Here is a 43,277-nt window from a genome sequence, read left to right on the forward strand (position 1 = left end):
GCCGAGCACCGCATCGGCAAACAGGCCCTGGCGGCGGTTGCGAAGGCTGCCGTGGTCGTTCGGCCTGGTGGTCTGGCGCGGGTTGTCGTCGTACTGGGCCGCCGTCAGCGAGCCCGGCAGGCCGGTCTCGAGCGTGTCCCAGGTGGTCGACGCGCCGACGCGCACTGCGTCGGTCGCCTGCCATTGCAGCGCGGCCGAGGCACCTTCGTTCTCGGAGCGGAAATTGTCGCGGTGGTTGTCGCTCTCGCGGTGGTTGCCCGCGACGTCGAGCGACAGCGTGCCGAGCGCCAGCGTCGCGCCGCCACGCGTGTCGAGCAGCGCATGGCTGCCCATCGCGGCGTACGCCTGGCCGCCGTTGCGGCGTTGCACGCCCTTGCCGGCCTTGGTCGTGATGACGATCGCGCCGGCCGTGGCGCCTTCGCCGTACAGCACCGCGGCATTGCCGCGGATCACCTCGATGGTGTCGACCGAATCGATCGGGATGCCGGCCATCCGCGTGCCGCCGAGGTCGGCCTCGCTGATCTTGATGCCGTCGACAATCACCGCCTGGTTGTTGTCGGAGGTGGTGCCGAAGTTGCGCAGGTCGAGCGAATAGTCGCCGCCGCCATAGAAGTCGAGCCGGCCGGGCACGCCCAGCAGCTTCATGATGGCCTCGTTGACCGTCGTGACACCGGCCTGGCGGATGTCGGCCGACGTGATCACGCTGACGCCGAACGGCAGCTTCGACGCGTCTTCCGGAAAGCGCGTCGCGGTGACGATCACCGGTGCGAAGACGCTGGTGCCGTCGGCCGCGACGGCGGCGGTCTGCGCGCGCGCGGCGGGGGCGAGCACCGCCGACGCAAAGAGGGCGGCGCAGGCGCCGGCGAGCAGGCTCGGCGCGACAGGCGCGCGCAGCTGCGGGGTACGAGAATTCATCAGAGGAACTGCCATCGATCAAGCCGTGCGCGCCAGCTTCCCCGCTGGTGCGCACCCATGGCGCCGCGCTTGCACGCGGCGCCGCCCTGTTGGCCGGTATCCGGGCTGGCGGAACGACCCCCGCGACCTTCCCGGAGCGGCGACGCTCCAGTGGCAAATGCGCAGGGATTGAAGCCGATCGGCTTCGTCCGCTTACCGTTGCGGGGGCAGCGCAGGTGGGCCGTGCGACCGGGGCGGTCGAGCAACCTCTGCTTCCCGTTTAACTGTGCCGGCGTGAACACCGGCACGGGCACCAACGGGCGCGATTGTAAGCAGGCCTCGGCGCCCCCTCTACAATCGCCCCACACATCCACCATTGGTGCGCCATGGCCAAGATCCACGAACTTGCAGAACGCGTCGAGCGGCTGCTGCTGCGGCACGATGAACTGAAGCGCACCAACGCCTTGCTGGAACAACAACTCGCGACCGTCACGCATGAGCGCGACAACCTGCGCTCGCGGCTGAACGCGGCACGCGGCCGCATCGATGCGCTGCTCGAGCGCCTGCCGGCCGATCCGGCCGCGGTCGGTGCCGACACCGGAGGCCGCTCCAAATGAAGCAGATCGAAGTGACGATCATGGGGCAGAGCTACATCCTCGGCTGCCCGGAAGGCGGCGAATCGTCGCTGCTCGAGGCGGTCGGCAACGTCGACCGCGAAATGAGCGCGATCCGCGACGGCGGCCGCGTCAAGGCGCGCGAGCGGATCGCGGTGCTGGCTGCGCTGAACCTGGCCTATGCACTGGCCGAACGGCCCGCCGCGCCGAAGTCGTCGCCTGCTTCGGTCACGGTGTCGCCGGCGGCGTCGTCCGCACCGCCTTCAAGCGCCGATGACATCGACATAGACGCTTTGATCCACCGTGTCGACCAAGCCCTTGGCGCCGACGGGCAATTGCTCTGAACCGACACACTCGCGGCGAATGACGCGCGTAGAATTCTTCGGGTCCGTTGCGTTCGCGTGAGTTTTATATTTCCTTGAACCGATGCTCTTATGAGCAAGGGCTTGGAACATCGCCCGGTTGGTGTGATCGTCTCGCGTCAGATGAACCCGAAGCCCGGCTGACCTCGCCCACCTGAACTGCCTGGGTTCAGGAATGCGGCTCACGGTGCGTGACGGACACCTTATTTTTCTTCCTGCTGCAGCACCATGACCGAACAGTTCTGGCTCATGAAGAGCGAGCCCGACGAGTGTTCGATCGACGACCTGGCTGCCGCGCCGAAGCAGCGCGTGCCGTGGGTCGGCGTGCGCAACTACCAGGCCCGCAACTTCATGCGCGACCAGATGCGCATCGGCGACGGCGTGCTGTTCTATCACTCGTCCTGCCCCGAGCCGGGCATCGCCGGGCTGGCGCGGGTGGCCGGCGAGCCCTCCGTTGACGCCACGCAATACGACGCGCAGAGCAAGTACTTCGACGCGAAGGCGACGGCCGACAAGCCGCGCTGGTGGCATGTCGACGTCGCGCTCGACCGCAAGACGCGGCTGCTGTCGCTGCGCGAGATGCGCGAATCGCCGGGGCTCGCATCGATGCTGGTGCTGAAGCCGGGCAACCGCTTGTCGATCACGCCGGTCACGCCCGACGAATGGCGGGCGGTGCTGAAGCAGCTCGATCGGGCCGGCCCATGAGCTTCGGCCTGGGCTGGCAACTCATCCTCGAACTGCTGATCCTGGGTTCATTCACCGGCTTCCTGGCCGGGCTGCTGGGCGTCGGCGGCGGCGCGATGCTGGTGCCGTTCATGACGCTGCTGCTGACGTTGAAGGGCTTCCCCGAGGCCTACATCGTGAAGATGGCGGTCGCGACCTCGCTGACGACGATCTGCTTCACGTCGATCTCGTCGGTGCGCGCCCACCACCAGCGTGGCGGCGTGCGCTGGGACATCGTCAAGCTGCTGGCGCCGGGCATCGTGCTCGGTTCGCTGCTCGGCGCGCAGATCGCGAAGGCGCTGCCGGCCCACTGGCTGTTGCTGCTGTTCGCGGCGTTCATCGGCTTCTCGGCGACGCAGATGTTCCTCGACAAGAAACCGAAGCCGACGCGCCAGCTGCCGCGGGGCGCCGGCATGTTCGGCGCGGGCGGCGTGATCGGTACGCTGTCGTCGCTGGTCGGCGCCGGCGGGGCCTTCGTGTCGGTGCCGTTCATGACCTGGTGCAACGTGCCGATCCGCACCGCGGTCGCGACCTCGGCCGCGCTGGGCTTTCCGATCGCGCTGGCCGGCACGGTCGGCTACGTCGTCGCCGGCTGGTCGCTGCACGACATGCCGCCGGGCACGCTGGGCTTCATCTACCTGCCGGCGCTGCTGGTGATCGCGGTCGCGAGCGTGACGACGGCACCGCTGGGCGCGCGCACCGCCCACCGGATCGACACCACGAAGCTGAAGCGGGTGTTCGCGATCCTGCTGTACAGCCTGGCGAGCTACATGCTCTACAAGGGAATCAAGGGATTGGGCTGACCCGGATGCCCCTGCGGGATTCGTCCTCAGGACATCTCGAAGCGGATGCTCGCGAGCGTCACGTGGTTGCCGCCGCGCCGGCGCGCCTCGGCCAGCGCCGCGTCGGCGGCGTTCAGCAGCTCTTCCTGCGTGTGCGCGGTGTGCGGAAAGCTCGCGACGCCCATCGACACCGTGAAGCCGAGGTCGCGGCCGTTCAACATCACGATCTGCGTCGCGCACTGGCGGCGCAGGCCTTCCATGCGCGCATGGGCAGTCGCCAGGCCAACGCCCGACAGCAGCACGGCGAACAGGTCTTCCTCCAGCCGGCACGACGCATCCATCGCCCGGGTGTTGCTGCGCAGCAGCCGGCCCAGCGCCTCGAGCACGCGCTGGCGCGCCTCGGGGCCCAGGGCCTTGACCTCATCGGCGAGCGGATCGAGCGACACCGACACCAGCGCGAACTCGCGGTGCTCGCGCGACGACAGGTCGACCTCGCGGCGCAGCTGGTCGTCGAAGTGCGCCCGCTGGTACAGCCCGGTCACGGTGTCGCGCAGGCCCTGGTCCTGCATCTCGCGGCGGAAGGCCTCGCTCGCCTGCTGCTGCTGCTCCAGCTGCTGCAGCGCGAGCTGCAGCTGGGTCTCGTGCTGGCGCTGCGTGGTCTGGTCGAGCCACAGGCAGCACAGGTAGCGCGGCGCGCCGCCGTCCTGCGCCGCGAGCGCCTGGCGGGTCACGCTGAATTCGCGCCGGCCGCCCTTGCGTTCGATGCGGTGCTCGCTGACCTGCGGCAGCGTCTGCACCATCGCCGACTGGTCGGCGGTGCGCAGCGTCGCGGCCTGGGCCGGGTCGAGCCAGTCTTCGTCGGTCAGGCCGTCGGCGGTGCGGCCGACCAGCGTGTCCATGCGACCGTTGGCGTAGACGTAGCGGCCGGAGGCGATTTCCTTGATGGCCAACGGAGCGTCCAGCCGGTCGGCCAGCGTGAACACCAGGGCCCCGAGCGCCTGGGGCGCGAGCCCGAGCGACGCGGTGAGCGCCCGCGCGTTGTCCACGCGGGCAGGCACGGCCAAGGGCTTGGTTTCAGTCATGCGATGGGTCGGGTGTGCTGCTTTGAAGCGGCCGGGCGTCCTCTTCACCCCCGTTCAGCCGCTTCCCATGTCTCTTCTGGTCATCATAGCGGCACGGAGTTGCACCGCCCCCCCGAGATCGGGGGTTTTCGAGCAGCTTTACCCCCGCACTGCCCGATCAGGCCCTATCCCATCAGGACCTGCATGCTGCGCTCGTACTGGCCGGTCAGCTGCTCGAACACACCGAGCAGCACCTCGCTCGCCTCGCCGAGCGCGCGGCGCCCCGGCAACGCGGCGACCTGGCCGCCGGCGCGCGTCAGCGCCAGCCAGGCGCCGCGGGCCGCGGCCAGCGATTCGCGGATGTCGTGCGTGCTCAGCGGGATGTCGTCGAGGTAGCGCATCGCGTCGTCGAACGCGGCGCCGGCCTCGTCGCCGAGCGCCCGGGCCTGCGCCGCCGCGTCGCCGACGAGCAGTTCGCCCAGCAGCACCTGCTTGGCCCAGCGCTGCGACAGCATGCGCTGGCGCCCGCAGACGTTCAGCACATGCAGCGTCGCGACCAGCCCGGCGGTCTCGAGGTTGCTGGTGAGCTGGTCGGCCTGCACCAGCACGCGTTCGGCCAGCACGTCGACGTCGGCCGCCCGCGCGCGCTCGGGCGGGTCGGCGAGCGCCGCCTTCAGCCGCTGCCACGGCACCTCGACCGCGCTCAGCAGGTCGCCGAAGGTCGCCTGCGACACCGCCTTGCGCAAGGCCGTCACGTTGGCATCGACGCGTGCGCAGGATTCGTCCAGCAGCCCGGCATGCGCGCCGCTGTCGACGCCGAGCGCACTCAGCGCATACAGCTTGACGATGCGCTGCGACAGCATGCGCAGCTGCCCGGCCCGGTTCACCGCCTCGGCATAGCGCGCCGCCTCGATCACCTGCTGCGAGACCTGGCCGACGCGCTGGTTGCTGTGCATCGAGGCCGTGCGCAGCACGCGGAAGGCCTCGTCCTCGGACACCTGGCGCGCCCGCATCAGGATGCCCTTCGCGCGGTCGACCAGCTTGCGCTCCTCGAAGCGGTGCGTCACGTCGTCGAGCGCCGCCTGCCGCTTCTGCTCGTGCTCGAAGCGCGCCTGCGCGAGCTGCAGCACCGGCCGCAGCCGCGCCGGCGCATAGCCGTTGACGACATAGGCGTGGATGCCGCTGGCCAGCGCGCGCTCGATCTTGCCTGCGTCGGGGTCCTGCGTGAACAGCACCACCGGCCGCGGCGCGGTGGCGGCCAGCAGCGCGCAGGCGTCGAACACCGCCGCATCGCCCGGCGCGTCGTGGCAGACCAGCACGTCCGGACCGAGCCGGATCGCTTCCCGCACCAAGTTGCCGCAGGCCACCGCACCAAGCACGTGAATCCCGCTCGATTGCAGGTCGGCCTGCAACGCAGGCAGCCCCTGGGACGGACCGAGCAGGATCAGGGCAGAAGTCATGGAAAGTCGATGTGGCGCAGCCGCCGTCAGAGGGGAAATGACACCAGGGTGAGCACGATTCGTGATGCATCGTGCAAGGACCGAACCATACCAGCGCGGCACCGCATGCCGCTGGCATGGCGCTTGCAAAGAAGGCCTCGGGTGTGACGCTGCACCCGACCTTGCCACCGCACCGCGGGTGATGCTCATGACGATGTGGGCATTCATGTGCCAACAGCTTCGGCGCTGCACATGTCAACCTCGTTCAAGAGCTTCCTGCGCGCGGGCCACGGCCCGACGCTGTTCTCGGCCTTCCTGTATTTCGCGTTCTCCTGCTGCATCTGGGTGCTGAACGGCGCGATGGCGCCCTTCATCAGCGAGACCTTCTCGCTGTCGCCGGCCCAGAAGGGCCTGATGCTGTCGGTGCCGATCATCGCCGGCGCGCTGATGCGCTTTCCGCTCGGCGTGCTGGCGCAGTACATCGGCCGCAAGTCGGCCACCCTCGTCGAGATGGGCCTGATCGCGGTCGCGATGCTGTTCGGCTTCTTCTTCGTGCACAGCTTCAACGACCTGCTCGCGATGGGCGTGCTGCTGGGCATCGCCGGCGCGAGCTTCGGCGTCGCGCTGTCGCTCGGCGCCGGCTGGTTCCCGCCGCAGCACAAGGGCCTCGCGATGGGGCTGGTGGGTGCCGGCAACGTCGGCACCGCGGTGTCGGTGCTGGTGGCGCCGCCGCTCGCGCAGTGGCTGGGCTGGCAGGCGGTGTACGGCGTCGCGGCCGCGGCGATCGCGATCCCGATGATGGTGATGATCGTGTTCGCGAAGGAGCCACCCGACGTCGACAACCATGCGAGCCTGCGCGAGCACATCGCCTGCCTGTTCGAAGGCGACGGCTGGGCCTTCAGCCTGATCTACGCGGTGACCTTCGGCGGCTTCATCGGGCTGACGACCTTCCTGCCGTCCTATTACCACGACCAGTTCGGCGTCAGCAAGGTGCAGGCGGGCCAGCTGACGATGCTGGCGGCCTTCATGGGTGCCGCGCTGCGCGTGGTTGGCGGCTGGCTGTCCGACCGCTGGGGCGGCGTCAACACGCTGACGGTGGTGCTGCTGATGGTGGCCGTCTGCCTGGCGCTGACCGGCCTCGCCACCGGCTCGCTGGCCGCCACCACGCTGCTGCTGATGCTGTGCTTCGCCGCGCTCGGAGCCGGCAACGGCGCGCTGTTCCAGCTGGTGCCGCTGCGCTGGCCGATGGCAACCGCGGTGGCCGGTTCGATGATCGGCGAGATCGGCGCGCTCGGCGGCGGCCTGGTGCCGAACGCGATGGGCTTGTCGAAGCAGTACCTCGGCACCTACGCCTGGGGCTTCGCGCTGTTCGCCGCGCTCGCGCTGGTGATGCTGGCGGTGATGCGCGCGCTGCAGATCCGCTGGACCCGCACCTGGGCCGAGAAAGGCGGGCGTGCGCGGCCGGTGGCCGAGGCCGCCGACCTCGGCTTGCGCACGACGCGGCTGCAGGCCAGCAAGGCCGGCCGATGACGCGCCCGGCCACCGCGTCAGCGCGGCAGGAACAGCAGCCAGTAGACGAGCAGCAGGTTCAGCAGCAGCGAAACGCCGAGCGCGATGCGGCCGAGCAGCCGCGGGTCGCGCTGCGCGAGCGGCGTGGCGGGCGGCGCGGCGAGCTGGCGCGACGCGCCGCGCTGCAGCGCGAGCAGCAGCTCCTCGGCGGTCTCGAAGCGCTGGCGGGCATCGAGCGCGACGGCCTTCAGCACGACGTGGTCGAGCCAGATCGGCACCTCCGGGCGCAGCCGCGACGGCGGCTTCGGATCGCTGCGGAAGCGCCCGCGTTGATAGGGCTGCACCTCGCCGTACGGCAGCCGGCCGGTCAGCCACTGGTACAGCGTGACGCCGAGCGCGAACAGGTCGCTGCGCGCGGTGGCCGCCTCGCCGGCCGCGTTGTCGTCGCTCGCCCACTGTTCGGGGTTCATGTAGCTGGGCGTGCCGGCATGCAGGCTGCGCAGCACGCGCGGCTCGCGGCCCGAGACGGCGACGCCGAGGTCGAGCAAACGCCACTGGCCGTCGTCGCCGCGGTGCAGGTTGGCGGGCTTCACGTCGCGGTGCACGACGCCCAGCCGGTGCAGGCGGGCCAATGCGGCGGTGATCGCGATCGCGGCATCGACCGCGTCGCCGACGCTGCCGCGCTCGCCGGCGTCCTGCAACTGCGCCAGCGTGCGGCCCGCATGCCAGTCGTAGGCGACGTAGAAGGCGGTCGGTTCGCGCAGCTCGCGCAGCCGCACGAAGCCGTCGGCCGCACCGACGCGCGACGCCAGCCAGGCCTCGTGCGCCAGCATCGCGCGCTCCTGCGGGTCGTTGGCGCGCGACAGGTGCAGCGTCTTCAGCGCGACCAGCGGCTCGCCGGGTTCGTCACTGCGCGCCTGGTACAGGCAGTGCACGCCGTTGTCGGCGACGCGGGCGGTGATCGTGAAGCCGTCGAGCCGGTCGCCGACCTTCAGGCGCGGCGGCACCGGCAGGTCGCGGCCGCGGCGCAGCGCATCGTTCAACTGGCCCTCGGCCAGCCCGCGCACGCGCAGCACCAGCGCGGTCGCGTTGTCGCGTCCGCCGGCGGCCAGCGCGGCGCGCACCAGCGCCTCGGCCGCGTCGCGCGCCGAGCCGTCGCGCGCCAGCGCGGCCAGGCGGCGCGGTGCGAGCTGGCCGTGCACGCCGTCGCTGGTCAGCACGAACAGGTCGCCGGTCTGCAGCTCGGCCTGCAGGTAGTCGACGCGCACGCCGTCGTCGAGCCCGATCGCGCGCGTCAGGCGCCCGCGCTGGTCGGGGTGGTCGAAGCCGTGGTCCTGCGTCAGCTGCACCAGCTCGTCGCCGCGCAGCAGGTGGGCGCGGGTGTCGCCGACGTGCGCCAGCGTGAAGCCGTGGCCGCGCAGCACCAGCGCGGTCAGCGTCGTCATGCCCATCGCGTCGTGCGCGCTGCGCTGGCGGCGCCGGTTGTGGTCGACCAGCCAGCGGTTCTGTGCGGCGATCACGCGGTCGAGGATCGCGGTGGTGTGCCAGGTGTCGGGCGCGGCGAAGTAGTCCTGCACGACGCTCATCGCGGTGGTCTGCGCCGCCTCCAGGCCGAGACCGCCGGACGACACGCCGTCGGCGATCGCCGCGATCAGCCCGCGCGCCGCGTCGTCGCCGTCGGGCGCGAGGCAGGCGGCGAAATCCTCGTTGCGCGGGCGCGGGCCCGCGAGGCTGAAGTGACCGATCTCGACGTCAAAGCTCATGGGCCGCGAGCGTACCCGCAGTTTCCATGCGCGCCGCGGCACCCGGTGGCTTGGCACCCCCTTTGCTTTTATCGCTGCGCAAGCGGCTGGAACTGGAGCGTGTGATGAAGAAGATGAAACTCGTGATGATCGGCAACGGCATGGCCGGCGTGCGCACGCTGGAAGAGCTGCTGAAGATCGCGCCCGACCTGTACGACATCAGCGTCTTCGGGGCCGAGCCGCACCCGAACTACAACCGCATCCTGCTGAGCCCGGTGCTGGCCGGCGAGCAGACGCTCGACGAGATCGTGCTGAACCCGCTCAGCTGGTACGAGGAGCACGGCATCAGGCTGCACCTGGGCAAGAAGGTGGTCGACGTGGACCGCCGCAGGCGCATCGTGCGCGCGGCCGACGGCACCGAGGAAGCCTACGACCGGCTGCTGGTCACGACCGGCTCGAACCCGTTCATCCTGCCGATCCCCGGCAAGGACCTGGAAGGCGTGATCGCCTACCGCGACATCGCCGACACCAACACGATGATCGAGGCCGCCACCCGCTACAAGCATGCGGTGGTGATCGGCGGCGGGCTGCTCGGGCTGGAGGCCGCCAACGGCCTGATGCTGCGCGGCATGCAGGTCAGCGTGGTGCATGTGGCGCCGTGGCTGATGGAGCGCCAGCTCGACGACACCGCCGGCAAGCTGCTGCAGAGATCGCTGGAGGCGCGCGGCCTGAAGTTCCTGATCGGCGCGAACACGCAGGCGCTGATCGGCGATCGCGACGGCGGCAAGGCCGGCCGCGTGATGGCGGTGCAGTTCAAGGACGGCACCGAGGTGCCGGCCGACCTGGTGGTGATGGCCGCCGGCATCCGCCCGAACACCGAGCTCGCGGAAAAGATCGGCCTGCACTGCAACCGCGGCATCGTCGTCACCGACACGATGCAGACGGTGACCGACCCGCGCATCTACTCGGTCGGCGAATGCGCCGCGCACCGCGGCATCGCCTACGGCCTGGTGGCGCCGCTGTTCGAGCAGGGCAAGGTGTGCGCGACCCACCTGGCCGAGTTCGGCATCGGCCGCTACACCGGCTCGCAGACCTCCACCAAGCTGAAGGTGACCGGCATCGACCTGTTCTCGGCCGGCAACTTCATGGGCGGCGCCGACTGCGAGGAGATCGTGATGAGCGATCCGTTCGGCGGCGTCTACAAGAAGCTGGTGATCAAGGACGACAAGCTGGTCGGCGCGTGCATGTACGGCGACACGGTCGACGGCAGCTGGTACTTCAAGCTGCTTCGCGAAGGCCGCACCATTTCGGACATCCGCGACAAGCTGATGTTCGGCGAATCGAACATCGGCGACACCGGCCACGAGGGCCACAACAAGGCGGCCGCGATGGCCGACAGCGACGAGGTCTGCGGTTGCAACGGCGTCACCAAGGGCACCGTCTGCAAGGCCATCAAGGAGAAGGGCCTGTTCACGCTCGAAGAGGTGCGCAAGCACACGAAGGCCAGCGCATCGTGCGGCTCGTGCACCGGGCTGGTCGAGCAGCTGCTGATGTTCACCGCCGGCGGCGACTATTCGGCGACGCCGAAGAAGAAGGCGATGTGCGGCTGCACCGACCACAGCCACCAGGAGGTGCGCGACGCGATCCGCAACGAGAAGCTGCTGAGCATCGACGGCGTCTACAAGACCCTGGCCTGGCGCACGCCGAACGGTTGCTCGAGCTGCCGGCCGGCCGTCAACTACTACCTGATCAGCACCTGGCCGAAGCAGGCGCAGGACGACCCGCAGTCGCGCTACATCAACGAGCGCAGCCACGCCAACATCCAGAAGGATGGCACCTACAGCGTGATCCCGCGCATGTGGGGCGGCGAGACGACGGCCGACGAGCTGCGGCGCATTGCCGATGCGGTCGACAAGTACAAGATCCCGACCGTCAAGGTGACCGGCGGCCAGCGCATCGACCTGCTGGGCGTGAAGAAGGAGGACCTGGTCAACGTCTGGAAGGACATCGGCATGCCGTCGGGCCATGCGTATGCGAAGGCGCTGCGCACGGTGAAGACCTGCGTCGGTTCGGAGTGGTGCCGTTTCGGCACGCAGGACAGCACGCAGATGGGCAAGGACCTGGAGCGTGCGCTGTGGCGGATGTATGCGCCGCACAAGGTGAAGCTGGCGGTGAGCGGCTGCCCGCGCAACTGTGCCGAATCGGGCATCAAGGACGTCGGCGTGATCGGCGTCGATTCGGGCTGGGAGATCTACGTCGGCGGCAACGGTGGCATCAAGACCGAGGTGGCGCACTTCTTCGTGAAGCTGAAGACGGCCGAGGAGGTGCTCGAATACAGCGGCGCCTTCCTGCAGCTGTACCGCGAGGAAGCCTGGTACCTGGAGCGCACGGTGCACTGGATCGGCCGCGTCGGGCTCGACTACGCGAAGAAGAAGATCCTCGACGATGCCGAAGGCCGGCAGGCGCTGTGGGAGCGGCTGAAGTTCTCGCTCGATGGCGAGCCGGACCCGTGGTTCGATTTCGACAAGGCGCGTGTCGACACGCGGCAGTTCACGCCGGTCGCGGCCGCACAGGGAGAAGCGCAATGAGCCAATGGCAAGCCATCTGCCGCGTCGACGACATCCCGGTGCTGGGTTCGCGCCGCGTGGCACGCGATGTCGGCGTCGACGTCGCGATCTTCCGCAACGACCAGGACCAGGTGTTCGCGCTGCTCGACCGCTGCCCGCACAAGGGCGGCCCGCTGAGCCAGGGCATCGTCTTCGGTACCAGCGTCGCGTGCCCGCTGCACAACTGGACGATCGGGCTGGACGACGGCTGCGCGCGCGCGCCGGACGCCGGCTGCACGCCACGGTTTGCCGTGCAGGTCTCGAACGGCGTCGTGCACCTGGACGCGCTGGAGCTCGCCCGGCACGCGATCGACCTGGTGCGGCCGGTGGCGGGACCCAAGGTCATTCCGGTGGTGGCGGGCTGATGGCTCCATTCACCGTTCGGGCTGAGCTTGCCGAAGCCCTGCGCCGATCCGCAGCAACCCTTCGACACGGGCCCTCGACAAGCTCGGTCCCTGCTCTCAGGAAACAGCACACTTCCGTTCGCCCTGAGCAGGGACTGAGCCTGTCGAAGGCCCGTCCGTCGAAGGGTTGTGCACGACGCGTGCAAGGCCTTCGACAAGCTCAGTCCGACCCTTCGACAAGCTCAGGGCGAACGGGGTTTCTTTGCGACCGCCGAGTCCCTTCGAGGACCTCTTGGGCTCAGGGCGAACGGTTCCGCGACGCGACGGGCCAGCAAGATGCGTGAAACCCGCTCCACCTGCCCGTACTGCGGCGTCGGCTGCGGCGTGATCATCGAGTCGCAAGACGACCAGATCACCGGCGTGCGGGGCGATCCCGACCACCCCGCGAACTTCGGCCGCCTGTGCACGAAGGGCAGCACGCTGCACCACACGGCCAGCGCGGCGATCACGATGCAGTCGAGGCTGCTGCAGCCGATGCAACGGTTCGCCCGCGGGACCGCACCGCAGCCCGTCACCTGGGACGCGGCGCTCGACCTGGCCACCGAACGCTTCGCCAGCACGATCGAACGGCATGGCCCCGACTCGGTCGGCTTCTACCTGTCGGGCCAGTTGCTGACCGAGGACTACTACGTCTTCAACAAGCTCGCCAAAGGCCTGGTCGGCACCAACAACGTCGACACCAACTCGCGGCTGTGCATGAGCAGCGCGGTCGCTGGCTACAAGCTGACGCTCGGCGCCGATGCGCCGCCTGCCTGCTACGACGACCTGGGGCTCGCCAGCACGCTGTTCATCGCCGGCGCCAACACCGCGTGGGCCCATCCGATCCTGTTCCGGCGCATCGAGGATGCGCGGCGCGCCAACCCGGCGATGAAGATCATCGTCGCGGACCCGCGGCGGACCGAGACGGCCGAAGCGGCCGACCTGCACCTGCCGCTGCTGCCGGGATCCGACGTGGCGCTCTTCAACGGCATGCTGCACCTGATGCTGTGGGAAGGGCTGATCGACCAGGCCTACATCGCGGCGCACACCGAAGGCTTCGGCGCGCTGCGCGACCGGGTGCGCGACTTCACGCCGAAAGAGACGGCACGCCTGTGCGGCATCGACGAGGCGGCGCTGGTGCAGGCAGCGCGCTGGTTCGCCGATGCCGACGGGCGCACGCTGTCGCTGTACTGCCAGGGGCTCAACCAGAGCCGGGCGGGGACCTTCAAGAATGCCGCGCTGATCAACCTGCACCTGGCCACCGGGCAGATCGGCAAGCCGGGCGCCGGGCCGTTCTCGCTGACCGGGCAACCCAATGCGATGGGCGGCCGCGAAGTCGGCGGGCTCGCGAACCTGCTGAGCGGACACCGCGACCTGGCGAATCCCGCGCACCGCGCGGAGGTCGCTTCGCTGTGGGGCGTTCCCGACGTGCCGGCGGTGCCGGGCAAGACGGCGGTCGAGATGTTCCAGGCGGCCGCCGACGGCGAGATCCGCGCGCTGTGGATCACCTGCACCAACCCGGCGCAGTCGATGCCGGACCAGGCCACCGTGCGGCGCGCGCTGGAGCGCGCCGAGTTCGTCGTCGTTCAAGAGGCGTTCTCCACGACCGCCACCTGCGCCTACGCCGACCTGCTGCTGCCCGCCACCAGCTGGGGCGAGAAGGACGGCACCGTCACCAACAGCGAACGCTGCATCAGCCGCGTGCGGCCGGCCATCGCGGCGCCCGGCGAGACCCGCCACGACTGGGCGGCCGCCACCGACTTCGCGCGCCGGCTCGAGGCGCGGCTGCGGCCGTCGCAGCCGTCGCTGTTTCCGTACGCCACGCCCGAGTCGGTCTGGAACGAGCACCGCGAGACGACGCGCGGCCGCGACCTCGACATCACCGGGCTCAGCTATGAACGGCTGGACGCCGGCCCGGCGCAGTGGCCCTTCCCGGCCGGCGCCGCGACCGGCCAGGCCCGGCTGTACGAGGACGGGCGCTTTCCGACCGACTCCGGGCGCGCCCGCTTTGCCGACACGCCGTTCGAGCCGCTGGCCGAGCCGCGCGACGCGCGCTTTCCGTTCTCGCTGACCACCGGCCGGCTGCGCGACCAGTGGCACGGCATGAGCCGCACCGGCACCATCGGCCGGCTGTTCGGCCACGTGCCCGAGCCGGCGATCGAACTGCATGCGCAGGACCTTGCGCGGCTGAAGCTCGCCGACGGCGACCTGGTCCACGTGACCTCGCGCCGCGGCAGCATCGTGCTGCCGGTGCAGGCCAGCGAGCAGGTCGCACCGGCCCAGGCCTTCGTCGCGATGCACTGGGGCGACGAGTTCGTCGGCGGCCAGACCGGCGGCACGCCGATGCACGGCATCAACGCGCTGACGACCCCGGCCTTCTGCCCGCGCTCGAAGCAGCCCGAGCTGAAGCACGCGGCCGTCAAGGTGCTGAAGGCCGAACTGCCGTGGCGGTTGCTCGGTGTCGCATGGCTGCCCGACGCCGAGGCGCTGCGCGTGCGCGAAGCGCTGAAGCCGCTGATGACGGGCTTCGCATTCGCGAGCTGCGTGCCGTTCGGCCGCGAACGCAGCGGCGTGCTGTTCCGCGCCGCCGCCTACGAGCCAGTGCCCGACATGGTGCTCGACCGCATCGAAGCGCTGCTCGGCCTGGCCGCGCCCGAGGTGCTGCACTACGCCGACAAGCGCCGCGGCCAGCGCCGCGCGATGCGGCTCGCCCGCCATGCCGGCGACGAAGCGCGGCTCGAAGGCTTCGTGCTCGCCGGCGACATCAGCGCCGAAGTCTGGATCAGGCCGTTGCTGCAGGACCAGCTGCCGGCCCAGGCCTACGGCCGCCTGCTGCTGAGCCCGGGCGCGCGCGCGCCGGTCGCGGTGCCGGCCAGCGGCAAGCAGGTCTGCACCTGCTTCAACGTCGCCGAGCCGGCCATCGTCGCGCAGCTCGAACGCTGCCACGGCAGCGCCGACGAGCAGCTCGCGCAATTGCAGGGTGCGCTGAAATGCGGCACCAACTGCGGATCGTGCATCCCCGCGTTGAAGCGCATGGTTCGGTCACAGTCGGCAGCGTCGGCCGCTGCCTAGAATCGCCATCGAACAACGACACGATGGAGACAGCATGACGATCACGACGCGAGCCGCTGCTCTGGCTTTTGCCCTCGCCTGCAGCCTGCTCGCCGCGTGCGCCACCGCGCCCGCCTCGCTGGCCGACTATCCGCCGATGGCCACGGGCTCGACCCCCGGCGCGTCGCCGCAGGCCCTCGAGACCGCCCACGCGATGGGCCGCGGCGTGAACCTCGGCAACATCTTCGACGCGCCGACCGAAGGCGCCTGGGGCCTGCGCTACGACGGCGCGCTGGTCGACAAGGTCGCAGAGGCCGGCTTCGCCCACGCGCGGCTGCCGGTGCGCTGGAGCAACCATGCGTCGACCGACGGCGAAGCGCGCATCGACCCGGCGTTCTTCAAGCGCGTCGACACCGCGGTCGATGCGCTGCTCGACAAGGGTCTCATCGTCGTGCTGAACATGCACCACTACCGCCAGCTCGACGGCGATGCGCTCGACGGCGACGAGGCGGCGGTCGCGGCCGGACTGCATGCGTTGCGTTTCCTGAACATGTGGAAACAGATCGCCCAGCACTACGGCACGCGGGGCCCCAAGCTGGTGTTCGAGCTGTACAACGAACCGCACGGCGCGCAGAACAACAGCTGGAACGACCTGGCGGCCCGCGCGCTGCAGGTCGTGCGCCAGAGCAACCCGACGCGCATCGTCGTGATCGGGCCGACCCAGTGGAACAGCGCCAACGCGTTGTCCAGCCTGGTGCTGCCGAACGACGCCAACCTGATCGTCACGGTGCACCACTACGAGCCCTTCCACTTCACGCACCAGGGCGCCGAATGGGCCTCCGGCGCATCGGCCTGGCTCGGCACGACCTGCTGCGACGCGACCCAGGTCGCGCAGATGCGTGGCCCGCTCGACACCGCGCTCGCGTGGTCGCTGCGCCACCGCTACCCGGTCTACCTCGGCGAATTCGGCGCCTACGGCAAGGCCGACATGGACTCGCGCGCCACCTACACCCGCCGCCTGCGCGACGAGGCCGAACGGCGCGGCTTCAGCTGGGCCTACTGGGAACTGGCGTCCGGTTTCGGCGTCTACGACCCCGCGGCGCGTGCCTGGCGCGAGCCGCTGAAGAACGCGTTGCTGGGACCCTGACGCATGGCTCATCAGATCGTTGCTGCGTTGGCCCGGGACTTGCGGAACCCGCTCAGGGAGAGCCCATGAGCATCACGAACTACATCAAGGAAATCGGTCGCGGCAAGGAAGGCGCCCGCTCGCTGTCGCGCGAGCAGGCGCAGGACCTGATGAGCCAGGTGCTCGACGGCCAGGTCAGCGACCTCGAACTCGGCGCCTTCGCGATGGCGATGCGCATCAAGGGCGAATCGGTCGACGAACTCGCCGGCTTCCTGCAGGCCACCGCCGCGCGCTGCCTGCCGATCGCCTGCGACCGCACCCTGGTGGTGCTGCCGTCGTACAACGGCGCGCGCAAGCTGCCCAACCTGACGCCGCTGCTCGCGCTGATGCTGGCGCAGGAAGGCGTGCCGGTGCTGGTGCACGGCATGCCGGAAGACCCGGGCCGCGTCACCACCGCCGACATCTTCCAGGTGCTCGGGCTGCCGCTCGCGCGCGACGCCGATGACGTGGCCCAGGCCTGGCGCCGCCGCGAGCCGGTGTTCATCCGCACCGACGCACTGTGTCCGCCGCTGGCCCGGCTGCTCGACGCGCGCTGGACCATCGGCCTGCGCAACTCCGGCCACACCGTCGCGAAGCTGCTCGACCCCTGCGCGGCCGGCCAGGCGCTGCGCGTCGTCAACTACACGCACCCGGAGTACGGCACGATGCTGACCGACTTCCTGCAGCGCACCACCGCGAACGCGCTGCTGATGCGCGGCACCGAAGGCGAGCCGGTGGCCGACCCGCGCCGGCTGCCGCGCATGGACCTGTTCATCGACGGCCAGCCGCGCACCGAGCTGTCGCTGTCGGCCCACGACGGCGTGCTGCGCGAACTGCCGGTGCTGCCGCGCACCTGCGACGCCGCCACCACCGCGCTGTACATCCAGTCGGTCATCAGCGGCGAGAAGCCGGCGCCCGCGCCGCTGACGCAGCAGGTGGCCTGCCTGCTCGACGGCCTGGCCGCTCTGGAGCGGGCGCACCCGAAGGAAAAGACCGCATGAACGAATCGATGCAGCCCGGCAACGTGACTCTCGTCGGGGCCGGCCCGGGCGACCCGGAGCTGCTGACGCTGAAGGCGATCCGCGCGATCCGTGCCGCCACCGTGCTGCTGGTCGACGACCTGGTCGGCGACGGCGTGCTGCGTTACGCGCGGCGCTCGGCCCGCATCGTCCACGTGGGCAAGCGCGGCGGCTGCGCGAGCACGCCGCAGGCCTTCATCGAGAAGCTGATGGCCGCCGAGGCGCTGAAGGGCGAGCGCGTGGTGCGGCTGAAGGGCGGCGACCCGTTCGTGTTCGGCCGCGGCGGCGAAGAGATGCAGCACCTGCGCGCGCAGGGCATCGCGGTGTCGGTGGTCAACGGCATCACGTCGGGGCTGGCCGCAGCGAGCTCGCTCGACGTGCCGCTGACGCACCGCGACCATGCGCACGGCGTCATCCTGGTGACCGGCCATGCGAAGGAATCGGGCGCCTCGCCCGACTGGCCGACGCTGGCGGCCGCCGCCGCGCAGGGGCTGACGCTGGTGATCTACATGGGCGTGGCGCAGGCGGCCGCGCTGCAATCGGGGCTGCTGCAGGCGCTGCCGGGGCGCACGCCGGTCGCGGTGGTGCAGCACGCGAGCCAGCCGCAGCAGCGGCATGGCGTGGGCACGCTCGACGACCTGTGCGGGCTGATCGAGCGCGAGCAGCTCGGCAGCCCGGCCATCATCATCGTCGGCGAGGTGCTGCGCGGCCTGCAGGCACGCGACGAGTTGCCCGGCAGCGTGCGCGAATCCCTCCAAATAGGGGTCTCGCGGGTCGCCTGAACCGGCGGCGCGGCTCTCATAATCGCCGGCCTGGACGTGGGCGGAGTGAGGACCTGATGCTCGAGATCGACAAACTGAACCGCCTGACGGCGTCGCACGGCCCGCTGCAGCGAGGCCACGGCATGGTGACCGGCGTGATCTCGCTGGGGCTGGCCATCCTGTGCTTCCTGGGCGTGATCGCGTTCCACTTCCCGCAGTACCTGACCACGCCGCAGCTGCGCCAGTCGTACGACGTGAGCGTGATCCGGCAGGTGATGCTGGTCGCGCTGGTGATCGCCGGCTCGCTGTCGCTGTTCAACATCATCCGCGGGCGCTCGCGCTGGCTGGCCTTTGCGTCGTTCGTGCTGGTGGCCGCCACGCTGGCCTGGGGCGGCCACAAGGTGCCGGTCAACGACTTCGCCGACAACACGCCGTACATCGGCCTTGACTGGTTCATCCTCGACCTGCTGGGCTCGACGCTGATCTTCGTGTTCATCGAGAAGCTGTTCGCGCTGCGCCGCGAGCAGCCGGTGTTCCGCGCCGAATGGCAGACCGATTTCCACCACTTCATCGTGAACCACATGGTGGTGGGCTTCGTGCTGCTGGCGACCAACCTGCTGGTGCACAAGTTCTTCGGCTGGGCCGCGAACGACGGCATCCGCGGCTGGGTCGCGAACCTGAACTTCTGGGTCGCGCTGTTCCTGATCGTGCTGGTGGCCGACCTGGTGCAGTACTGGACGCACCGCGGCTACCACGAGGTGCCGGTGCTGTGGCGCCTGCATGCGGTGCACCACAGCGTGAAGAGCATGGACTGGCTGGCCGGCTCGCGCCAGCACATCCTCGAGCTGCTGATCACCCGCACGCTGGTGCTGGCGCCGATCTACGTGCTGGGCTTCAGCAAGGAGGTGATCGATGCGTACATCGTGGTGGTCGGCTTCCAGGCGGTGTTCAACCATGCCAATGTCAGCGTGCGGCTCGGCCCGCTGCGCTACCTGATCGTGACGCCGAATTTCCACCACTGGCACCACTCGCAGGACGACGAGGCGATCGACAAGAACTACGCGGCGCATTTCGCGTTCATCGACTACCTGTTCGGCACCGCGGTGAAGTCGGACCGGAAGTGGCCGGAGCAATACGGGGTGGTCGGGGACTACGTGCCGAACGGGTTCTTCAAGCAGCTGAAGTTTCCGTTCGTCTGGAAAGGCTGATCAGGCCGCCGCCGGCCTCAGCGCCCGCGGCGCCGCCACCGCGAGGATCCCCGCGAACAGCGACACCGTCGCGAGCCCGAGCGTCAGCGACGCGTGCTCCGCGATGATCCCGATCAGCGGCGGGCCGGCCATCATGCCGAGGTAGCCGACCGACGCGACCACCGCGATGCCGTGCGCCGGGTTCGCGTCCATCTTCGCGGCCGCGCTGAACAGCACCGGCACCACGTTCGCGAACCCGAGTCCGACCAGCGCGAAGCCGACCAGCGCCACCACCGGGTGCCCGATCAGCAGCACCGCCGCCATCGACGCCGCCGCCAGCGCCGCGCTGCCGCTCATCAGCAGCGCCGGCGACACCCGCTCGCGGATCCAGTCGCCTCCGAAGCGCGCCGCCGCCATCGCGGCACTGAAGCTCGCATACGCCAGCGCCGCGAAACTCGCCTCGCTGGCCAGTTCCTGCTTCATGTACAGCACGCTCCAGTCGTACATCGCGCCCTCGGCGATCAGCCCCAACGCGCCCAGCACGCCCAGCAGCGCCAGCAGCCCGCGCGGCAGCTCGAAGCCGCCCTTGTCATCGGACCCGGCGATCGTGCGCAGCATCGCCGCCCCCGCCCCGCCGATCGCCGCCGCGCCGAGCAGCGCCATCGCCACCAGGTGCGTCGCGCCAGCGACCTCGTGCGACAGCAGCACGCTGCCCAACCCCGCGCCGACCATGCCGCCCAGGCTGAACATGCCGTGGAAGCCGCTCATCAGGCTGCGCCCGGCGCGCTGCTCCAGCTCGCCCGCCGCCGCATTGATCGACACGTCGAACAGGCTGGTGCCGACACCGAACACCACCATCACCGCCACCAGCCCGGCATAGGCGTGAGACGACAGCAGCAGCGCCAGGCACAGCGCGGTCGCGCCGCCCGACAGCAGCGCCGCCCTCCGCGCGCCCAGCCGCCCGACCCAGCGGCCGGCCTGCGTCAGCGTCGCCACCGCGCCGACGCCCGCGGCCAGCATCGCGATCGCCAGCGCCTGCTCGCCGATCGCGTAGTGCTGCTTGATCGTCGGCACGTGCACGCCGAAGCTCGCGAACAGCACGCCCGCCACGAAGAACTGCAGGCGCACGGCCCAGGTGGCGCGACTGAGGGCGGTCGAATCAGGGGTCATGGTGGATGAATGCGAGGAGCAAACGGTTGCGGACACGGAAAGCGGCCGATTCTAGGAAGCGACGCCGCCCTCACCTGTCACAGATTGCGCTGCCCGGATAATCCCGCGATGCATTCGTACGACGTGGTGGTGATCGGCGCCGGGGCCGCCGGGCTGTTCTGTGCGGGAATCGCCGGCCAACGGGGCGCCCGGGTGCTGCTGATCGACCATGCGGCCAGGCTGGCCGAGAAGATCCGCATCTCCGGCGGCGGGCGCTGCAACTTCACGAACCGCGATGCCGGACCGGCCAACTTCCTGTCGGAGAACCCGAACTTCTGCCGCTCGGCGCTGGCCCGCTACACGCCGCAGGATTTCATCGGGCTGGTGCAGCGCCACCGCATCGCGTGGCACGAGAAGCACAAGGGCCAGCTGTTCTGCGACGACTCGGCCGAAGACATTATCGCGATGCTGCTGCGCGAATGCGAGCAGGGCCGGGTCACGCGCTGGCAGCCCTGCACGGTCGGCGCGGTGCGCGGCGAGGCCGGCCGCTTCGAGCTGGACACCGCGAACGGCCCGGTGCGCTGCCGGCGGGTCGTGATCGCGACCGGCGGGCTGTCGATCCCGAAGATCGGCGCGACCGACTTCGGCCACCGCATCGCGAAGCAGTTCGGCCACAAGCTGGTCGACACCCGGCCGGCGCTGGTGCCGCTGACCTTTGCCGCAGCCGACTGGGCGCCGTTCGTCGAGCTGGCGGGGCTGTCGCTGCCGGTGGCGATCAGCACCGGCACCGGCCGCGCGCGGGCGCGCTTCGTCGAAGACCTGCTGTTCACGCACCGCGGGCTCAGCGGCCCGGGCGTGCTGCAGATCTCCAGCTTCTGGAAGCCCGGCACGCCGTTGCAACTCGACCTGGCGCCCGACCGCGACCTGGTGGCGGAATTCCTGCATGCCAAGGCCGGTTCGCGCAAGCAACTGGGCAACGAACTGGCGACATTGCTGCCGGCCCGGCTGGCGGCCGCCTGGCTGCAGGCCCGCCCGGGCCTGTCGGATCGCCCGGTGGCCGACCTGAAGGACCGCGACCTGCAGCAGCTCGCCGCCGGCCTGCAGGGCTGGCAGCTGACGCCCGACGGCACCGAGGGCTACCGCAAGGCGGAGGTCACGGCCGGCGGTGTCGACACCCGGGAACTGAGCTCGCAAAGCCTGGAGAGTCGCCGCATGCCGGGCCTGCACTTCATCGGCGAGGTGGTCGACGTGACCGGCTGGCTCGGCGGCTACAACTTCCAGTGGGCCTGGGCCAGCGCCGCGGCCTGCGCGGCCGCCCTCGCCGACAGCCGCGACAGCCTGCAGCCTGCTGAAAGCGGCCACTGACACCCCGCTTGCGCGACCGGGAACTATGGCTATAATCGCGGTCTTTGCTGGCAAACCCGCGCCGCGATCTCGTTCAAAATTCGCACCCGCCATCTTCGTCCATGCCCCAGGCTGGATTCCGGAACCTCCTCCCTGAGAGCCCGGGCGAACGACCAAGGAAGCGACGAGCAAGACACCGAGCGCAAAAACTTCTGGATCTATGACTTCGATTCGCGTCAAAGAAAACGAGCCGTTCGACGTGGCTCTGCGCCGCTTCAAGCGCACCATTGAAAAGCTGGGCCTGCTGACCGACCTGCGCGCCCGCGAGTTCTACGAAAAGCCGACCGCCGAGCGCAAGCGCAAGAAGGCTGCGGCCGTCAAGCGCCACTTCAAGCGCATTCGCAGCATGCAGCTGCCGAAGCGCCTGTACTGATTCTTCGGCGCTGCCGGCCTGAACACCGGGCGCCCTGGAAGCCAGACTCCCCAAAGCCCGCCGCAAGCGGGCTTTGTCGTTTCTGCCCTCCCCTTCCTCACGAGACCCTGCGATGAGCCTGAAAGACCAGATCACCGAAGACATGAAGACCGCGATGCGTGCGAAGGACGCCGCCCGCCTGCTGACGATCCGCGGCCTGCTCGCGGCCCTGAAGCAGAAGGAGGTCGACGAGCGCGTCGTGCTCGACGACGCCGCGGTCATCGCGATCGTCGACAAGCTGATCAAGCAGCGCAAGGATTCGATCACCCAGTTCGCCGCCGCGAACCGCACCGACCTGGTCGACAAGGAAACCGCCGAGCTGGCGGTGCTCGAAGGCTACCTGCCGCAGCGCCTGTCGGCCGATGAAGTGGCCGCCGAGGTCGGCAAGATCGTCGCCGAACTGGGCGCCAGCGGCCCCGGCGACATGGGCAAGGTGATGGGCGCGGTGAAGACCCGCCTGGCCGGCAAGGCCGACATGGGCCTGGTGTCCGCCGCGGTCAAGCAGGCGCTCAGCCGCTGATCCCTCGGCACACGTCCACCTCCACACCAGGGCACGACCATGACCGATCCCGTCGTCCAGCCACTCAGTGCCGACGTCTGCGTCGCGCCCCAGCTCGAACCGGCCGCGATGGCCTGGGCCGCGCAGCAGGGCTTCAAGAGCATCATCAACAACCGCCCCGACTTCGAAGGCGGCCCGGAGCAACCCACCAGCGCAACGATCGAAGCCGCCGCGCGCGCGGCCGGCCTGCAGTACGCGCACCTGCCGGTCGCGCCGGCCCTGCAGACGCCCGAGCAGATCGCCCGCTTCGGCGAGCTGCTGGCCACGCTGCCGAAGCCGATCCTCGCGTTCTGCCGCAGCGGCACGCGCTCCGGCAAGCTCTACCGCGCCGCCGTCGACGCGGCCTGACCGGCAAAGCGCGGCGGCAGTCCATGCGCCTGAGGCTGAAGGTCTTCCTGCTGGCGGTGATCCCGCTGATCGCATCGCTGCTGCTGATCGCGTTCGCGGTGCGCCAGAAAGAGAACGACCTGGCCGCCCGCGAGCGCGCCGTCGTCGAGGCCGCGACGATGGCCTCGAAGCAGAACGAGCTGCGCCACTATGTCGACCTCGCGCAGAGCACGATCGCGCCGCTCTATGCCTCCGGCCGCGACGACGACGCGACGAAGGAACAGGCGATCCGCCGCCTCGCGTCGCTCGACTACGGCAGCGACGGCTACTTCTTCCTCTACGACCTCGGCGGCAAGAACCTGATGCACCCGCGCCAGCCCGAGCTCGTCGGCCAGGACATGTGGGACATGCGGGACGCCAACGGCGAGCCGGTGATCCAGCGGCTGATCGCGCAGGCGCGCGAAGGCGGCGGCTTCGTCGAGTACCTGTGGCGCAAGCCGTCGACCGGGCAGGTCACGCCGAAGCTCGGCTACGTGGTCGCGCTGCCGCGCTGGAACTGGATGTTCGGCACCGGGCTGTACCTCGACGACGTGCAGGCCACGATGAAGCAGCTCGACCAGCAGGTCACCGCCAACATCGCCGACACGATGTGGTGGATCGCCGGCATCGCGCTGCTCGGCATCGTGCTGATCGGCGGCTGCGGGCTTGCGCTCAACGTCAGCGAGCAGCGCATCGCCGATGCCAAGCTGCGGCTGCTGGCGCGCCAGGTCGTGCGCTCGCAGGAAGACGAGCGCGCCTACCTGTCGCGCGAGCTGCACGACAGCACCAGCCAGACGCTGGTGTCGATCAAGCTGCTGATGGAGTCCTCGGTCGCGCAGCTCGGGGCCGGCGCGCCGGCCACGCTGACCAAGGCGCTGGTGCGGCTGAACGGCGCGCTCGGCGAGGTGCGCGAGATCTCGCACCGGCTGCGCCCGGCCGAGCTCGACGTGCTGGGCCTGCCGGCCGCCCTCGCCCACCTCGGCGAAGAATTCGGCGAGCAGCGCCGGCTGCCGCTGCAGGTGCGGGTGCGCGGCGAGCCGCCCGAAGGCCTGCCCGACGAGATCAACACCGTGCTGTTCCGCGTGACGCAGGAAGCGCTGAACAACATCGACAAGCACGCGGCCGCGTCGCGCGTCGCGCTGCGGCTGGCCTTCGGCGCCGGCGGCGTGCGGCTGCGCGTGATCGACGACGGCCGCGGCTTCGATGTCGGCGCGATGCAGCAGCACCCGCGGCGCGGCATCGGGCTGCGCAACATGCGCGAGCGCCTGGCGTCGATCGGCGGCAACCTGAAGGTGCTGTCGCGCGCCGGCCGCACCGAGGTCGTCGCCGACGTGCCTGCCGCGGCGATGCGCCGCTTCGCCGCCACCGCCCCATGACCGTCACCGACACCACCGTCACCCGCCTGCTGATCGTCGACGACCACCCGCTGGTGCGCGAAGGGCTGAAGGCCCGGCTGTGCACCGTGGCCGGCATCGACGTGGTCGGCGAGGCCGGCGATGCGGCCGAGGCCTTTGCGCAACTGGCCGCGCAACAGGTCGACCTCGTGCTGATGGACATCGGCATGAAGGACGTCAACGGCATCGAGCTGACGCGCCGCCTGCTGGCCGAGCGGCCCGCGCTGCGCGTGCTGGTGCTCAGCATGTACGACAACCCCGAGTACGTGAACCGCGCGATGCAGGCCGGCGCGCGCGGCTACGTGCTGAAGGACGCGCCGTCGACCGACATCATCGACGCCATCGCCGCGGTGCAGGCCGGCGAGACCTTCCTCAGCGCGGCGATCTCGGGCCGGCTGATGCGGGCCCAGACGCCGCGGCCGGTGATGTCGCTGCGCGAGAGCGAGATCCTCGCGTGCCTGGCCAAGGGGCGTTCCAGCAAGCAGATCGCGCAAGACCTGAACCTGAGCGTGCGCACCGTCGAATCGCACCGCCAGAACATCAAGCGCAAGCTGAACCTGGAAGGCCAGGCGGAGCTCATCAAGTACGCGGTCGAGCACTGCCGGGATTTCGGCGACGCGTCGCCCGCCGCGTAGTTTCACTTAGCTGTTTGACCCGTTGCCCGCGCCGCCGGGTTGGGGTCTGATTCCACCCTGCCAAAAGAACCCGTCCTGGAGACACCGTGCAACCCCTCTTGTCCCTTTCACGCCTGATCGACCGGCTGAACGAGTTCGTCGGAAAGTGGCTGTCATGGCTGGTGCTGGCCGCGGTGCTGATCAGCGCCGGCAACGCCATCGTCCGCAAGATCTTCAACGTCAGCTCGAACGCCTACCTCGAGATCCAGTGGTACCTGTTCGCCGCGGTGTTCCTGCTGGCCGCCGGCTACACGCTGCTGCGCCAGGAGCATGTGCGCATCGACGTGATCTCCGGCCGCTTCTCGAAGCGCACGCAGATCTGGATCGACATGGTGGGCATCTGCGCCTTCCTGCTGCCGTTCGTGATCGTCGCGACCCGGCTGGTGTGGCCGGTGGTGATCAGCAAGTTCAACAGCGGCGAGGTGTCGGGCAACGCTGGCGGGCTGATCCTCTGGCCGGCCTGGGCGCTGCTGCCGGTCGGCTTGGTGCTGCTGGGACTGCAGGGCGTGTCGGAGCTGATCAAGCGCGTGGCCTTCCTGAAGGGCCTGGTGCCCGATCCGATGAAGAAGGGCGGCGGCAAATCGGCCGAAGAGGAGCTCGCCGAGTTCCTGCGCCAGCAAGAAGTGGCCGTGCGCGAGAAGGCCGCCCTCGATATTGCAAAGAAGAACGGCTCGGGGAGCACGACATGATGGAGTTCCTCTCCGCCAACATGGCGCCGATCATGTTCGGCAGCCTGATCGTGTTCCTGCTGTTCGGCTACTCGGTCGCGTTCTCGCTGGCGGCCTGCGGGCTGCTGTTCGGCTTCATCGGCATCGAGCTCGGGCTGCTGCCGTCGGCGCTGATGCAGGCGCTGCCGCTGCGCATGTTCGGCATCATGCAGAACGACACGCTGCTCGCGGTGCCGTTCTTCACCTTCATGGGGTTGCTGCTCGAACGCTCCGGCATGGCCGAGGATTTGCTCGACACCATCGGCCAGCTGTTCGGCCCGATCCGCGGCGGGCTCGCGTTCGCGGTGATCCTGGTCGGTGCGATGCTGGCCGCGACCACCGGCGTGGTGGCCGCGTCGGTGATCTCGATGGGCCTGATCTCGCTGCCGATCATGCTGCGCTATGGCTACGACCGGCGCGTCGCGTCGGGCGTGATCGCGGCGTCGGGCACGCTCGCGCAGATCATCCCGCCGTCGCTGGTGCTGATCATCATGGCCGACCAGCTGGGCCAGAGCGTCGGCGACCTGTACAAGGGCGCCTTCATCCCGGGCTTCGTGCTGACCGGCCTGTACGTGCTCTACATCGTCGGCGTGACGGTGTTGCGCCCGCACTGGGCGCCGGCGCTGCCGAAGGAGGCGCGCACGATCCGCGAGCCCGACGGGACGAGCGGGCTGCGCTCGCTGGGCGTGGTGGTGGTGTTGTCGGTGGCCTCGGCGTGGGCGTTCGCCCGCACGCGGCCCGACACGACGCCGACCGACGAGCTGATCGTCACGTCGATGTGCGCCGGCGTCGGCTTCGCGTTCCTGCTGGCGGTGATCAACCGCGTGACGCGGCTGAACCTGCTGTCGAAGATGGCCGAGCGCGTGACCTTCGTGCTGATCCCGCCGCTGGCGCTGATCTTCCTGGTGCTCGGCACCATCTTCCTCGGCGTGGCGACGCCGACCGAAGGCGGCGCGATGGGCGCGACCGGCGCGCTGGTGATGGCGCTGGCGCGCCGGCGCCTGAACCTGAGCCTGCTGCGCCAGGCGATGGACACCACGATGAAGCTGTCGTGCTTCGTGCTGTTCATCCTGGTCGGCTCCACCGTGTTCAGCCTGTCGTTCCAGGGCGTGGACGGTCCGAAGTGGGTCGAGCACCTGCTGACCAGCCTGCCCGGCGGCCAGCTCGGCTTCCTGATCGTCGTGAACATCCTGGTGTTCGTGCTGGCGTTCTTCCTCGACTTCTTCGAGCTGTCGTTCATCATCATCCCGCTGATCGGGCCGGTGGCGCACACGCTGGGCATCGACCTGGTGTGGTTCGGCGTGCTGCTGGCGGTGAACATGCAGACCTCGTTCATGCACCCGCCGTTCGGCTTCGCGCTGTTCTACCTGCGCAGCGTGGCGCCGGTCGACGACTACACCGACAAGGTGACGAAGGCGCCGGTCGCGAAGGTGACAACCGGGCAGATCTACCGCGGCGCGATCCCGTTCGTGCTGATCCAGATCGTGATGGTCGGCCTGGTGATCGCGTTCCCCGGCCTGGTGTCCAGCGGGGTCGGCAAGGAGAAGAAGCTGAACAACGACGAGATCATGCAGCAGCTGCAGCAGGACCGTCAGGACAAGCCGGCGCCGTCGATGGACGGGCTGATGCCGCAGCCGGCTGAAGAGCCGGCGTCCGCTTCGTCGTCGTCGTCGTCAACGAAGTCGAGCGCCGACGACGAGCAGATGAAGGCGGTGGAGCGCGCGCTGCAGCAGGAGGCCGGCAAGAAGTAGGCCTGATGCCCATCCGGGGAGCGTCCCGCCCCGGATGGCACCGGCCCCATCGGCCTACAGCTTCTGCGCCTGCATGAAGTCGTCGAACGCCGCCTCGGCGAAGCGGAACCACAGGTTCTGGTCGGCGCGCACCTTCGCGTAGTCCTCGTAGACCTTCTTCCAGTTCGGGTTCTTGACCGACAGCTCGGCGTACATCTCCTGCGAGGCCTTGAAGGCCGCCTCCATCACGTCCTTCGGGAAGCGGAACAGCCGCGTGCCGCTGCCCACCAGCTGCTTCAGCGCGGCCGGGTTGCGGTAGTCGTACTTGGCCTGCATGTCGGTGTGGGCCACCGCGGCGGCGGCCTCGACCACCGCCTTGTACTCGGGCGTCAACGCGTCGTAGGCCTTGGTGTTGATGAAGAAGTCGAGCTGCGGGCCGCCTTCCCACCAGCCGGGGTAGCAGTAGTTGGGCGCGACCTTGTTGAAGCCGAGCTTCTGGTCGTCATAGGGTCCGACCCATTCGGCGGCATCGATGGTGCCTTTCTCGAGCGCCGGGTAGATGTCGCCGCCGGGGATGTTCTGCGGCACCGCGCCGATGCGTTCGAGCACCCGGCCGCCGAAGCCGCCGATGCGCATCTTCAGGCCCTTCATGTCGGCCAGCGACTTGATCTCCTTGCGGAACCAGCCACCCATCTGCGCGCCAGTGTTGCCGCCGGGGAAGTTGACGATGTTGTACTGGTGATAGAACTCGCGCATCAGCTTCAGGCCGTTGCCCTCGACCATCCACGCCGTCATCTGTCGCGAGTTCAGCCCGAACGGGATCGCGCAGCCGAGCGCGAAGGTCTCGTCCTTGCCGAAGAAGTAATACGGCGCGGTGTGCGCGATCTCGACGGTGGCGTTCTGCACCGCGTCGACCACGCCGAAGGCCGGCATGATCTCGCCGGCCGCGTGCACCGAGACCAGGAACTTGCCGCCGGAAAGCTCACCGACCTTCTTCGCGAAGACTTCGGCAGCGCCGAAGATGGTGTCGAGGGATTTGGGGAAGCTGGAAGCGAGACGCCAGCGCAGGGCGGTCTGCGCGTGGACGATGGCGGGGGCGCTGGCGGTGGCGAGCACGCCGGCCAGGCCGGTGCGGGTGATGAGGGTGCGGCGGTCCATGGTTCTCTCCTCGTGTAGGTAGGGCGGGGAGATTTTTTACGGAACCGCGATGGAGGCAGGGACGGACTTTCCCCGTTGGGGAAAGCCCCGTGTAAACGAGACGCCGAATATGGAATCCGCCGCGTAGACCTCCTCATAACTCAACTGTCTCATGACCAGCGTGGCGCCATTTCAGCCAATCGGTAGTAAGGGTCGGGAAAATTCCACTGAACCCATCCGCCACAGCTTGAAAAGCAATATTAGATGACTTTACCAACTTCAACTGCATGTCGCTGACATAGGTGACCGAATTCGGTGTACTCGTTCCTCAACAGATGCAAAGTGGCATGCTCGTGGAACTGCTGGCGAAGCTCACCGATTCGGTCCTTCTGTTGCCTAGTCGAGTTATCAAAGATACGATCATACATTCTAGAAATATCTGATTTTCCGTTCGTCAACACCGTCAACGAGAGATCATTTTGAATACAACCATTCTTCGAAAAAATTTCGCGACCTATCTCACCCGAAACCGTCTGGATTTCTTTTGCATAATCCTTCTTTGTTATGCGATCAGCGGAAAAATACCGCGCCTGCCGCCAAGCACCCTTACAGAATTTCCGCGATAATCGAAGCTATCCATCATTAGCATAATTTCTCGACGGCACAGAATGTGGAATTGTGATATTTTATCCTCCGCAAGAAGCGCCAAAGACCTTTCAACGAAGACCTTCTTTTTGTCGTCAAGATCTGATGCGTCCTTTTTCTTTTTCGTTAAATTTACCCAACAGTCAAAGACATCACTCATGCTCGAGAGATAGCTTAGCCGCGCATTCGGATAAAGCTTTCCATTCTCTTCTTTTTGCAAACCACTTAACGAGGACGCGGCATATTTAACCAATTCGTTCGTGGAGGTCGTGGTAAATAACTTTGCAGTCCGCCGAAACATCTCGTATTGCGCGGAAAAAATCTCAATCCTGCTTTTAATCATCGTTTGGCGCAGTTCATTCTGCGGGCACGACGCCCCAGTGAGTTCGTGCTTCGGAACGTTGTTTGGCAAACCTTTCTGATCTAGAAGCTCGACGTGCTTGCCGATGGCTGAGGACTTTGCCAATCCACTCCTGTGAGCAACTCCATCGCGACTGCGAGGAGACTTCTCATCATTCTCCCTTGTGCCATTCCCATTCAGCAGCCGGCGATTTTGCTGACCGAGATGGGAACGAACATCCAGCCCCATTGGTTCCGCGTCGCTTCGACGTACTAAGTCCTGTGCCTTTTCCTTGCCCTCAAGATCAGCAATCAACTCATCGAGCGTTTCCAAATCAGCCTTGGAAACTCTTCCATTAGGAGAAATCTGAAAGTCCGCATAGTTATTTTTTGCGCTTAGCTCAAGAGGCCATACAAACTGCACGGATCCAAGCTCATTTTTGCCGTCGCCATCAAAATTACCACTACTGGAGTTCGCAAGGGTCAAGTAACTAGAGAGCCGACCCAACGCGCCATGAAACCCATTAACATCGCCTTGCTCCATGGCCGCAGCCGCCCCCCTCTCAAACTCCAGGAACGCGCCATCAAATTCTGACTTCCCTCTACTGTCAATCGGCTTATATTTAATGGCATGCATCTGCTCGAAAAGCAGGCGATAGCATGCCTCGACGACGAGCCTGCGACTTGGCGCGTCCAAGTCAGAGAAGTCAACTTTACGGAATTCATCGATCATTCCAGATACAAGTCCGCTCGCCGATTTCAGAGCTACACTGCGGTTGGATGTAGCCCATCTATCCACCAGAAATACTCGCTCTTTTTTTTGAGTATCATATTCAAGTGTGAACCTTCGTTGGCAGACCTTTACCGCACCTTGACGCTGCTCGGCAATCTTTGTATTCACGGGTGCCACGGGCACATGCGGCGCTGTTGCGCCGTCATCGCTCTCCGTCTTAACCTGCTGGCGCGAGGATGTAAGGGTGTTGGTTTTCATGAACTAGCTCCAGGGCGCAGTAAAACGATGCCTCGCCATGCAGCGATCACACACAGATCACTCACAAGCAGGCTCCCCCTGTGTGACCGATCCGCCATCCAAGTTCCAAGCCAGGACAAAAGGCTTCGCCCCATCCCGCCGATTCGCACTCTCAGGTGCGTTCCCCGCGCGCTCACCCTGCCTCACCCGCCCCGCACCCCCAGCTTGAAACTGATCATCGCCCGCAGCTTGTTCGGCACCACCGGCTTCACCAGCAGGTGGAAGTTGTGCGCCTGCGCCTCCACCTCGTGGTTGGTCATCGTGCTGCCGCTCACCATGATGGCCGGCACGCCCGGCCCGAAGCGTTCGCGCAGCGCCTGGATCGCCTCCAGCCCGGTGTGGCCGTGCTCCAGCCGGTAGTCGACGATCAGCAGGTCCGGCACCTCGTGGCCGGCGTCGTCGCTCTGCGCCCAGGCCCGGCAGGCCGCCACCGTCTCGAAGCTGCGCACGCTCGCGCCCCAGCCCTTCAGCAGCACCTCCAGCCCGTCGCGCACCGCCGGTTCGTCCTCGACGATCACGATGCGTCGCCGGTCCAGCGTCAGCCCGATCGGCGCCTTGCTGCCGAATGACGCCGCCGCCACGCGCGGCGCCTTGCCGGGCGGCAACTCCAGCGAGAACACCGTGCCATGACCCGGCCGCGAACGCAGCGACAGTGGCGCCTCCATCAGCCCGGCCAGCCGCTTGACGATCGCCAGCCCCAGGCCCAGCCCCTTGCGCTGGTGCGGCGCCAGCGCGTCGCCCTGTGGCACCTGGTAGAACTCCTCGAAGATGCGCTCCTGCTCGCGCTCGCGGATGCCGACGCCGGTGTCCCACACCTGTAGCAGCAGCCGCCCGCCGCGCTTGCGGCAGCTCACCAGCACCGTGCCGTCCTGCGTGTAGCGGATCGCGTTCGACACCAGGTTGCGCAGGATGCGCTCCACCAGCACCGGGTCGGCGAACGCGTTGTGCGCGCCGCCGCGAAAGCGCAGCCCCAGCCCCTTCTCGAACGCCGTCGGCTCGAAGTGCAGCTTCAGCCGCCCGAACATCGCGCCGACGTTGAAATGCTCGGCCTGCGTCTCGACGCCGCCGGTGTCGATCTTCGTGATGTCGAGCAGCTCCGAGAACAGCCCCTCCAGCGCGTCGACCGAGCCGTTGATGCTGTTGACGAGGTGGATCACCTCCTCGTCGTGGCTGCGCTGGCGCAGCGCCTCGGCAAACAAGCCCATCGCATGCAGCGGCTGCCGCAGGTCGTGGCTCGCGGCCGCGAAGAACTGCGTCTTCGAGCGGTTGGCCACCTCGGCCTGCTGGCGCGCCGCATCGGCGGCCGCCTTCTCGGCCCGCAGCTGCGCGCTCAGTTCATCGGCTCGCAGCTTCAGCTTCAGCAGGTTCTCGTAGTTGAGCCGGTAATCGCTCGCGAGCAGCGTCGTCATCGCGACGATCGTCAGCAGCACGCCCGCCAGCACCAGGTCGTCGAAGCCGCCCGGCAGCCCGACGCGCAGCACGGTGGGCGCAAAGCACAGCAGCGCGAAGACGTTGTAGACCTTGCGCATCGGCGCGAGGATCGGCATGCCCGCCACGCAGAAGCTGTAGACGGTGAGCAGCAGCCCGATGCGCTCCGTCGTGCCGCCGTGCGGGTAGAACAGCCACGCGGCCGAGCCCCAGACGATGCCCGAGCCCATCGTCGCGCCGACCCACACGCGGAACCACGGCTGCGCGTCAGCCACCGTCTGCACGTTGCGGCCGCGGAAGGCGCCCAGCGCCCACAGGCGGAACAGCCACAACCCCCAGAACATCACCATCCAGCCGGCCAGCAGCCAGCGCGGCGCATGGTCCCAGAACAGCAGCGCCATCACCGACGCGCCGGCCGCGTTGCCGGCCAGCGTGGTCGGCACGTACGAATACAGCCCGTGGATGCGCTCGACTTCGGTCAGCTCGCGCGGCGATGCCGGGGCCGACATGTCAGCTCTTGCGCCAGGCCGAGAACCCACCGTGGGCTTGCGTCATCTGGCTGACGGCCAGCACCGCCTGCGTGCGCGAGCTGACGTTCAGCACCCGCAGCACCGCGGCCACGTGGTCCTTCACCGTCTCGACCGACAGTCCCAGCTCGCGGGCGATCAGCTTGTTCGGGTTGCCTTGCAGCAGCAACGCCAGCACGTCGGTCTGGCGCGGCGTGAGGCCGAGCGACGCGATCGACGGATGCTGCTGGAAGCCGCCGCCGCGCGCCGCCTCGCCGATCTGGTTGACCGCCGTCGGCACGCTGCCCCACGGCGAGTCTTGCGCGCGTTCGGACGGCCGGTCGTTGCCGATGCTGATCGACGGCACGTAGATGCCGCCGGACATCACCATGCGCAGCGCATCGAACAGCGTTTCGTTGGAGGCGCGCTTCGGCACGAAGCCCATCGCGCCCAGGTCGATCGAGCGGATCACGTCGCTCGCGCGGTCGGAGGCCGACACCACCACCACCGGCAGCGCCGGGTAGGTGCTGCGGAACTCGACCAGCAGGTCGAAGCCGTCGGCGTCGCCGAGGTGCAGGTCGAGCAGCACCAGGTCGAAGTCGTTGTCGGCAGCCAGCGTCTCACGCGCGGCGCGGGCACTGCCGGCACCGACCACGCTGACGTGGTCGCCCAGGCCCTGGATCACGGTCTGCAAGGCCGACAGGATCAACGGATGGTCATCGACCAGCAGCACTTTCATCGCGACATCCCTTTCGTGCAGGCCCGGGGCACGGCGTCGGCCCGGGACAAAGCGCCGATGCTAGCCCAGCGCTCGGGCCACCCCGCCCCCCCTGAAGAGGGTGCGGCCGCGCCGCCGTGTGAACGCCGGTGTCAAACGTAGCGCCGTGTCAGCGATTCGGCCACGCACACCGGCTTGGTCGATCCCTCGCGCTCCATCGTGACCTCGATCGTCAACTGCGCGCCGCCGTCGAGCGGCTCGCAGGCCAGCAACCTGAAACTGCCGCGCAACCGGCTGCCCACCGGCACCGGCGCCGGAAAGCGCACCCGGTTCAGCCCGTAGTTGACGCCCATGCGGGTGTCGCCGACCTCGAAGGCCGACGCGAACATCTCCGGCAGCAGGCTCAGCGTGAGGAAGCCGTGCGCGATGGTGGTCCTGAACGGCCCGGCCGCCGCGCGCGCCGGGTCGACGTGGATCCACTGGTGGTCGCCGGTGGCCTCGGCAAACTGGTCGATGCGGCGCTGGTCGACCTCGATCCAGCCGCTCAGGCCGATGTCCTGGCCCACCAGGGCCTGCAGGTCGGCGAGCTTCTCGAAACGTTTCATCAGGCCTCCAGCCACTGCAGCAGCGGCTGCCATTGTTCGAGGTCGCGCTCGACGCGGCTCGGTGCCACGTCCCACAGCGTCAGGCCGCGCGCGGCCAGGTGCACGTAGTTCTGCGTGTCGCGCAGGAAGCCGAGCAGCGGCACCTGCAGCGTCTCGAGGAAGCTGCGCAGCTGGTCGGCCGAGATGGTGCCGTCGCGCACCCGCATGCCGACGATCGCGATCGACACCTTGTCGCCGCGCCGCCGCGCCAGCAGCTCTCGCACGAAGGCGTGCGTCGCGTGGATGTCGAAGATGCTGGGCTGCAGCGGCACGAGCACCTTGTCGGCCAGTTTCATCACCTCGTCGAGCCGCTTGCCATGCAGGCCGGCGGGGGTGTCGAGCACCGCGTGCGTCGTGCCCTTCGGCGGACGCACGATCTCGTCGTGCGCCAGGTCCCAGCCGGTGATCGCGGGCAGGTTCGCGGGCCGCAGCGACAGCCAGGTGCGGGCCGACTGCTGGCGGTCGACATCGCCCAGCATCACCGCATGGCCCGCCTGGGCCAGGTACCCTGCGATGTTGGTGGACAAGGTGCTTTTTCCGACCCCGCCCTTCGGATTGGCCACCACGATCACTGGCATGCAATGCTCCTGACGATCCTTGTTTGCGGTTATGTTAACGAACACTATCGTTGTTGGGCACCCAATACTTACCCCCGCCATGAACCCATCGGAAGTCCTCGTCCTGACCGCCCACCCGCAGATGGAGCAGTCACGCGTCAACCGCACGCTCTACAAGGCGGCCAAGAAATCCGGCCACGCCACGGTGCGCGACCTGTACCGCCTCTACCCCGACTACCTGATCGACATCGAGGCCGAGCGCGCGCTGCTGCTGCAGGCGAAGCTGGTGGTCTGGCAGCATCCGATCCACTGGTACAGCATGCCGCCGCTGATGAAGCTGTGGGTCGACGAAGTGCTCGGCTTCGGCTGGGCCTACGGACCCGACGGCCACGCGCTGCGAGGCAAGGACCTGTGGCTGGTGTCGTCCACCGGCGGTCCCGACGATTCCTACCGCCCCGACAGCTACAACCGCTACCACTTCGACGCCTTCCTGCCGCCGTACGAGCAGACCGCGGCGCTGTGCGGCATGCGCTTCCTGCCGCCGCTGGTGCTGCATGGCGCGCACCGCGTCGGCGCGGCCGAGCTGCAGGCGCATGCCGACACCTTCGTGCACCGCCTCGGCAGCTACCCCGACTGGCCGGAGCTGGCCGGGCTGGACGACTGCATCGACTGCGAGGTGCCCGAATCGGCACGCCCGGCCGATGCGGTCGAAGCCGCCTTGGTGGAGAGCGCCTGATGGAGCACGGCAGCTGGTTGACAGGCGGGCTGGTGTACCTGGCCGCCGCGGTGATCGCGGTGCCGGTGGCGAAGAAGCTGGGGTTGGGGTCGATCATCGGCTACCTCGCCGCGGGCATCCTGATCGGGCCGTGGGGCCTGCGTCTGGTGACCGATCCGCAGGACATGCTGCATTTCGCCGAATTCGGCGTGGTGCTGATGCTGTTCCTGGTCGGGCTCGAACTGGAGCCGAAACGGCTCTGGTCGCTGCGCAAGCCGATCTTCGGTTGGGGCAGCGTGCAGCTGTTCGGCTCGGCAGCGCTGCTGCTCGGCGCGGCGGTCGCGGCCGGCGTGCCATGGCAGCTGGCGGTGGTCGGCGGGCTGGGCCTCGCGATGTCGTCGACCGCGATCGGGCTGGGCGTGCTTGGCGAGCGCAACCTGATGGCGACGACCTCCGGGCAGAGCCTGCTCAGCGTGGCGCTGCTGCAGGACATCGCGGCGATCCCGATCCTCGCGCTGGTGCCGCTGCTGGCCGCGGCGTCCGATGCGCCGGAACACGGCAGCTTCTGGCTCGGCGCCGCCAGGGCGCTCGGGGTGATCGCGATCATCGTGCTGGGCGGGCGGCTGCTGCTGCGGCCGACGCTGCGCTGGATCGCCGGCAGCGCGACGCCGGAGATCTTCACCGCCGCGTCGCTGCTGCTGGTGGTGGCCACCGCGGCACTGATGCAGACGGTCGGGTTGTCGATGGCGCTCGGCGCCTTCCTGGCCGGCGTGCTGCTGGCCGAAAGCGAATACCGGCGCGAGCTCGAGACCGACATCGAGCCGTTCAAGGGGCTGCTGCTCGGGCTGTTCTTCATCGCGGTCGGGATGAGCATCGACTTCTCGGTCGTGATGCAGCGGCCGCTGCTGGTCGCGCTGATCGTCGGCGGCTTCCTCGCGGTGAAGGCCGGTGTGCTGTGGGCGATGGGCCGCGCGATGCCGCTGCCGAAGGCCGAACGGCCGGTCTTCATCATCCTGCTGGCGCAGGGCGGCGAGTTCGGCTTCGTGGTGTTCCAGACCGCGGCGCAGGCCGGCGTGATCGACGCGCCGACCTCGTCGCTGCTGGTGGCGTCGGTGGCCTTGTCGATGCTGCTGACGCCGCTGCTGCTGGTGGCCGCGGACCGCTGGTGGACGCCGACGCTCGCGGGCCAGAAACGCAGCGACATCCCCGAGATCAGCGAGCAGCAGAACGCGTCGGTGATCATTGCCGGCTTCGGCCGCTACGGGCAGATCGTCGGCCGGATGATGTTCGCCAACGGCCTGACGCCGACGGTGCTGGAGCATGACGCCGAAGCGCTGGAGGCGCTGCGCCGCTTCGGCTGGCCGGTGTTCTACGGCGACGCGACGCGCCTCGACCTGCTGCGCACCGCCGGCGCCGCGACCGCGAAGGTGATGGTGCTGGCGATCGACGACGTGGAGCAGAGCGTGGAAGTGGCGACGCTGGTGCGCGAGAACTTCCCGCAGCTGACGATCGTGGCCCGGGCGCGCAATGTGCGGCACTACTACCGGCTGCGCGAGCTGGGCGTCACGCTGATCGAACGCGAGACGCTCGATTCGGCGCTGATGACGGCACGCAGCACGCTGGAGCTGCTGGGCTGGCAGCCGCACCAGGCGCGCAACCTGGCGCTGCGTTTCCGCCGGCACAGCATCGATCAGCTGGAGGCGATGCGCCCGCATGCGCGCGACCAGGAGCGGTTGATCGCCGTCGCGAAGGAAGGGCGGCAGCAGCTGGAGACGCTGTTCGCGCAGGAACGCGCCGCGGCGCTGGATCGCAAGCAGCGCGCCGGTTGGGGCGGTGCGGCGGAAAAGCCGGACGAGGAAGCGTCAACGTGATCTCCCCCCGCTCGCCCTGAGCTTGTCGAAGGGTCGGGCTGAGCCCGTCGAAGCCCCGGTTCGATGTGCGAAGGCCCTTCGACAGGCTCAGGGCGAACGGACTCCCGCTCAGCGCAGCGCGTCGTACAGCAGCTTCGCGCCGGTGAGGAACATGCCGACATACACCAGCCGATAGAACAGCGTCGGCTGGATCCGCTTCGCGAGCCGGATGCCGATCCACACGCCGACCGGCGCGAACGGCATCAGCACCAGCGAGGTCCCGAGGTTGCGCAGGTCGATCAGCCCGAGGAAGGCATACGGGATCCACTTCGACAGGTTCACGACCGCGAAGAAGGTGGCCATCGTCGCGGTGAAGATCATCGGCGGCAGCCGCAGCGGCAGCACGTAGGCGCTGACCGGCGGCGCGCCGGCATGCGCGACGAAGCTGGTGAAGCCCGACGCGATGCCCAGCCCGAAGCCCAACCAGCGCGGCGGCGGCGGCGCATCGGCACGCGGCGGGAACAACAGCCGCTGCGCGAGGAACAGCAGCGTCAGCCCGCCGACGATGCCAGCGACCGTCTTCGGCTGCAGCAGCCCGAACGACAGCGTGCCGAGCACCGTGCCGAGCAGGCCGGCCGGGATCAGCAGCCGGATCAGCGCCTTGTCGCGCTGCTGGAACAGCGCCTTCACGCCGACCGCGTCCATCACCAGCAGCAGCGGCAGCATGATGGCCGCCGCCTGCGGCACCGTGATCGACAAGGCCATCAGCGGCGTCGCGAGCGAGCCGAAGCCGGCCCCGAAGCCGCTCTTGGACAAGCCCATCAGCAGCACGGCGGGAATGGCGGCCGCATAGAACCAAGGGTCGGTGATCATGGACGGGCATTGTCAGCGCTGGGCCGCATGAAATTCCTCAGCCCTTGTTTTCTTTCACGAAAGGTTCCACGACCTTGAGCGAGGGAATGTCCTTCAAAAGCTTTTGGGCTTCATCGACTACCGATGCCGACGATTTCACGTTGCTGCCACTCAGATTGATGGACTCCAAAGAAAACGGAATTTCGTTGGACCCTCCAGTGCCGACGTTCGACGGCACCCGAGCTGGTGAAACTGGAGAAATACCCATCCCAGACATGCCGATCGGAGAAATACCGATCGAAAAGCCACTCATTTGAGCTCTTTGCCTGGCACGAAACGGCTCCCGGATTTTCATCAGGAGATGTTCCGCTGCGGAAACACTGAACTGGTTTCCGGACAGATCGAGATCCTTCAGCAACGCTCCGCATTTACGCGAAGCGACGCGTTCTGAACTGAATATCCTGGTCGAAATGCTGTTGACATCCTCATCGGTCAATCCACAGTCGCTTATTTTCAACAGGCGAATTTTCTCATGGAGTGCAATTGTCGTCACCAACTCGTTGAAAGCATCCTGAGGCTTGCCTTCTATGCCTCTGCCGGAACCCGGCACCCAGCCTCCGAGCGCCAGCCTCGTCATATCAGGGTTTTTCTGCACGACGTCTACAATCTGCTTTATATATTTCGCCACGTCAATGTTGAAGTCACTGGCGTGTTTGACATTGCTGAGATCCAGCCCTATCAGCGCGCCCCGACCGGCCGCCTGCAAGATGGAAGCCATGTCTGACACGTTCGCCCCGGCGAGACTCAGCGCGATTCCCCCTGGGCATTCGAAATTATTCAGGATAGTCGACACGATCTGACAACCTGCGTCATCCAGGGTACAGGACTCTAGATTCAAAGCGAAGCCGTTTCTTGTTCCCCAGTTCCGATGAGGCCGAGTCAGATTCCGATTGCTGAGCAATGAGAGCGCGAACGAGTCGAAATCGATCTGGATTTCCATTATATTATCTCCAGTCAACGGCTCATCTGACTTGAACAGTTCGGCACCAATGTTTGTCAAATTCTGGGGACTCAATCCCCGACCGTCAAGCCGCACCATCAGTCTCCCGCTGCGTCGGATGGCAGCCAATAATTCCTGAGAACTCGTGTGCATGTCCTGCTCAGCGGGCTTCAATTTACCGCTGCAGAAGAGACGCTGTGCTCCGAGATCCAATACGGTAATACCACCTGCGGTCACCAGAGCGGCAACCTGCTTGATGTGACTCCCCTGCAACTGGTATTTTTTATCCCGTTTCAGAATCCGTACGCCATGGAGATCGATATTGTTGATTCGTTCGCTCATGCCGACTGCAGTCAGAACCGGAGTCAAGCTTGGCAGGCTGGCGTCTCGAAGGATCAACTTCAGTCGTTCCGGACACTGGCGATGCAGCATCACCTTCACCAGATTCGATACTTGTAATTTATTCAGCTGCTTGCCGTCCAGATCGATCTTTCTGTCTTTTTTCAACATCAATAATATCGGCTCCATCTGACTCACGTCATCCAGAAACAATGGACCAACCCGGCTCTCTCCTGACTCACCAGTCAACTCGTAGGCCGAACGAGGAACTGATGAAGCCTGCCCGGAAGCAGTGCAGAAATCCAGGAAAAATTTCCGATACTCATCGTCGCCGATCTTGTTTGAAGATATATTTATTTCGAAAACATTGCAACTCGACAAAGCTTTTGATATTTTCGCGAGATCCCCTGATCCAATATTGCAATCATTCAGTGACAAGCGCCTTAGATTCGCCGATTTTCCCACCGCCTCCAAAAGACCATCCAGAGCTTCTTGCCGGCTCCCAAGATCTTGGCCACTCAGATCAAGACATGACAAGTCGGAGTGTATTGATAATATTTTTTCCAGTTGCCCGACATGCCAATCTTGCAATTCGAAACTTCCCTGCGAATTCACCACGCGTAAACCTCCGAGATCAAGTTCGCACAAGGAGGGTTTATCCATGTCGACAAGCGCCTCAAGCAATGCAGTGGCCGATGGAATCTTCGCCTTATGAAGATTCAATGTCACACCCGCTGGAAAATCCTTTTGCTTTACCAGAGCCGCCAAGTTATCCACCATATCCGTCGTCAGATGCGCATCTTCAAGATTTATTTCATCGCCAGCAGTGACATAGAGGGAACATACCTGGCTTGAAGGGCTCATCCTCAGAAGATTCAGCCAATATCCGGAGGCGCTCTTGCTGCCTGCGAATCCTGGCGAAGAGAGATCACCCGAAAAACGCCTCGATCCAGTCTTTATCATATCGATCCTCAAAATAGTCCTGAGTAACTTCGAAATTTCAGAAGTTCCCTCCTCCGTCAAAACTTCCATGGAAATATGTGAGAATCCAGTGATGTTTGCACCGACCCAGCACGACGTCCGGCGATTCTTTTGCGAGACCTGGCGCAAGCAGCGCGACGGCCTGCCGCTGACGCCGATGGAGACGGTGGCCGGTGACTGGATCGCGAACCACCCGGAGTACCACGCCGAACTGGCCGACGAAGCCACCGCGCTGGCCAAGGTCTATGAGGTCGAAGACGGCCGCACCAACCCCTTCCTGCACCTGTCGATGCACCTGTCGATCAGCGAGCAGGTCAGCATCGACCAGCCGACCGGCATCAAGCAGGCGTATGCCTTGCTGGCCGCGAAGCGCGGCTCGGCGCACGACGCCCAGCACGAGATGATGGAGTGCCTGGGGGAGATGATCTGGGCCTCGCAGCGCAGCGGCCTGCCACCGGACGGTCACAAATACATCGACTGCGTGCGGCGCCGCGCGACGCGCTGAATCGCCGGCCCCACGGGGTTACCAACGCTACGATTTGCTGACAACTGTCGGCGCGGGGATCGGTCACCATCGGCCGATGAAAGCCCTTTCACACCTCCGCCCCCACCGCACCGGCTTCGTCGCCGGGCTCGCCTGCGTCAGCTTCGCGTGCCTGGTCGGGACATCGCAGGCCGATGCCGCGCCCTTCGTGCTGGCCTACACCGACGGACAGATCGGCCAGTCGTACACCAACCTGCAGGCCTACCACGCTCAACTGAGCGCCGTCGGCCTGGGCTCGGCCTACAACCTGACCGCTGCGGGCACGGTCGGCACCGAGGGCATGACGAACACGACGCGCAGCATCATCAGCTTCGCGAAGAGCAAGGGCCTGCCGCTGTACCCGACGGTCTCCGACTACAGCAACGACACCGGGGGCTTTGACCCGGCGATCTCGAAGGCGGTGCTGGCCAGCGCTGCCAGCCGCGCGAAGGCGGTGACGAACCTGGTGAACCTCGCGACCGCGAACGGCTTCGCCGGCATCGACATCGACCTGGAGGCGGTGCAGTCGTCGGACAAGGCGAACCACAGCGCGTTCATCTCTGCGCTGGCCGCCGGCCTGCATGCGCAGGGCTTGAAGCTGGTGATCAGCATCCCGCCGAAGACCGGCGACAAGGCGCCTGACTACCTGGGCGGCTACGACTACGCCGCGATCGGCGCCGCGGTCGACTACTTCCAGGTGATGACCTACGACGAGGTCGGCCCGGGCTGGGCGAGCAGCGGCTTCAACGGCGAGGTGTGGCCGGGCCCCGAATCGGGGCTGGACTGGCAGAAGGCGATCCTGTCGTACACCGTGTCGCGCGTGCCGGCGTCGAAGGTGCTGGCCGGCCTGCCGAGCTACGGCTACGACTACAGCACCAACCAGGTGGTGCACTGGTCGAGCTACCCGGCGGTGCTGGCCTCGCATCCCGGTGCGGTGCTGCAGCGCGATGCGGCGTCGGCCACGCCGTATGCCACCTGGGGCACGGTGCGCAAGCAGCCGGACGGCACCGAATGGAGCAACTCCACCAAGCAGCCGGCGCTGTGGTACGACGATGCGCAGAGCATCCAGGCCAAGACCGCGCTGGTGAACGCCTACGGTCTCGCCGGCACCAGCGTGTGGGCGATGGGCTATGAAGACGCGAGCTTCTGGTCGGCGGTGAAGGCCGGGCTGGACAACGGTGCGACGGCGCCTTTGAGCATCGACGCATCGGCCGGCACCGGCGGATCGATCGTGCCGAGCGGTTCGGTGCAGGTGCAGCAAGGCCGCAGCCAGGGCTTCAGCATCGTGCCGAACGCCGGTTACGACATCAGCGCGGTGACGGTGGACGGCGCGGCGGTCGGTGCGGTGACGAGCTACACCTTCAGCGACGTGCAGGCCGGGCATTCGATCCGTGCGGCGTTTACCGCGCGTGGCGGCAGCGGCGACACGCAGATCGAGGCGAGCGGCACCGGCCAGGTGTGGACCAAAGGCGCGACGGCGCTGTCGAACGCGAACCGCCAGGCGCGCACCGGCATCAACGACGGCAAGCTGGCGACCGGCGTCACGCTGAATGCGGCGGGCGAAGGCGAAACCGGCAAGTGGGAAGCGGCCGGCGTCACCTGGTCCGCGGCGAAGACGGTCTCGAAGGTCACGTTCATCAACGGCGCGATCGACAGCTACGGCAACGGCTACTTCGAATCGGGCGTGAGCCTGCAGTACACGACCGATGGCACGCGCTGGATCGAATCCGGCTGGGCGATCGCGCCGGCGTATCCGAACAGCGCGGCCGCTGGTGGCGCCAGCTACGCGTTCAGCGGCACGCCGCTGGCGGGGGTGCTCGGTGTGCGTGTCTCGGGCAAGACCGGGCCGCAATCGTGGAGCGCGATCGTCAACGAGGTGCAGGTGACGGGGCGCTGAACGCGGAGCTGGGGGGCAGGTTTCGCCCTGCGTGGCATGCCGGGTCTCGCCCCGGCGGGCGAGTCACTTTCATTTGAGCCCAAATGAAAGTAACCAAAGCAAAGGGCCTCAACACACACCATACGGTTCGTTCTGGCTCTCGCCCCGGCGGGCGAGTCACTTTCATTTGAGCCCAAATGAAAGTAACCAAAGCAAAGGGCCTCAACACACACCATACGGTTCGTTCTGGCCCGCTTCGGACAACACTGCCACGCCGCTTGTGATCCACCTTGACTGGGATTGTTGACCGTTCTTCTCCACCCGGCTCGCTGCGCTTCGCCCAGACGACGCGGCGGTCGCGGGGGCGAGACGAAGCGACGAGCGCGAGTCGAGTGGCAGGGGGAGAACAACAATCCCGACGAACGGGGATGTGCAGCCGAGTGG

General features: G+C 67.5%; 37 protein-coding genes, 1 other RNA gene and 1 riboswitch (1 of these 39 running past the window's edge). Of the genes, 25 read left to right on the plus strand and 13 right to left on the minus strand.

The annotated features are described in order from the left end of the window. Window positions 1-915, minus strand: the 5' portion of a protein-coding gene (locus ASC98_RS10505) for a TonB-dependent receptor (protein ID WP_157598298.1). 1,080 nt of this gene lie to the left of the window's left edge; the window shows 915 of its 1,995 coding nt (coding positions 1-915); the start codon lies at window positions 913-915; its stop codon lies beyond the left edge, outside the window. Between the two features lie 73 nt (window positions 916-988). Continuing rightward, window positions 989-1,227: riboswitch (cobalamin riboswitch) on the minus strand. A gap of 53 nt (window positions 1,228-1,280) precedes the next feature. Between ASC98_RS10505 and ASC98_RS10510 the strand changes: the two genes are divergently transcribed. From ASC98_RS10510 to ASC98_RS10525, 5 genes are all read left to right on the plus strand, one after another. Beyond that, the gene (locus tag ASC98_RS10510; RefSeq protein ID WP_056808012.1) at window positions 1,281-1,511 is read left to right on the plus strand and encodes a cell division protein ZapB; all 231 of its coding nucleotides are present in this window, start codon (window positions 1,281-1,283) and stop codon (window positions 1,509-1,511) included. Continuing rightward, a complete protein-coding gene (locus tag ASC98_RS10515) occupies window positions 1,508-1,852 on the plus strand; it encodes a cell division protein ZapA (protein ID WP_056808014.1) in 345 nt (114 codons plus the stop codon). Before ASC98_RS10510 ends, ASC98_RS10515 begins: the two co-directional genes overlap by 4 nt. Before the next feature lie 38 nt (window positions 1,853-1,890). Continuing rightward, window positions 1,891-2,075: non-coding RNA, 6S RNA (gene ssrS, locus ASC98_RS29415), on the plus strand. A gap of 23 nt (window positions 2,076-2,098) precedes the next feature. Beyond that, the gene (locus ASC98_RS10520; RefSeq protein WP_056808016.1) at window positions 2,099-2,575 is read left to right on the plus strand and encodes an EVE domain-containing protein; all 477 of its coding nucleotides are present in this window, start codon (window positions 2,099-2,101) and stop codon (window positions 2,573-2,575) included. Further along, window positions 2,572-3,396, plus strand: a complete 825-nt coding sequence (locus ASC98_RS10525) for a sulfite exporter TauE/SafE family protein (protein WP_056808017.1) — start codon at window positions 2,572-2,574, stop codon at window positions 3,394-3,396. The genes ASC98_RS10520 and ASC98_RS10525 overlap by 4 nt, the downstream gene beginning before the upstream one ends. Window positions 3,397-3,422: 26 nt before the next feature. Here ASC98_RS10525 and ASC98_RS10530 read toward each other — a convergent pair whose 3' ends face one another. Together ASC98_RS10530 and ASC98_RS10535 are read right to left on the minus strand one after the other, a co-directional pair. Beyond that, window positions 3,423-4,457, minus strand: coding sequence for a sensor domain-containing diguanylate cyclase (locus ASC98_RS10530; RefSeq protein WP_056808019.1), 1,035 nt, complete (start codon window positions 4,455-4,457; stop codon window positions 3,423-3,425). 164 nt (window positions 4,458-4,621) lie between these two features. Further along, window positions 4,622-5,896 carry a type IV pili methyl-accepting chemotaxis transducer N-terminal domain-containing protein gene (locus ASC98_RS10535; RefSeq protein WP_056808021.1) on the minus strand — a complete coding sequence of 425 codons (1,275 nt, stop codon included), beginning with the start codon at window positions 5,894-5,896 and terminating at the stop codon, window positions 4,622-4,624. Between the two features lie 231 nt (window positions 5,897-6,127). Between ASC98_RS10535 and ASC98_RS10540 the strand changes: the two genes are divergently transcribed. Next, complete coding sequence (locus tag ASC98_RS10540; protein ID WP_056808023.1) at window positions 6,128-7,405, plus strand: nitrate/nitrite transporter; 1,278 nt, start codon at window positions 6,128-6,130, stop codon at window positions 7,403-7,405. A 17-nt stretch (window positions 7,406-7,422) separates the two neighbouring features. On the opposite strand, the gene ASC98_RS10545 is transcribed toward ASC98_RS10540, so the two are convergent. Then, a complete protein-coding gene (locus tag ASC98_RS10545; RefSeq protein WP_056808025.1) occupies window positions 7,423-9,147 on the minus strand; it encodes a bifunctional protein-serine/threonine kinase/phosphatase in 1,725 nt (574 codons plus the stop codon). Window positions 9,148-9,251: 104 nt separating this feature from the next. On the opposite strand from ASC98_RS10545, the gene nirB reads away from it, so the two are divergent. From nirB to ASC98_RS10580, 7 genes are all read left to right on the plus strand, one after another. Further along, window positions 9,252-11,714 (plus strand): nitrite reductase large subunit NirB, encoded by a 2,463-nt coding sequence (nirB, locus tag ASC98_RS10550; RefSeq protein WP_056808027.1) that lies wholly within the window; start codon window positions 9,252-9,254, stop codon window positions 11,712-11,714. Next, on the plus strand, window positions 11,711-12,097 hold the full coding sequence (nirD, locus tag ASC98_RS10555) for a nitrite reductase small subunit NirD (RefSeq protein WP_056808029.1): 387 nt from the start codon (window positions 11,711-11,713) through the stop codon (window positions 12,095-12,097). Before nirB ends, nirD begins: the two co-directional genes overlap by 4 nt. A gap of 315 nt (window positions 12,098-12,412) precedes the next feature. Continuing rightward, on the plus strand, window positions 12,413-15,187 hold the full coding sequence (locus tag ASC98_RS10560; RefSeq protein WP_056808030.1) for a nitrate reductase: 2,775 nt from the start codon (window positions 12,413-12,415) through the stop codon (window positions 15,185-15,187). Between the two features lie 34 nt (window positions 15,188-15,221). After that, window positions 15,222-16,313: a glycoside hydrolase family 5 protein gene (locus tag ASC98_RS10565; RefSeq protein WP_056808032.1), complete on the plus strand. Its 1,092-nt coding sequence runs from the start codon at window positions 15,222-15,224 to the stop codon at window positions 16,311-16,313. Window positions 16,314-16,378: 65 nt separating this feature from the next. Continuing rightward, window positions 16,379-17,332 carry a DNA-binding protein YbiB gene (gene ybiB / locus ASC98_RS10570; protein WP_056808034.1) on the plus strand — a complete coding sequence of 318 codons (954 nt, stop codon included), beginning with the start codon at window positions 16,379-16,381 and terminating at the stop codon, window positions 17,330-17,332. Beyond that, entirely contained in the window at window positions 17,329-18,132 is an 804-nt protein-coding gene (gene cobA / locus ASC98_RS10575) for a uroporphyrinogen-III C-methyltransferase (RefSeq protein ID WP_056808036.1), read from the plus strand. The genes ybiB and cobA overlap by 4 nt, the downstream gene beginning before the upstream one ends. Before the next feature lie 56 nt (window positions 18,133-18,188). After that, the gene (locus ASC98_RS10580; RefSeq protein ID WP_056808038.1) at window positions 18,189-19,319 is read left to right on the plus strand and encodes a sterol desaturase family protein; all 1,131 of its coding nucleotides are present in this window, start codon (window positions 18,189-18,191) and stop codon (window positions 19,317-19,319) included. Here ASC98_RS10580 and ASC98_RS10585 read toward each other — a convergent pair whose 3' ends face one another. Further along, entirely contained in the window at window positions 19,320-20,468 is a 1,149-nt protein-coding gene (locus ASC98_RS10585) for an MFS transporter (RefSeq protein ID WP_056808039.1), read from the minus strand. A 108-nt stretch (window positions 20,469-20,576) separates the two neighbouring features. On the opposite strand from ASC98_RS10585, the gene ASC98_RS10590 reads away from it, so the two are divergent. From ASC98_RS10590 to ASC98_RS10625, 8 genes are all read left to right on the plus strand, one after another. Next, window positions 20,577-21,812, plus strand: a complete 1,236-nt coding sequence (locus tag ASC98_RS10590; RefSeq protein WP_056808041.1) for an NAD(P)/FAD-dependent oxidoreductase — start codon at window positions 20,577-20,579, stop codon at window positions 21,810-21,812. A 199-nt stretch (window positions 21,813-22,011) separates the two neighbouring features. After that, the gene (gene rpsU / locus ASC98_RS10595; RefSeq protein ID WP_047503026.1) at window positions 22,012-22,224 is read left to right on the plus strand and encodes a 30S ribosomal protein S21; all 213 of its coding nucleotides are present in this window, start codon (window positions 22,012-22,014) and stop codon (window positions 22,222-22,224) included. 112 nt (window positions 22,225-22,336) lie between these two features. After that, complete coding sequence (locus ASC98_RS10600; RefSeq protein WP_056808043.1) at window positions 22,337-22,783, plus strand: GatB/YqeY domain-containing protein; 447 nt, start codon at window positions 22,337-22,339, stop codon at window positions 22,781-22,783. Between the two features lie 39 nt (window positions 22,784-22,822). Continuing rightward, window positions 22,823-23,170 (plus strand): TIGR01244 family sulfur transferase, encoded by a 348-nt coding sequence (locus ASC98_RS10605; protein ID WP_056808045.1) that lies wholly within the window; start codon window positions 22,823-22,825, stop codon window positions 23,168-23,170. Between the two features lie 23 nt (window positions 23,171-23,193). Then, entirely contained in the window at window positions 23,194-24,564 is a 1,371-nt protein-coding gene (locus tag ASC98_RS10610; protein WP_056808047.1) for a cache domain-containing protein, read from the plus strand. Further along, complete coding sequence (locus ASC98_RS10615; protein ID WP_056808048.1) at window positions 24,561-25,217, plus strand: response regulator transcription factor; 657 nt, start codon at window positions 24,561-24,563, stop codon at window positions 25,215-25,217. Before ASC98_RS10610 ends, ASC98_RS10615 begins: the two co-directional genes overlap by 4 nt. Window positions 25,218-25,303: 86 nt before the next feature. After that, window positions 25,304-25,945 (plus strand): TRAP transporter small permease subunit, encoded by a 642-nt coding sequence (locus ASC98_RS10620; RefSeq protein ID WP_056808051.1) that lies wholly within the window; start codon window positions 25,304-25,306, stop codon window positions 25,943-25,945. Beyond that, entirely contained in the window at window positions 25,945-27,714 is a 1,770-nt protein-coding gene (locus tag ASC98_RS10625; RefSeq protein ID WP_082542339.1) for a TRAP transporter large permease subunit, read from the plus strand. Before ASC98_RS10620 ends, ASC98_RS10625 begins: the two co-directional genes overlap by 1 nt. Window positions 27,715-27,768: 54 nt before the next feature. Here ASC98_RS10625 and ASC98_RS10630 read toward each other — a convergent pair whose 3' ends face one another. The 6 genes from ASC98_RS10630 to ASC98_RS10650 form a co-directional block, all read right to left on the minus strand. Further along, window positions 27,769-28,851, minus strand: a complete 1,083-nt coding sequence (locus ASC98_RS10630) for a TRAP transporter substrate-binding protein (protein WP_056808055.1) — start codon at window positions 28,849-28,851, stop codon at window positions 27,769-27,771. Window positions 28,852-29,392: 541 nt separating this feature from the next. After that, complete coding sequence (locus tag ASC98_RS30275) at window positions 29,393-30,805, minus strand: hypothetical protein (protein WP_157598300.1); 1,413 nt, start codon at window positions 30,803-30,805, stop codon at window positions 29,393-29,395. A gap of 182 nt (window positions 30,806-30,987) precedes the next feature. Next, on the minus strand, window positions 30,988-32,781 hold the full coding sequence (locus tag ASC98_RS10635) for an ATP-binding protein (RefSeq protein ID WP_056808057.1): 1,794 nt from the start codon (window positions 32,779-32,781) through the stop codon (window positions 30,988-30,990). A gap of 1 nt (window position 32,782) precedes the next feature. Continuing rightward, window positions 32,783-33,517 (minus strand): response regulator transcription factor, encoded by a 735-nt coding sequence (locus tag ASC98_RS10640; protein ID WP_056808059.1) that lies wholly within the window; start codon window positions 33,515-33,517, stop codon window positions 32,783-32,785. A 131-nt stretch (window positions 33,518-33,648) separates the two neighbouring features. After that, window positions 33,649-34,101 (minus strand): MaoC family dehydratase, encoded by a 453-nt coding sequence (locus ASC98_RS10645; protein ID WP_056808060.1) that lies wholly within the window; start codon window positions 34,099-34,101, stop codon window positions 33,649-33,651. Continuing rightward, entirely contained in the window at window positions 34,101-34,718 is a 618-nt protein-coding gene (locus ASC98_RS10650; RefSeq protein WP_056808061.1) for a ParA family protein, read from the minus strand. Before ASC98_RS10650 ends, ASC98_RS10645 begins: the two co-directional genes overlap by 1 nt. 79 nt (window positions 34,719-34,797) lie before the next feature. Between ASC98_RS10650 and ASC98_RS10655 the strand changes: the two genes are divergently transcribed. After that, window positions 34,798-35,433 (plus strand): NAD(P)H-dependent oxidoreductase, encoded by a 636-nt coding sequence (locus tag ASC98_RS10655; RefSeq protein ID WP_056808062.1) that lies wholly within the window; start codon window positions 34,798-34,800, stop codon window positions 35,431-35,433. Next, on the plus strand, window positions 35,433-37,283 hold the full coding sequence (kefC, locus tag ASC98_RS10660; protein WP_056808063.1) for a glutathione-regulated potassium-efflux system protein KefC: 1,851 nt from the start codon (window positions 35,433-35,435) through the stop codon (window positions 37,281-37,283). The genes ASC98_RS10655 and kefC overlap by 1 nt, the downstream gene beginning before the upstream one ends. A gap of 108 nt (window positions 37,284-37,391) precedes the next feature. Here kefC and ASC98_RS10665 read toward each other — a convergent pair whose 3' ends face one another. Then, complete coding sequence (locus ASC98_RS10665) at window positions 37,392-38,135, minus strand: sulfite exporter TauE/SafE family protein (RefSeq protein WP_056808064.1); 744 nt, start codon at window positions 38,133-38,135, stop codon at window positions 37,392-37,394. 37 nt (window positions 38,136-38,172) lie between these two features. Further along, the gene (locus ASC98_RS30280) at window positions 38,173-40,485 is read right to left on the minus strand and encodes a hypothetical protein (protein WP_157598301.1); all 2,313 of its coding nucleotides are present in this window, start codon (window positions 40,483-40,485) and stop codon (window positions 38,173-38,175) included. A gap of 22 nt (window positions 40,486-40,507) precedes the next feature. Here ASC98_RS30280 and ASC98_RS10675 point away from each other — a divergent pair, with 22 nt between their 5' ends. After that, complete coding sequence (locus ASC98_RS10675) at window positions 40,508-40,939, plus strand: DUF1841 family protein (RefSeq protein WP_056808067.1); 432 nt, start codon at window positions 40,508-40,510, stop codon at window positions 40,937-40,939. A 76-nt stretch (window positions 40,940-41,015) separates the two neighbouring features. Further along, on the plus strand, window positions 41,016-42,854 hold the full coding sequence (locus ASC98_RS10680; RefSeq protein WP_056808069.1) for a glycosyl hydrolase family 18 protein: 1,839 nt from the start codon (window positions 41,016-41,018) through the stop codon (window positions 42,852-42,854). Window positions 42,855-43,277 lie beyond the last annotated feature (423 nt).

Origin of the sequence: Rhizobacter sp. Root1238 (genome assembly GCF_001425825.1) — a bacterium.
GTDB lineage: Bacteria > Pseudomonadota > Gammaproteobacteria > Burkholderiales > Burkholderiaceae_C > Rhizobacter.

What these genes read in the sequence shown, in the direction of transcription:
- ASC98_RS10510 (WP_056808012.1), top strand. Translation starts at nt 1,281, where the DNA reads ATGGCCAAGATCCACGAACTTGCAGAACGCGTCGAGCGGCTGCTGCTG.
- ASC98_RS10515 (WP_056808014.1), top strand. Translation starts at nt 1,508, where the DNA reads ATGAAGCAGATCGAAGTGACGATCATGGGGCAGAGCTACATCCTCGGC.
- ASC98_RS10520 (WP_056808016.1), top strand. Translation starts at nt 2,099, where the DNA reads ATGACCGAACAGTTCTGGCTCATGAAGAGCGAGCCCGACGAGTGTTCG.
- ASC98_RS10525 (WP_056808017.1), top strand. Translation starts at nt 2,572, where the DNA reads ATGAGCTTCGGCCTGGGCTGGCAACTCATCCTCGAACTGCTGATCCTG.
- ASC98_RS10530 (WP_056808019.1), bottom strand. Translation starts at nt 4,457, where the DNA reads ATGACTGAAACCAAGCCCTTGGCCGTGCCTGCCCGCGTGGACAACGCG.
- ASC98_RS10535 (WP_056808021.1), bottom strand. Translation starts at nt 5,896, where the DNA reads ATGACTTCTGCCCTGATCCTGCTCGGTCCGTCCCAGGGGCTGCCTGCG.
- ASC98_RS10540 (WP_056808023.1), top strand. Translation starts at nt 6,128, where the DNA reads ATGTCAACCTCGTTCAAGAGCTTCCTGCGCGCGGGCCACGGCCCGACG.
- ASC98_RS10545 (WP_056808025.1), bottom strand. Translation starts at nt 9,147, where the DNA reads ATGAGCTTTGACGTCGAGATCGGTCACTTCAGCCTCGCGGGCCCGCGC.
- nirB (WP_056808027.1), top strand. Translation starts at nt 9,252, where the DNA reads ATGAAGAAGATGAAACTCGTGATGATCGGCAACGGCATGGCCGGCGTG.
- nirD (WP_056808029.1), top strand. Translation starts at nt 11,711, where the DNA reads ATGAGCCAATGGCAAGCCATCTGCCGCGTCGACGACATCCCGGTGCTG.
- ASC98_RS10560 (WP_056808030.1), top strand. Translation starts at nt 12,413, where the DNA reads ATGCGTGAAACCCGCTCCACCTGCCCGTACTGCGGCGTCGGCTGCGGC.
- ASC98_RS10565 (WP_056808032.1), top strand. Translation starts at nt 15,222, where the DNA reads ATGACGATCACGACGCGAGCCGCTGCTCTGGCTTTTGCCCTCGCCTGC.
- ybiB (WP_056808034.1), top strand. Translation starts at nt 16,379, where the DNA reads ATGAGCATCACGAACTACATCAAGGAAATCGGTCGCGGCAAGGAAGGC.
- cobA (WP_056808036.1), top strand. Translation starts at nt 17,329, where the DNA reads ATGAACGAATCGATGCAGCCCGGCAACGTGACTCTCGTCGGGGCCGGC.
- ASC98_RS10580 (WP_056808038.1), top strand. Translation starts at nt 18,189, where the DNA reads ATGCTCGAGATCGACAAACTGAACCGCCTGACGGCGTCGCACGGCCCG.
- ASC98_RS10585 (WP_056808039.1), bottom strand. Translation starts at nt 20,468, where the DNA reads ATGACCCCTGATTCGACCGCCCTCAGTCGCGCCACCTGGGCCGTGCGC.
- ASC98_RS10590 (WP_056808041.1), top strand. Translation starts at nt 20,577, where the DNA reads ATGCATTCGTACGACGTGGTGGTGATCGGCGCCGGGGCCGCCGGGCTG.
- rpsU (WP_047503026.1), top strand. Translation starts at nt 22,012, where the DNA reads ATGACTTCGATTCGCGTCAAAGAAAACGAGCCGTTCGACGTGGCTCTG.
- ASC98_RS10600 (WP_056808043.1), top strand. Translation starts at nt 22,337, where the DNA reads ATGAGCCTGAAAGACCAGATCACCGAAGACATGAAGACCGCGATGCGT.
- ASC98_RS10605 (WP_056808045.1), top strand. Translation starts at nt 22,823, where the DNA reads ATGACCGATCCCGTCGTCCAGCCACTCAGTGCCGACGTCTGCGTCGCG.
- ASC98_RS10610 (WP_056808047.1), top strand. Translation starts at nt 23,194, where the DNA reads ATGCGCCTGAGGCTGAAGGTCTTCCTGCTGGCGGTGATCCCGCTGATC.
- ASC98_RS10615 (WP_056808048.1), top strand. Translation starts at nt 24,561, where the DNA reads ATGACCGTCACCGACACCACCGTCACCCGCCTGCTGATCGTCGACGAC.
- ASC98_RS10625 (WP_082542339.1), top strand. Translation starts at nt 25,945, where the DNA reads ATGGAGTTCCTCTCCGCCAACATGGCGCCGATCATGTTCGGCAGCCTG.
- ASC98_RS10630 (WP_056808055.1), bottom strand. Translation starts at nt 28,851, where the DNA reads ATGGACCGCCGCACCCTCATCACCCGCACCGGCCTGGCCGGCGTGCTC.
- ASC98_RS30275 (WP_157598300.1), bottom strand. Translation starts at nt 30,805, where the DNA reads ATGAAAACCAACACCCTTACATCCTCGCGCCAGCAGGTTAAGACGGAG.
- ASC98_RS10635 (WP_056808057.1), bottom strand. Translation starts at nt 32,781, where the DNA reads ATGTCGGCCCCGGCATCGCCGCGCGAGCTGACCGAAGTCGAGCGCATC.
- ASC98_RS10640 (WP_056808059.1), bottom strand. Translation starts at nt 33,517, where the DNA reads ATGAAAGTGCTGCTGGTCGATGACCATCCGTTGATCCTGTCGGCCTTG.
- ASC98_RS10645 (WP_056808060.1), bottom strand. Translation starts at nt 34,101, where the DNA reads ATGAAACGTTTCGAGAAGCTCGCCGACCTGCAGGCCCTGGTGGGCCAG.
- ASC98_RS10650 (WP_056808061.1), bottom strand. Translation starts at nt 34,718, where the DNA reads ATGCCAGTGATCGTGGTGGCCAATCCGAAGGGCGGGGTCGGAAAAAGC.
- ASC98_RS10655 (WP_056808062.1), top strand. Translation starts at nt 34,798, where the DNA reads ATGAACCCATCGGAAGTCCTCGTCCTGACCGCCCACCCGCAGATGGAG.
- kefC (WP_056808063.1), top strand. Translation starts at nt 35,433, where the DNA reads ATGGAGCACGGCAGCTGGTTGACAGGCGGGCTGGTGTACCTGGCCGCC.
- ASC98_RS10665 (WP_056808064.1), bottom strand. Translation starts at nt 38,135, where the DNA reads ATGATCACCGACCCTTGGTTCTATGCGGCCGCCATTCCCGCCGTGCTG.
- ASC98_RS30280 (WP_157598301.1), bottom strand. Translation starts at nt 40,485, where the DNA reads ATGGAAGTTTTGACGGAGGAGGGAACTTCTGAAATTTCGAAGTTACTC.
- ASC98_RS10675 (WP_056808067.1), top strand. Translation starts at nt 40,508, where the DNA reads ATGTTTGCACCGACCCAGCACGACGTCCGGCGATTCTTTTGCGAGACC.
- ASC98_RS10680 (WP_056808069.1), top strand. Translation starts at nt 41,016, where the DNA reads ATGAAAGCCCTTTCACACCTCCGCCCCCACCGCACCGGCTTCGTCGCC.